We start from the raw sequence: 57,671 nt of genomic DNA, 5'->3' as shown, positions 1-57,671 counted from the left end.
CCGCGACAAGCACCGCCAGCGGCCCGCCCTTGAGCAGTTCCCGCCAGCGCCCGTGAAGAATGGCGTAAGGCGCCACCACGATCACCGGCAGTAACCAGGCGAGGAAGCCCTTGGTCATGAATCCGATGGCACAGGCCGCGCCGAGCAGAGCCCAACCTAGCCAGCGCTCTCGCGCGCTGCGGCCTTCCATGCCGAGCCAGGCCGAGGCCAGGCTGAGGGTGGTCCAAAGCGCCAGTTGCGGGTCGATGTTGGAGTACCCGGCCTGCCCGGCGGCGAGGCCGAAGGTCATGTACAGCAGGCAAGCGGTCCAGGTCTTGAGCGGGTCGCTCCACAGCCGGCGGGTCAGCAGGAACACCAGCAGCACGGTGGCGCCGGTGGTCAGCGCCGAGGCTATGCGCGCACCGAACAGGTTGTCGCCGAATAGCGCCTGGCCGATCGCGATCAGCCAATAGCCGCCAATGGGTTTCTCGAAGTAACGCAGCCCCATGAAGTGCGGCGCCACCCAGTTGCCACTGTTCAGCAGCTCCTGGGCCGCCTGCGCGTAGCGCGTTTCATCCGGCACCCAGAGGCCGTGGAAGCCCAGAGGCAGAACGAAGAACAGGACGAAGGCTATGAACAGCGCCGGATAGGCCAGTGCGGGCAGCGTCACCATCCCGGCTGGCCTCGTGACTGCTGCGGGGGGTGTTATCGAGGAGGTCGAAGACATGCGGTGGATTTCCTTAAAGTGCTGTGCCGGTGAACAAACGGAGTGGCACGTTGGAACTGGCGCAATTCGGATGGGGCAAGTCTAGGGAAGTACGCATGAGAGCGCTGCTGGTCGAAGACACCTCTCTGCTGGGCAAGACCGTGCAACGCAGCTTGCAGGAAGCCGGCTGGATCGTCGATCTGGCGATAGACGGCGATGTCGCGCTCACCTCGAGTACTTTGTTGAGCCATCCGGCTTTTTCGTGATCCATGTGTGGGTATCTTCTCCTGAGGTGAGCTGCACTGAACTTGCGCAGAGGAAAAGATACATAGCGAAACTTAGCTGAGACTGAGGGACTGTTATGAAATTGCCACATTTCCTTTGCCGAGTAGATCGTTGCGCTGCACGTTGGCGCTTACGTCATGCACATCAATCCTGCGCCAGTTGACCAGCAGAGCAGCCGGGTGTTTTGCCTGATAGGACTTGCCGCAGAGCAAGTCCCTGCCCCGGTTTCGCTTATTGGGTCGACTAACCGTATGCGTCCGGGCATCACGTCTTGCGTGATTAAACCGGCTGCCACTTATGCGGAAGCAACTGCTCAATTTCACTCGCCCGCTGCGTCGGCAGGCGCGTGAGAACATCCTTTAGATAGGCGTACGGATCATGGCCATTCAGCCGCGCTGACTGGATCAAACTCATGATCGCCGCAGCCCGTTTTCCGCTGCGTAGCGACCCGGCGAAGAGCCAGTTCTTGCGCCCAAGAGCCCATGGCCGGATCTGGTTCTCCGCCCAATTATTATCAATGGGAACCGCCCCATCATCGAGGTAGCGCGACAGCGCTGCCCAGCGTTTGAGGCTGTAATCGAGTGCTCTGCTGATAGCCGACCCTTCGGGCACAACATCACGCTGCGCGATCATCCAGGCATGCAACCTATCCATCACCGGTACGGCTTTTTCTTGCCGTATTCGGCGCCGTAAATTCGGCTCCAGGTCGCGCACTTCGCTCTCGACTTCGTACAACAGCTGGATGTAGCGCAGGGCCTGCTCGGCGATCTGGCTCTTGTTGGTTGCGTGCAACTCGAAGAACTTGCGCCGGGCATGGGCCATGCAGCCGATCTCGGTCACGCCGAGTTCGAAGCTGGCCTTGTAACCGCCAAAATCATCGCAGACCAACTTGCCTTTCCAGCCTTGCAGGAAGTTACGAGCATGCTCGCCGGCGCGGCTGGGGCTGAAGTCGTAGACGACAGCGGCTGTCTCGCAGAACTGGCTGGTGGCGTACGCCCAAACATAAGAACGGTGAGTTTTTTTCGAGCCTGGAGCAAGCATTTGCACGGGTGTTTCATCCGCGTGCATGACCTGTTGCCCGATCACTACGTCCCGCAAGGCATCGACCAGGGGCTGCAACTGCACGCCTGTCATGCCAACCCACTGAGCCAACGTGGAGCGTGGAATCGCCAAGCCGGCACGACCAAAAATCGATTCCTGACGGTAAAGCGGAAGATGGTCAGCGAACTTCGCAATCATGACGTGAGCAAGTAACCCGGCCGTCGGGATGCCCTTGTCGATGACCTGCGCCGGCACCGGCGCCTGGATCAGCGTTTCGCAGTCATCGCAAACCCACTTGCCACGAACATGGCGCTCAACGGTAAACACGCCCGGCGTGTAGTCCAGCTTTTCACTGACATCTTCACCGATGCGCTTCAGTGCGCAGCCGCATGGGCAGTGAGTGTTGTCCGGCTCGTGATGGATCAACGTGCGTGGGAATTCTGCCGGCAATGCCGTGCGCTTGGGCTTTTGCTTTTCCTCGGTCGCCGCTGGTGCTATTTGCAACGCCTGAAGCTCGGCCTCAATCGCCGCGATATCAGTATCGATCAGGTCATCAAGCAGGCTGGCCTGATCAGGACTCATCTGCTCGCTGCGCTTGGCAAACTTCAAACGCTTGAGCTGTGCGATCTCGTGGGTCAGCTTCTCGATCACCGTTTGATCGCGGTTGATCTTCTTGCCCATGGTCTCGACTTGCGACAGCAATTGCGCAGCGAATGCACGCAGTTGGTCGGGAGTCATTTGATCGAGATTAGGCGAGGAAGTCATGCCTTGGATTTTACCAAAGCAGACCGTCTGCGACAGCAAACCAAGATGCTAATTACAGTTTCTAAAGCACCGTGATTGCACCGCCAGCGCCAACCCGTTGCCAAGGTAGGCCAAGCAACATGGCCTGAAGTTGCTCTGTATCCAACTGCAATTCACTGCCTTGCCGAACACCTGGCCAATGGAATTTACCTTGGTTCAAGCGACGTGCCGCCAGCCAGACGCCAATCCCATCGTGTACCAGCACTTTGACCCGAGTCGCGCGGCGATTGGCAAACAGATAGGCGCAGTGCGGCTTCGCCGCACCGAACACCGCGATCACTCTGGCCAGCGCCGTTTCAGTTCCGGCGCGCATGTCCATGGGCTCGGTGGCAAGCCAGATGGCGTCGATGCGGATCATCGCAAAAGGTCTCGAAGGAATGCGGCACAGGCAGCAGCATTATCGGTTGGCCAGTTCACTTTGACGGTGCCGCGCGAGTGCAGAATCTCAATGCTGATATTCGCTGAGGATCCGTGGGCTGTTTCGTGTATAGGCAACGGGATGAATGCAGGTTGGAGGGCCGTGCTTTTCTGCGCTTGCACCCGAATCCATTTGTGGACGAGGTTCGCGTTGAGGCTATGGCTGAGGGCAACGCTGGCAATCGAAGCGCCGGGTTGGACACACTCTTGAATGACCCGGGCCTTGAAGGATTTGGAATACGAACGGCGTGTCGGCTGCATGAAATACCCGCTTAAAAGGCTAGAACTGGTGTCCACTTAAATTTAAGTGCACACCATGTCCTGGCTTTGCGGGGTCGGGTAGATGACTTGGCCGGACGCATACGACTAACCTGTTGCCAGGTTTAGAGATCGGTGCGGCTGAAACCCACAATGACAGCTCACAGAAACCTCCCGTTGAATAACTAGGGGGCGAGCGCTGAAATGACAATTAGAGAGGGCGTCGACCGAATGACCTGCTGCCATGTCAGAGCGACGGGTGGCAATTGTCCCAAGAATGAGGACGAGATCAGGCTAATTGACTGAAGACAGGAAAAATGAGTTCCTTGGGAAGGCACCCCACCTCTTTTAGCTCTCCCAATAGTGGTAACGGCGCGAGTGACACGACCCCTAGTGGATGCTTCCTTTAGTCTATCTTATGGGTGAAGCGGGCATTAGTGGATTTCAGACGAGCCCGCGATAGTTCTCTGCGTGGCGTGCCACATCATTTCGACGATTCGCCCATCACTGTCTTCCACTGTGTAAAACCCAGAGAACCCAGGATCCTCGGCGCATTAGCACCATTGGCAGCTATGAAAAATGCCTCGGCGTAATCGCTAGATCGCTGACCTGCAGGCACCCGCATCGTACGTTCGAAGTGATCGATGCAACCGCTGTGAGTGATCAGCACCAGGTTTTCCCTGGGTTTCTTGTAAGCCATCGCGGCATTCCTGAAGCCTGCGTCGCACTTGCCAACCCACTTCTGTGAAGTCGCGGTATTGCCCGCGATGAGATCGGCTGTCTGCTGGGTACGCGTCTTCGGGCTGGAGATGAGGGTAGCGTTATCTAGACCTAACTTCTGCAAACCCTTAGCGACAGCCAACGCCTGCTGCTGGCCGTTGACAGTGATGCCGTTGGGGGGCCCGAAGCAGGGATTGCTTGAACGATCACAGCGCTCGGCATGCCTAACCATCACGATAACATTACCCTCCATCCACTGTTCGTTAAGGCCGGACTGTACAAAGTTATTTCCATCACCAAGATCCGGCACGCGGGGGGCAAGGAAATACCATGTAGCAGCAGTCAATGCGGCAATGGCGGCTAAGCCAAATGCGATATTTTTCCTGCTCAAGCGCACGGTACGATTGTTCACTTTGCCTGCTGAAGCATCACCCATCCGGATGTTAGCCATATCATCACTCCTGCAAAGGTAGGAACAGTGGTACTAGTCAAGGGCTCGCCTTGTAGCGGTACCATAGATAGCGCGGAAATGTAGAGGTGACGGTGTATTAGAACGGTGAAAGCAACGTGAAAAAACAGAAATATGCGTCACGCTTTGGGGCGACCAGAGTCAAGCATTCAGAACTTCCTACTCGACACTGCACACGACGAACTCTTGCAAAAGGCCATCTGCACCAACGTCCCCAGCCTCTCTGCCATCCTCCCCCAATGAACGAGCCCCATGAAAGACAGGACACCGTTTCCCCCTTACGTGGCGCACATGCCCAAGCCGGATCGGGAAACGGCGCTGCGTAACCTGGCGATTGCCTTCGAACACTACAATGAGCAGCATCCGCACAGCGCTTTGAAATATCGGTCGCCGAGGGAGTTTAGGCGCTTGGCAGCAGCATCAATTTAACGGGGAGTTGGTGTCCGGTTTGGTAGGGGCAAGTCCACTCATGAAAGTATCAATAATTTTAGAACTAATGCCTTTTTAGCCAGATAGAAACACGTAACCCGCTCTGCTTCACCTCATCTGAAAAGCTCAATTGGATGCGTGCTCCGGTACGATCTGCAATCGCCGTAACGATGGATAAACCCAGCCCAGAACCCGTTTCGTCGGTTCCTAAACTGCGGTAAAACGGGTCAAACACTAGAGATTGTTCTGCAACGCTGATACCCGGCCCCGAATCCTTGATCTCGATAATTACTGTCTCCTGCTCCAATCTGACCTTTAGGTCGACACGGCCACCAGGAGGGGTATAGCGAATGGCATTGTCGACGAGGTTCTTGAGGAGGATGGACAAATCCATTTCATTGATGATGACCTGAACATCCACAAGACTTTCAACACCAATATCAATGTCCTTGTGCTCTGCCAACGGCATCAAGTCCTCCAGCACCCGGCGAAAAACTTCATGTATTGACACTGATGCTTGTGGTCGCTCGGTAATCGATTGTGCGGATGCCAAGGCCAGTAGTTGTTCGATCAGCTTTCTGCTGCGCTCGATCCCCTGAGCCAATGGCAAAAAGCGTTCTTGGGTGGAGGCCGACATTTCCGTAGACTTCAATCGCTCCGCTTGCAGTGATAGAGCAGTCATTGGAGATCGCAACTCATGGGCAGCGTCGGCAATGAAACGACGCTGTGCTTCCATGGCCTGCTCGACGCGCTTGAGCAGTCGATTGATAGCCACGACGAAAGGCCGGATCTCTACCGGCAGGTGACTCTCGTTAATAGGATGCAAAGCTTGATTATCACGCTGATCGATTTCGGCCGAAAGCGTCGCAATCGGACGGAACAGCTTGCGTACCAAATCACCCACCACTAATAGCAGCACCGGAAGGAGAATGAGGAAGGGCAAAAGACTGCGCCAAGCGCTTTCGCGCGCGCCCTTATCGCGGACGTCTGCTTCTTGAGCAACCACGATACGCCTGCCTTCTGTAGTCGTTCTGGCCAAGACTCGAAACTTTTCGCCAGTGATTATCAAAGTCGATAAACCATCGGCCAGCGTTATGGGAAAGGGCAAGGGTATGGCCGCGTCGTTATTGCCGGTCGCGTGCTCGCTATCGGCCAGGTATTGCACGATGACCCTAGATTCTTCATCGTCGCCAAAAATCAGTTCTCCACTGGGATACTGCAGCGTCATATGCTGCCGATCAAACAGTGCTGCGACTTGGCGCAGGGCGTCGTCCTGCATTTCGTGCGCCTCATCGAATGCGGAGACGAAAGCGAACACACCGGCCAGTAATGCGACGATCAGGATGGCCAGCGACAATGTTATAGAAAGCCTTAACTGGACCGAGTCCCTCAAGCGCCTTTTGAAACCATCCATCCCATACCCCTGATGTTTTTGATGACATGGTTCCCCAGCTTTCGTCGCAATGCATGGATCAGAAATTCCACTGCATTGCTTTCCACTTCGTTGCCCCAGCCGTAAATACGGTCCTCAAGTTCGCTACGCGACAGAATGGAGCCAGGCCTTATCAGCAGTGCTTGCAAAAGGGCGAATTCTCGACTGGAGAGTTGGACGTCAGTTGTTTCGGCGGTGGTGGCCTGCTTGGAGACGAGATTTAACGATACCTCTCCGTTATCCAGCACCGATTGGGCGTTACCGCCGCGACGGCGCAATACAGCGCGCATGCGCGCCAGCAACTCTGCCATCGGGAAGGGTTTGAGCAAAAAGTCGTCAGCGCCGCCATCGAGGCCACGCAAGCGATCGTCGAGTTCATCCCGTGCGGTGATAATGATCAATGGAACCGGGTTGTTACGAGCGCGAATGACATCAAGCACGTCGAGCCCGTCTTTGCCGGGAAGTCCGAGGTCGAGTAATACAAGGTCATAGCTTTGGGTATCCAGGGCCGCCAAGGCGGTTATGCCGTGTTTCACCCAATCGGTGGCGTAGCTCGCATCGTTCAGCACGGCCTGGATGGCATCACCAATCATCAGGTCATCTTCAACAAGCAGAATCCGCATGCTTCGCTCCGATAAGTAAAGGCGCGAGAGTCATGACTGTCGCGCTTGTATTGAAGCATCTGAACCGGGGATTGTCCGCCACCGATTCCATGCCTCATTACTTTTTGCCCTTCATCGAATCAAAGGCTTTGAGCAAATCATCCATGGCCGCCTTACATTCGTTTTGCTTCGACGAACTGGCTCGAAGGGCGTCGAGCGCCCGATCTATGGCCTTGTCTAGTACATGCCAGTCGGTGGCCGCGCGGGGTTTGATGCCTGCTTCGGCGGAATCCCAAGAGGTCTCCAAATCTTTGATGCGGGCCTTGGCGCCGGGCAGGTCGTTTTTCTCGACGAGCGCGGTAACGTCGGCGGCGATTGCCTGGAACTCGCTCAGGTCACCCAGCTTTGAGCCAGACTGAGCAGGCGCGCTCATCGACGTAGTTGGAGTGCCGGCGCCGGGTTTTTCGGCAGGTTTCGAGCAGCCGGCCATGCTGCCGAGCAGCACAAGAGACGAGATGATCGCTGCGTAGCGAAGAGCCGTTTGAAAGGAGTGCATGTTGATTCCTTTGATAAAGGTCTGAATGGTTATTGAATGACGGTTTTACGGTTACCGATGCTGACTTGCGCTACCGCCACCAACAGCACGATGACGGTCAGGAAGATGGCGCTGGTCCAGGCGGCGCCCATGCCCATGCCACCATAGGTCTTGGCTTGGGTCAGCAAGTCGCCGAGGGAGGCGCCGAACGGGCGAGTCAGGATGTAGGCGACCCAGAACACCAACACCACATTGGCACCCAAGCGCCAGGCCAGCAGCGTCGCCGCAATCAGTGCGCCGAAAATCACCACGCCGACGGTGAATCCCAGACCCAGCGCTTCAGTGGCCAGATCCCCGGCAGCGGTGCCAAGGGCAAAGGTGCAGAGTACGGTGGACCAGTAAAAAAGCTCGCGCCGTGGCGTGTCGATTTCACGGATCGACAGGTTGTGCTCCACTCGGTACCAGAGCAGAAAATTAATCGCCAACAGGACTGAGAAAACCGCGGTGCTGACGTACAGACTGATGTCGAGCATGTCCGTCATGATGTCGGTGATCTGCGTGCCAACGATGCTCACCAGTACCACGGTCAACCAGTAGATCCAGGGTGAATAGGCTGTTTTGCGCATTTGAAAAAACAGTGCGCACGCCAGTAATAGCGCCATGCCAATGCTGGTCCAGCCCGCGCCGAAACCAGCGTCTACTGCCAGGAAGTCAGCTCCGGTTTCACCCACTGTCGTCGACAGAATCTTGATCACCCAGAAAGACAGCATCACTTCGGGCACTTTGTTGAGCCATCCGGCTTTTACGTGATTCATGTGCGAGTAGCCTCTCCTGATCTGCGCTGAACTTGCGTAGAGGAGAAGATACGGAGAGATACTTAGCTGAGACTGAGGGCGGTGGTGTGATTGCCAGAATTACCTTTTCGGAAAGTTTCTAATGGCGCTATATCTTTATCGAAGGCTTTCAGCTGTTCCAGATGTTGAACGGCAGTTTTTGGTCCAGAGTGTATTAAAAACGCTTCGCCAAAATTGAAGTGTGCGCGTCTACGTTAAATCTGAAACTTATCGGCACGTCAGCAGATGTGGATTTCTCGTACAAGCGCAATTTCCAGTCTGGTTTTGATGACCTGTCGCGCAGAAAAACGTTTTCACACAGCCTCGGCCATTCTCACCCGGTCATCACTGCGGCGTGTGCTGGTCAAGTCGAATGCAAACGGTTGGTCAGCACGGATGCAAACGAGTGGTCAGTGGCAATGCAAATGGGTGGTCAAGTCCATGCAATTATGCAGACAGCTTGCGAAGCTGATCCAGGCGCACGGCGTACAAGCACTCGAAGATGTCGCGGTCTTCGCCATGCAGTGGGGCGCGGCCGTTGGTCTGATAGAAACGCTGAATGTCCTCAAAGCCCGCAATGATGCGTTCTTCGCGAGGGGTTCGAGTGGCTGTCTTGAGAGTGGGGACTTCTACCCCCAGCGCATCCAGCAGGTCGTCATCGTTCATGTCAGCCATTGTCGGATTCCACTGTGGGGCCACCTGCCAGTCCCTGCTCGCTCAGCGGCTCATCGGCAAAGCTGCCGCCAATGGAGCGCTCGGGCACGACGACAGCTTGCTGCAGGCCCTGGTTATTCAGCTTGTCCAAGGCGATAAACATTAGAGCGCGGGACTTGCCCGATGCTGGGGGCGATTTGATCAGCAGGTACTGTTCGCCGCGCTTGGTATCCCACTAGCCCTTGGGTCAAAATCGCATCAGCGCCAACAGGCTACGGATAGAAGGGAGTATCCTTTTGGCCATATAATCACTATCAGGAGCCTGAGTTCAGGCTTCTGACGCGCCTATGACAGCAGGGAGAGCAGGTCATGGAATAGATCGAAAACGGCAGGGAAGTGTTTTGTAAAAGCATAGAAGCGCCACCAATGGTAGACCTTGATGTGGACTGCACGGCTGACGGTATAGCGTCTGTGGGTGGTTTCGCGGTCCATTTCGAGCAGTTGCTGTTTCTCCAAGGCGAAATCCACGAAGAGCCAGAAATCCTGCAGAGCCACAGCGCCTCCCTCGTAATCAATCGAACTGAGTTGGCACTTCGAGTGGCTGCAGCAATTTAAAATCACGACTTTACATCTGATTTTCGCTAACCCAGTGGACAATTCAACCGGTAGATAAAAATATTGAATAGTCCCGGATACACCATATTTACTGATCCATTCGAAGAAGAATTTCTCGTATCGACTGTCATGAGAAATAACGAGTTGTGTCGCAGGGCTAAAAGTGAGTTCCGAAATAGGGAGGTTTCCAGCTTCGAGTTAGCCACGCTCGAATTCAATCCATCAGGAGCTTTTGGTGGCTTGTTCGACAAAGAAACCCTCTATAAGCATACACTGCACCCGATCGGCTTCCTGTTTAACAGGGCTAGATATACAAACATGACTTTCATACCTCGTGGAAATTTGAGAATTTGCACTCAGTGTGTGATTAACGATATAGAAAATCTTGGTACAGCCTATATTCACAGGACGCATGTTGCTCCGGGAGCTCTTGGAACACTGGTGTGCCACCTGCACGCGGTGCTGTTGTCAGATATTTGCCCCACCTGCCAAGTAGAATTAAAACACCACAAGCTGAACCAGTTGTCAGCCTGTATAAATCGGAAAACCAACATCAAAACTGAGAGCTTACTGGGCTCTACAACACACCAATATTCACAGTTTGTCTATGAAATTCTAAAAAAAACAAACCTATTTAAATATAGACATTCCTCTATCCCAACCATTGACAATGCTTTAGAAAAGCTGGGTTACTCTTCACCATCGCTTGATAGCTATTTTCAGTTTTGCATAGATACTGACAACAAAACTGGAACACCCACGGAGGTTTATCAGACGGCACGGAAAAGTAACCATAACCTAGCTCGCACGCCGATGCAGCTGTTCACGAGAACAGCTTATCTCCTCTACGAGAACCTAGACAATTTCATTAATGAGATTGAAAAATTTCGTGCTGTCAGGACATAAATCTAGAAATTTCCTGTTCAGTCAGATAACACACCCTTATATTAGATTTGCGAAGCAAATTCGATTTGGTACGGCTGACATTTTCGGTATTCAAAACATTCGCAGCCCAAGTCAGTTTTCTGACTTGGTAATCATGGCGAGTCTCCAGGCTTGAATGGATGACCTTCATTGATTGCGGAAGCTTATGCAGATGTCGAAACGTGTCAGGTGGCACAGATAAAACCCGACATATGGCCGCTAGTGAAATCTGAACAGGCGGTCCAGCCATTGCATTGATTTCAGCTACCGCCGAGCACACACTCTCGGCTAGCTCAAAATCTCTTTTCGACCAGTCGATCAGCTCACGAACAACAGGCGTTTTTCTGTGATTCGAGATATAAGCCTGGAGCCACGCTTTATCATGACGATATAGCCAAGTGTAATCTCCCGTATTTTTTGCCGGGACATCAGCATAGGCAATTCCGAATGATCTTCGCCTCGCATTTGTCTCAAGAACGCTTGACGCCAATGATGCTACCAATGTCGGTGGCTTCGGTGAGAAATTGTATTTTACTTGATCTGAGCAATCCTGAATCAGGCATTTCAAATCAATGCCAAGGCAATTTAAAAACGTATAAAACAGAATTGGGTGATGACTGGATTTTCTTCTTCTTAGCAAATCTAACGGCCACACTACCCGCCCATGATGCAGTTCAAAAAGCCTTTTAAATTCATAGTCACCAGGATAATCACTGGAGGAGTTTATGAAGTGTTCTTCAAGTCTACTGGCACACACCCGCCCCTTCGAAATCAACCCTGCTCTGTTGATAATAAAGTGCAGGTAATCATCCTTGAGTAATCTGGCTATAGACTGGCGATTGCATCGCCCCCAATCGATGATGTCCGCGAGCTCGGCAAGCCGGCAGAAATGGATCTCCGATTGGAACCGCATCGCGTGGCCTTCTTCCCGTCCAATGATGTCCGATGGCAGGAAAAGCTGATTAAAATCGCTTGTCTCCGGCGCTGCGAGCACGCGGTGCAGGTAGCAGTGGTGTTTAGGGCAGACATGAACTCCTACTGCTTGATGGCACACATGCCAATAGGCGACGCCACACACCGCAAAGTCCACTGCAATACAGCGAGGGCAATAACGCCGGGTGCGATATCTTTCGAAGCCTGCTGCAGTGATGCCCAGCTCAAGCTTGAGCCCAAGGGGGTGACTGGACTGCATCAATTCCCTAGCACGCTTGGCCTTCTCAGCCGAAAGGAAAGGCTCGAAATAGGGAAGCAACGTATGGTTGTCTACCAGGCCTGTACAGCCTGATATAGCCTCAAGATGGGTTAAATAGCAAGGCAGCTCTGAAGCGTAGCTCTTGGTAACGGCGCCAAAGAGCTCCACCAGCGTTCGACGTACGCCAACACCGCCTGACAATTGGTGGTAGCGAGTGACCAGGCTCGTTATGGTCTCATCGGGGAAAGGGGTCGGGAACATCAACACTGAAGCCATATTAGCCTCTCTCCGCCGCAGAAACATCACCAAAGCTCTATGTCATCCCCAAAACTAGTAAAGCCTTTCTCCTTGGCAGCTGCTTCCCAGTCGTCCGATTCGGCAACCCGTTGCGCATCGCTGACAAACGAAGGATCAGCAACTCCAGCCAAGCGTCTACTCGCCGGAGCAGTGACTGTATCAGGAGACGGCGTTGGCGGCTGATTAGGCAAGCCTTGAAGCCGGAGAGGTGCGAAACCTCCTCTGCGTGCTTGTCGCACGCGTGCAACAGTAATCATGTAAGCGACCTGCTCACGGGCAGGCATCATGTCCTCAAAATCAGCGATCTGTAAGGGATCGTTGCTACGCAGCGCCTCAATCGGCCTGTGCAGGATAATCATTTGCTGGTCATAAACTTTCTGATAAAGCGAAGAAGTTATTTTTTGATCATTAGCTAACGCGTACCATTGGGTAAGCATCATTAACTTAGCCAAAAAATCGGTATTGCCCTGAGTTAGATAGTAAAGTTTGTCGTCCAGCTCAGGCGTCCGTTCTATAGCGTCCTCCGTCCAGTTATAGGCCAGAAAGGTCTGGACAAGCGCACTCCATTCATCATCATCAATCTGAAAGCGATCGAAATAATAGTCGCTCATACCAAGCGCACGTCGAGCATTCCTGACAACCCCCGCAAAAAGTTTGAACGTGGAGTTAGTTCCGGAATAAATCAGGGGTATGCCCGCATCATTGGATAAGGTCAGAAAGAAATTAAGAATACGTTGCTTGGAATCTGCATCGGCGAGCAGATTCAGATTTTGCAATTCATCAATTATGAGAACACCGACATTGAAACTCCGGCAAAGCTGACTAACATGCTGCAGTAGCATGCTGACACTTGCTCTTGGTTTGATGTATTTATCGGTGTAATCAGTTCCCAGCGCTTCGTCTACGGCTGCAAAAAATGAGGCGCACAAACCCCGTGGAGAACCATCATGGGGACAGTCGATTTTCAGCCAAACGATCTGAGTTCTCTTGAAGTTTTTACCGGCATATCGTTTATGGACAATGACTTGTGGATAAGTTTTTACAAGGCTATTGAGCATAGTGGTTTTGCCCATTCCACTCAGCCCGAAGATGGCGAGTGTCGAGGCAGATGACTTGAAACCAGAGTGCTTCAGCTGCGCTTCATCCGCAGCGTGGAGCATCGCTACAGCATCCCTATGAAAAGGATCACGGGCGGTGTAGCCCCCTCGAATCAACTGACTGAACGACGCTTCAAATTGAAGGTGCAGATCCAGAGGCACGACGATATCGCTCATGCGGTTTACGCAGTGCGCCCTGAGCTTAGGTTTCAATGCCATTTCAGCTGAGCTGGGAAAGTCGGGAAAATCGCAAAGAAGCTCCACGACAGTCTCGTCGTCATGGATTGGCGGCAGAGCCTCTATCAATGGGTTCCCGTCGTACTGCGCCAAGCCGGTTGAGGTGTAAGCGGCCTCGATCGCGCGCGCCATCATTCAGTCCTCTGGAGCTTCGAAGAGACCAAGCTGAGAACAACCTTTTTACGCCCGCTTGGTTCCGGTTTCGAGGCCTCTTGGATTTGCGTTGCAGGTTGGGGCGGTACATCTGGAGCCGATAGCTCAGAAAGCTCAGCGCTATCCGCCGCACGTAGCAACTCCACTTCTGATCTGCGGTTAGCTAATTTGTTGGACTTCGCTGCTGCTTTTGAAGGAGGTCGAGGAGTAGCCTTCTTCATTGCTTTGGCCTGATCGTCGATTTCCTCGTTAGCATCCCTAGTGCGAGCAGCTCGATTCAGGCGCTCGTATTCTTTGTCTGGAGAGACTTGCCTCAGGATAGCTACTCTATCTTCAACTTCCTCAAGGCGGAATCCACTATATTTTTCTTTGAGATAATCAACGATTTCTAAGCGAATAAAGCTATCCGCATCACGAATCCATACATTATCGGCACTGTTGGGGTCGTACCAAACCTTGACCCTCTGAATGCCAAAATTATGTGCTTTCGCGAACCACTCCTCATGTTCAGCAAGATCGCATGTGTAGAAAACACCTTTGAAATAAATCCCAGATCGTCTGACCGTCGCTAGCGCTGATGGCAGTAGCGCAATTTTAATTTCCGCATCAGAACGACTTCTAATATTCAGAAGGCTATTGCGCATCCCCCAATTCCACAACTCAATAGGGTACAGCTCAATTTCATCCCGAACCATGTCATTGGTTGCTAGGTGGGGCAAATGCAACGTCGCATTATGATACAGGATTTGGTTTATGATGATAGCGGTAAACTGATCCAGATCATATCTAGCATCGAGTTGATAGTCTCTATCCCCTCGCTCGTTCCTACGTGCGTCAACACCACCAGGCAAAAACTTAAGACTAAGTCCTTGATTGATGAGCTTGAAACGGCTTTCAACAATAGACTTCCAGTCAGGGCGATAAGGAGGCGCAATTTTTAGGATAACGTCAAGGGTATTGGAAAATTCCTCACCTGCGTTGCTCAGCAATTCAGCGCGATCAGCAGAGACTTCTTTAGGGATGTGATGGCACGGCCATTCTTTTTCATCTATCTCAATGCCGTAGCGCTTGCAATATTCAACCTTGCTGGTAAACGCATTGTACAATGCGTGGCGAGCACCCTCCCAGCTAGGCCCATCAAGGCCAATGTGCACGCCGACAATCATTCTAGAATACGCATCAACGACAATATATAGGACGGGCCTTCCAATAATCCAATTTCTATTGACCCGATGGACTAGATATATGTCAGCGATGGTAGCATCTATTTCATAACGATGAGCTGGGCCTACTAGCCCATCTACAGCTGACCCCTTGATAGCTCGATGGTCTTTGAGCCACCTAATTTCCCCGGCTTGGGATTTGAGGATGGCTAATCGATCAAAGTACAGCTTAGAGTAATGTCGAAATTGAGAAATCTTCGGATGCTTGCCCCGCTTCACATCGCCGATGGTTCCGTCAGACAAAACCTCTCGGTAGTAGTTTTTTACCATCCATTCGAAGGCTTTTTGTACGGAACCTTCTTTTTTGTTCACATACCGCAGGAAGGACACTTCAATACAGGTTAGATCAAAGTCAGTTATTATTATTGCTCTATCCGTCTTAACGACTCCGCGGTATAAGGGCGGTCTTCCAGGTTGCACCCCGTCTTTATAGACCTTCCTTTTGCCAGGGGCACCCCACTCACTTGACTGCCACAAAAAGGCATTTTTTGATTGCCCATATGCCCAATAACGGTAGAGCAACTTGTAGATCATTGCGCGAGAAGTATTCAGTATTGCCGCATGATCAGCTACACGCCGTCCAAACTCCCCATCAATGAACAGATCGCCGGCATTCTTCTCTTCTACGAGTGCTCTGATCAAGCGCCATGATTTCTCTCTAGACGCCTTCTCTTTTTCGGAAAGCTGGTCTTCGGATTTGAGCATGTAAGCGGCCGGAACATCCTGATCCATGCGGATAATTCCTTGTTCTATCTCGAAAGAGACATCCTCAAGGCCAACAATCCAAGGCTTCTTCAACGGGTATTCCAGCGAAATAACCAACAGCTGACCAGCGTGGTTATCTATATCGATAATCCTTAATACAGTTTTTGCGATACTCGACTCAAGCACGGGAACCAATACATAATTAATCAGAAACCTGACCATTTAAGCTACTCCTAGCACTTGCGAGCTTGATGATGGAATGCGAAGCCCCATAATCGGCTTAGATAAATTGAGCTCGTGCAAATCGAGATCAATAACTATCTTTTTGTTCCAAACCAGATAAAAAAACAAATCTTTTACGGTTTTATATTCGATATAAACGTGCTGACTTACTAGCCTCAGCAAACTGCGAAGGGATATATCTTCCATACCTTCAGGATCTGCTAAATCTACAAAAAAACGGATGATCTTCTGAATATTATTATCTGAAGCTACAGACAATGGAAGATTAGCATACCCCCTAAGGATGATAAGGTTCTTTATCTTAATATGGGGGAGATCTTCGTAAAAACAAAGTTTCGACTTCACACCACGACGTGCCCAGTATTCCTTTTCTATGTCCTGCTTCTCAAATATGCGTTTTCTCTTGGCGGCGGTTGCATTAGTTATTTCTTCTTTATACTTCAGAGAAATTGCAACCATGGTTGACTCTCCTCCCGGACGGGTGAAGGTCAGCATAAAATCGGCAGTAAACACAAATGGAACATCAGTTCCTATATACAGAGCTGGTCTAATGTTTTTTTGCAACGCGATGGAGTAAGTCTCGTCATAATCAATCAGCGGAAACTGCTCACGAATATCCGTAATGTCCTTATTAAACTCCACCAGTACCAAGAACATATACTCGCAATTGGACAAACAGTGATGGCCACGGGCGACTCTAACACCAGGGACGATTCTGGACGTGCCTTTGGAGGGAACTGAGCGGATTTTTAGCCAAGGACGGTATGACTCTCGTTCGCCGCTGCCTACACCCTTTTTGATCAGCGTTTCGAGGTACTCCCTGGTGACCAGCTTCCCCCGTCGTGGGTTGAACGCGGCTGGTGGTGTGGGGATCGGCTGATTGGGAATCATTGTGGGGGAGCCTCAGGGCGCAAAATCACTTCAGACCCACGCATTGACCGTTGAACAGCCTGCGTGCGCCCCAATTTTACGCCCAAGAAGGGTCGTCACCTACTTAATTTAGCTTGTCGCCGACTTATTTATTTCTGTTACCGCCTTTTTTAGCAAAAAATATAAGGTTCGATCAGCTGTGGATAACTTATTCCACAGTCACCGATTTCGCCAGGTTGCGTGGTTGGTCGACGTCAGTGCCTTTGAGCACAGCCACGTAGTACGACAGCAACTGCAGCGGGATGGTGTAGAGGATTGGTGACAGGATGTCGTGGATGTGGGGCATGTGCACTACGTGCGTGCCTTCACCATTGGTCATGCCAGCCTTCTCATCTGCGAAAACGATCAGTTGGCCACCCCGGGCGCGGACTTCCTGGAGGTTGGACTTCAGTTTCTCCAGCAGCTCGTTGTTTGGCGCTACGGTCACCACTGGCATGTCGTTATCCACAAGCGCCAGCGGGCCGTGCTTCAGCTCGCCAGCCGGGTAGGCTTCGGCGTGGATGTAGGAAATTTCCTTGAGCTTGAGGGCCCCTTCCATCGCGACCGGGAACTGTGCGCCACGACCCAGGAACAGGGTGTGGTTCTTCTCGGCGAACAGTTCAGCAATTTTCTCCACGGTGCTGTCCATCGCCAGCGCTTCACCCAGGCGGGTTGGCAAGCGACGCAGTTCTTCGACCAGTGTCGCTTCAACGCCTTTGGCCAACGATCCGTGAACCTGGCCCAGGGACAGGGTCAGTAACAGCAGACCCACCAATTGCGTAGTGAAGGCTTTGGTAGACGCCACGCCGATTTCGCGGCCGGCCTGGGTCAGCAGGGTCAGGTCCGATTCACGCACCAGGGAGCTGATGCCGACGTTGCAGATTGCCAGGCTGGCGAGGAAACCCAGTTCCTTGGCATTGCGCAGCGCAGCCAGGGTATCGGCGGTTTCGCCGGACTGGGAGATGGTCACGAACAGGGTGTCGGGTTGCACCACGACTTTACGGTAGCGGAACTCGCTGGCAACTTCGACTTGGCAGGGGATGCCGGCCAGTTCTTCGAGCCAGTAACGCGCAACCATGCCGGCGTGATAGCTGGTGCCGCAGGCAACGATCTGCACATTGCGCACTTTGGCGAACAGTTCAGCGGCCTGTGGACCGAAAGCCTGTACCAGCACGCCGTTCGGGCTCAAACGACCTTCCAGGGTGCGCTGTACCACGGACGGTTGCTCGTGGATTTCCTTGAGCATGAAATGGCGGAACTCGCCTTTTTCAGCCGCTTCGGCGCCATCGCGATACTGCACGGTCTCACGCTCGACAGCCTTGCCGCTGACATCCCAGATCTGCACGCTGTCGCGGCGAATTTCGGCGATATCACCCTCTTCCAGGTACATGAAACGGTCAGTCACCTGACGCAGTGCCAATTGGTCGGACGCCAGGAAGTTCTCACCCAGGCCCAGGCCGATCACCAGCGGGCTGCCACTGCGGGCTGCCACCAGGCGATCAGGTTGCTTCGCGCTGATGACTGCCAGACCATAAGCACCGTGCAGTTCCTTTACTGTTGCCTTGAGGGCCTCAGCCAGGTCAGGAAGGTCCTTGAGTTTATGGTTCAGCAGGTGGGCGATGACTTCAGTGTCCGTGTCTGAAGTGAAAACGTAACCCAAAGACTTGAGTTGTTCACGCAGGGCTTCGTGGTTTTCGATGATGCCGTTATGCACCACAGCCAAATCGCCAGAGAAGTGCGGATGCGCATTGCGTTCGCAAGGTGCACCGTGAGTGGCCCAGCGAGTGTGGGCAATACCCAGGCGCCCAACCAGCGGTTCTTCGACCAAGGCCAGTTCAAGTTCGCTGACCTTGCCCGGGCGACGCGCGCGCTCGAGCTTTTGATCATTGGTGTACACCGCTACACCCGCGCTGTCATACCCACGGTATTCCAGGCGCTTGAGGCCCTCGACCAGGATGGCGGTGATGTTACGTTCTGCAACTGCGCCGACAATTCCACACATGTTATTTCTCCTGACTGACAGCCGCGCAAATCAAAGTGATACCGCGGGCTTGAATCTGATCCCGCGCATCGAGCGACAGGCGATCATCGGTAATGAGGGTATGGACGCTGCTCCAGGGCAGTTCCAGGTTGGGAATCTTGCGACCGATCTTGTCGGCCTCCACCATCACGACTACTTCACGGGCGACTTCGGCCATCACTCGGCTGAGTCCCAGCAATTCGTTGAAGGTGGTTGTACCGCGGGCCAGATCAATACCATCGGCGCCGATGAACAATTGATCGAAGTCGTAGGAGCGTAGTACCTGCTCGGCGACCTGCCCCTGAAAGGACTCGGAATGCGGGTCCCAAGTGCCGCCGGTCATCAACAGCACCGGCTCATGCTCGAGTTCGCTCAAGGCGTTGGCGACGTGCAGGGAATTGGTCATCACCACCAGGCCCGGTTGCTGACCCAGTTCCGGAATCATCGATGCGGTAGTGCTGCCGCTGTCGATGATGATGCGTGCATGTTCGCGAATCCGCGCAACAGCTGCGCGGGCAATGGCCTGCTTGTACCTGGAGACCGGTTGACTCAGGTCGGCCACTAATTCCTGAGGCAAGGTGATGGCGCCGCCATAACGACGCAGCAACAGACCATTGCTTTCAAGTGCGGCCAGATCCTTGCGAATCGTAACTTCAGAGGTTTCGAAGCGCTTTGCCAATTCATCCACACTGACTTCGCCCTGCTCGTTGAGCAAGGCCAGGATGTTGTGGCGCCGCTGAGGTGTGTTGCGCTTCGACATGATTTGATAAGTTTCGATTCGAAAGATAACGGAAGCAATCAAAACCTATCGAGGAAACTTCGTCAAGCGCGGATCGATCAAAAGACTCTGTGGATAAAATAATTAACAGCAAGCCCCCTGAAGTGAGCGAGGCTTGCCGGTTAATATTATTAACAGTCTTTTGGCTGTGAATAACTTCTGAAAAATATCGAGGTGTGGATAACTTAGCTCTTCTTGATCTTCTCTGGTCGCTTCCAACCGTCGATGTTCTTCTGGCGAGCACGGGCTACTGCCAACTGCGCTTTATCCACAGTAGAGGTAATAGTCGAACCGGCTGCCGTAGTCGCACCAGACAAGATATCCACAGGGGCCACCAATGAGTTGTTGGAACCGATGAACACGTCCTCGCCCAGCACCGTTTTCCACTTGTTGGCCCCATCGTAGTTGCAGGTAATGGTGCCAGCACCGATGTTGGTGCGTGCGCCCACTTCGGCATCGCCCAGATAGGTCAAATGGCCTGCCTTGGCACCTTCGCCCAGATGAGCATTTTTCAACTCGACAAAGTTACCCACATGCGCCCGCGCTTCAAGCACAGTGCCTGGACGCAGACGCGCGAACGGACCGGCATCGCTGCCTTCTCCGAGAATCGCCCCTTCGATATGACTGTTGGCCTTGATCACGACGCCTTTACGCAAGGTGCTGTCCTTGATCACGCAGTTCGGGCCAATGACCACGTCGTCTTCAATGACGACGTTACCTTCGAGGATCACATTGATATCGATCAGCACGTCGCGACCCACACTGATATCACCCCGCACATCGAAACGGGCCGGGTCGCGAAGAGTCACTCCTTGAGCCATCAAGCGACGGCCGGCGCGCAGCTGATAATGACGCTCAAGATCGGAAAGCTGCTTGCGGTCATTGGCGCCCTGCACTTCCATGGCGTCGTGGGGCTGTTCGGTGGCCACCACCAGACCGTCGCTGACTGCCATTTCAATCACGTCGGTCAAGTAGTACTCGCCCTGCGCGTTGTTGTTCGACAGGCGGCCCGTCCAATCGGCCAGGCGATCGGCCGGAACCGCGAGGATCCCGGTATTGCCTTCCTTGATGGCGCGCTGGGCTTCGTTGGCGTCCTTGTGCTCGACGATGGCAGAGACCTTTCCATCATTGTCGCGAACGATGCGGCCATAACCGGTTGCATCATCCAGCTCGACGGTAAGCAGGCCCATCTGCCCAGGCACTACCAGCTTGAGCAAACGCTGCAGGGTTTCGATTTCAATCAAGGGCACATCACCGTATAGCACCAGCACGGTGTCGGACTTGATGAAAGGAACGGCCTGGGCCACCGCATGACCGGTACCCAATTGTTTGTCCTGGAGGACGAAGTTCAGATCGTCGGCGGCCAGGCGCTCGCGTACCACATCGGCACCATGGCCGATCACCACGTGAATGCGCTGTGGATCAAGTTGTCGGGCGCTGTGGATAACATGGCCGAGCATCGAATTGCCGGCAATCGGGTGCAAGACCTTTGGCAGGGCCGAACGCATGCGGGTGCCCTGGCCAGCAGCGAGGATAACGATTTCAAGAGACATGACTGGCTACCAATCCTGGGTGGTCAGCGGCTGCGACCAACGTGATGAATATCGGGAAAATAAAAAAGGGTAGCCGAGGCTACCCTTTTTAATCAATCACACAACAAGCGCTGCCTTAATGGCCGAACTTCTTGCGGATCTGCTGGACGGTACGCAGCTGGGCTGCGGCCTCGGCCAGACGTGCGGCAGCGGAACCGTAATCGAACTCCGCGCCCCGCTCATGCAAGGCCTTCTCGGCAGCCTTGACGGCTTCCTGAGCGGAAGCTTCGTCCAGGTCGGCAGCACGTTGCACGGTGTCGGCGAGAACCTTGACCATGTTCGGCTGAACCTCGAGGAAACCACCAGAGATGTAGTACACCTCCTCTTCCCCGCCCTGCTTGACCAGGCGGATCGGACCTGGCTTCAGATTAGTGATCAGCGGCGCGTGACCCAGGGCGATACCAAGATCACCCAGTGCACCGTGCGCAATCACCATCTCGACCAGACCGGAAAAGATTTCCCCTTCCGCGCTGACGATATCGCAATGGACTGTCATAGCCATCTGATTGCCTCAACCTAAATTAGCGCCCGTTTCCGGGCGCCGGGATTACAGTTTCTTGGCTTTCTCGATCGCTTCTTCGATGCCGCCAACCATGTAGAACGCTTGTTCTGGCAGGTGGTCGTAGTCACCGTTGAGGATGCCTTTGAAGCCAGCAATGGTGTCTTTCAGGGAAACGTATTTACCCGATGCACCGGTGAAGACTTCAGCCACGAAGAACGGCTGCGACAAGAAACGCTGGATCTTACGAGCACGGTTTACCAACTGCTTGTCGGCTTCCGACAGCTCGTCCATACCCAGGATCGCAATGATGTCCTTCAGTTCTTTGTAACGCTGCAGAACGTACTGGACGCCGCGAGCGGTGTCGTAGTGGTCCTGGCCGATAACGTTCGGGTCCAGCTGGCGCGAAGTCGAGTCCAGTGGGTCTACCGCTGGGTAGATACCCAGGGAAGCGATGTCACGGGACAGAACGACGGTGGCGTCCAAGTGGGCGAAGGTGGTCGCTGGCGACGGGTCGGTCAAGTCGTCCGCAGGTACGTATACCGCTTGGATCGAAGTGATCGAACCTTCCTTGGTCGAAGTGATACGTTCTTGCAGAACGCCCATCTCTTCAGCCAGGGTCGGCTGGTAACCTACTGCCGAAGGCATACGGCCCAGCAGTGCGGATACTTCAGTACCGGCCAGGGTGTAACGATAGATGTTGTCGACGAACAGCAGAACGTCGTTACCTTCGTCACGGAACTTCTCGGCCATGGTCAGGCCGGTCAGTGCTACGCGCAGACGGTTACCCGGCGGCTCGTTCATCTGACCGTAAACCAGTGCCACTTTGTCCAGAACGTTGGAGTCCTTCATCTCGTGGTAGAAGTCGTTACCCTCACGAGTACGCTCACCCACACCGGCGAACACGGAATAACCGCTGTGCTCGATGGCGATGTTACGGATCAGTTCCATCATGTTTACGGTTTTGCCTACACCGGCACCACCGAACAGACCAACTTTACCACCCTTGGCGAACGGGCAAACCAGGTCGATAACCTTGATGCCGGTTTCCAGCAGGTCGTTGCCGCCTGCTTGTTCAGCGAACGAAGGCGCTGCACGGTGGATACCCCAACGCTCGTCGGTGGCGATTGGGCCAGCTTCGTCGATCGGGTTGCCCAGTACGTCCATGATCCGGCCCAGGGTCGCTTTACCGACCGGTACGGAGATGGCTGCGCCAGAGTCGGTCACTTCCAGACCGCGCTTCAAGCCCTCGGTGGAACCCATCGCAATGGTACGAACCACGCCGTCGCCCAGCTGCTGCTGAACTTCCAGGGTGGTTTCAGCCGCGCTCACTACTTTCAGCGCGTTGTAGATGCTCGGTACGCTGTCGCGTGGAAATTCCACGTCGATAACGGCGCCGATGATTTGAACGATACGTCCGCTACTCATAGCTGGATCCTCTGAATATTTGAACCGTTAAACCGCGGCAGCGCCGCCGACGATTTCCGAGATCTCTTGGGTGATCGCAGCCTGACGCGCCTTGTTGTAGACCAGCTGCAAATCGCTGATCAAATCACCGGCGTTGTCGGTAGCGTTCTTCATCGCGATCATCCGCGCAGCTTGTTCAGCCGCGTTGTTCTCGACCACCGCCTGGTAGACCTGCGACTCAACGTAGCGGACCATCAAGCCGTCAAGCAGCTCTTTGGCATCCGGTTCGTAGAGATAGTCCCAGTGGTGCTTGAGGTCCTGATCCGGGGTTGCCACCAGTGGAATCAATTGCTCCACGGTAGGCTGTTGCGTCATGGTGTTGATGAACTTGTTGGAAACCACGGACAGGCGGTCAATACGGCCGTCCAGGTAGGCATCCAGCATCACTTTGACGCTACCGATCAAGTCGTTGATCGACGGCTCTTCACCCAGGTGGCTGATAGCTGCTACGACGTTGCCGCCGAAGTTGCGGAAAAAGGCCGCACCCTTGCTACCCACTACACACAGATCAATCTCGACGCCTTTCTCGCGGTTTACCGCCATGTCCTTGACCAGGGCCTTGAACAGGTTGGTGTTCAAGCCACCGCACAGACCACGGTCACTGCTCACTACGACATAACCAACACGCTTGATTTCGCGGTCGATCATGAACGGGTGGCGGTATTCCGGGTTGGCGTTGGCCAGATGCCCAATAACCTGGCGGATGCGCTCCGCATAAGGACGGCTAGCAGCCATGCGCATTTGTGCCTTGCGCATTTTGCTGACCGCCACTTTTTCCATGGCGCTGGTAATTTTTTGCGTGCTTTTGATGCTCGCAATCTTACTGCGAATCTCTTTTGCGCCTGCCATGTAACACCTATCAGGTTAGCAAGCGGGAGCCTTGCGGCTCCCGCTGCGGCTTACCAGGTTTGGGTGGCCTTGAACTTCTCGATACCGGCTTTCATGCCAGCGTCGATATCGTCATTGAAGTCACCCTTCACGTTGATCTTCGCCATCAATTCGGCGTGATCGCGGTTGAAGTAAGCAATCAGCGCTTGTTCAAAGCTGCCGACCTTGGCGATTTCGACGTCAGTCAGGAACCCACGCTCAGCGGCATACAGCGACAACGCCATGTCAGCGATCGACATTGGGGCGTATTGCTTCTGCTTCATCAGCTCGGTAACGCGCTGACCATGCTCAAGTTGCTTACGGGTCGCTTCGTCCAGGTCAGAAGCGAACTGGGCGAATGCCGCCAGTTCACGGTACTGAGCCAGAGCGGTACGGATACCACCGGACAGCTTCTTGATGATCTTGGTCTGAGCGGCACCACCCACACGGGATACCGAAACACCGGCGTTCACTGCAGGACGGATGCCCGAGTTGAACATGGCCGATTCCAGGAAGATCTGACCGTCGGTGATGGAAATCACGTTGGTCGGAACGAACGCGGAAACGTCGCCAGCCTGGGTTTCGATGATCGGCAGTGCGGTCAGGGAACCGGTTTTGCCGGTCACTGCGCCGTTGGTGAACTTCTCTACGTACTCTTCCGAAACGCGGGATGCGCGCTCCAGCAGACGGGAGTGGAGATAGAACACGTCGCCTGGGTAAGCTTCACGGCCTGGTGGACGGCGCAGCAGCAGGGAAATCTGGCGGTAAGCCACTGCTTGCTTGGACAGATCGTCATAAACGATCAGCGCGTCTTCACCGCGGTCGCGGAAGAATTCACCCATGGTGCAACCGGAGTACGGTGCCAGGAATTGCAGCGCAGGAGATTCCGAAGCACTGGCAGCCACGATGATCGTGTTGGCCAGGGCGCCGTTTTCTTCCAGCTTGCGAACCACGTTGGCGATGGTCGATTGCTTCTGACCAATGGCTACGTATACGCAGAAAATGCCGCTGTTCTTCTGGTTGATGATCGCATCGATCGCCAGAGCGGTTTTACCGATCTGACGGTCACCGATGATCAGCTCACGCTGGCCACGGCCGACAGGGATCATGGCATCGACAGCCTTGTAGCCAGTCTGTACAGGCTGGTCTACCGACTTACGCCAGATCACGCCTGGAGCAACTTTCTCGACCGCGTCGGTCTCGGTGTTGCCCAGTGGACCTTTACCGTCAACAGGGTTGCCCAGTGCGTCGACTACGCGACCCAGCAGTTCCTTACCAACTGGAACTTCGAGGATGCGGCCGGTGCACTTGGCGCTCATGCCTTCAGCCAGAGACTGGTATGCGCCCAAAACAACGGCACCTACGGAGTCTTGCTCCAGGTTGAGTGCCATACCGTAGACGCCGCCCGGAAACTCGATCATCTCGCCGTACATGACGTCGGCCAGACCGTGAATCCGCACGATGCCGTCAGATACGCTGACGACAGTGCCTTCGTTACGGGCTTGGGAGGTCACATCGAGCTTGTCGATGCGGCCCTTGATAATTTCACTTATTTCGGAAGGATTGAGTTGCTGCATTGCTCTGCTGCCCCTTCAAACTCAAGATTTCAATGCTTCGGCAAGTTTCGCGATTTTGCCGCGAATCGAGCCATCGATAACCAGGTCGCCGGCGCGGATTACGACACCACCTATCAGGGCGGCATCCTCCGCAACTTGCAGGCGCACTTCCCGGTTGAGTCGTGCACTGAGAACCTTGGCGAGTTTGTCTTGCTGTTCTTGGTTCAATGCAAATGCACTGGTCACTTCAACGTCTACCGACTTCTCTTGCTCGGCCTTGTACAGGTCGAACAGAGCGGAAATCTCCGGCAACAGCGGGAGACGGTCGTTTTCGGCAACGACGTTGATGAAATTCTGTGCCTTGGCATCGAACTTGTCGCCGCACACGTCAATGAACGTGGCGGCCTTTTCTGCGCTCGTCAGTCGCGGGGCCTTGAGCACGCGCTGCAGGGTATCGTCTTGCGATACCGCTGCTGCCAGGCCGAGCATGGCTGACCAATTGGCCAGTTGCTGGTGGGCCTGAGCGTGCTCGAAGGCCGCCTTAGCGTAAGGTCGGGCCAACGTGGTCAGTTCTGCCATGATCGCCCTCGCTTAGATTTCAGCAGCCAGTTGGTTAACCAGCTCTGCGTGCGCGTTTTGATCGATTGTGGCACCCAGGATCTTCTCGGCGCCGCCGACTGCCAGCAAGCCCACTTGGGCACGCAGGGCGTCTTTGACACTGTTCAGTTCCTGTTCGATCTCGGCCTGAGCCTGAACCTTCACACGGTCAGCGTCGATACGGGCTTTTTCAACAGCCTCTTCAACAATCTGATTACCGCGTTTCTTGGCTTGCTCGATGATTTCAGCTGCCTGAGCTTTCGCTTCGCGCAGTTGCTGACCCGCTTTCTCTTGGGCCAACTCCAGGTCACGAGCTGCACGGCTGGCAGCGTCCAGACCATCAGCGATCTTCTTTTGACGTTCGTGCAATGCCGCAATGACCGGAGGCCATACGAACTTCATGCAGAACAGTACAAAAATCAGGAACGCAACGGACTGGCCAATCAGGGTCGCATTAATGTTCACGCCAACACCTCGCAGTTACGTTGTCCATCACACCAAATTACCCGGATTATCCGAGTAATTAGCCAGCGATCTGACCAACGAACGGGTTCGCAAAGGTGAAGAACAGAGCGATACCAACACCGATCATGGTTACGGCGTCGAGCAGACCGGCAACGATGAACATTTTAACTTGCAGCATTGGAACCATTTCTGGCTGACGCGCTGCGCCTTCCAGGAACTTGCCACCCAACAGGCCGAAACCAATTGCGGTACCCAGTGCGCCCAGGCCGATCAACAGTGCAACAGCGATAGCGGTTAGACCAACTACAGTTTCCATCTTTCCTCCCGACTTTTACGTCGTATGGTTTAGGTTTTTTTAATTTAAAGCGGTAAAACAAATCGTTTCAGATGCCCCGTGAGGAGCACCCTCCCGTTTGACCGGGAGGGACATCAGACTAGTCGAGACTGGTCTTAATGGTTTTCTTCGTGCGCCATCGACAGGTAAACGATGGTCAGCATCATGAAGATGAACGCCTGCAGGGTGATGATCAGGATGTGGAACACAGCCCACGCCCACTGCAGAACAACGCCCAGGCCACTAAGCCAGAGCAGGCCGCTGCCGAACATCACAGCGATCAGAATGAACACCAGCTCGCCGGCATACATGTTGCCGAACAGACGCAGGGCCAGGGAGATCGGCTTGGCGATCAGGGTCACGAATTCCAGCAGGAAGTTCACCGGGATCAGCAGGGCCTGAACGAAGATGTTCTTGCTGCCGAACGGGTGCAGGGTCAGCTCGCCGATGAAACCGCCGAGGCCCTTGACCTTGATGCTATAGAAAATGATCAGAGCGAAAACCGAGAACGCCATGCCCAGAGTCGCGTTCGGGTCGGTTGTCGACACGGCGCGGAATGGGATGTGGTGGTCACCGGAGATCAGGATGGCCAGTTGAGGAATCCAGTCGACCGGTACCAGGTCGACGGCGTTCATCAGGAACACCCAGACGAAGATGGTCAGTGCCAGCGGTGCAATCACCGGGCTACGGCCATGGAAGCTGTCTTTCACGCTGCCATCGACGAATTCGACCAATACTTCAACGAAGTTCTGCAAAGCACCTGGCTGACCGGAAGTCGCTTTCTTGGCCGCCATGCGGAAAAGAAGAACGAAGATCAGACCCAATGCGACCGACCAGCCGAGGGTATCGACGTGGAAAGCCCAAAAGCCCATTTCCTTGGCTTCTGCTGCGGTGTGGGCAAAGCCCCAGCCGCCGGTAGGGTGCTGACCGAAGGTCAGGTTCTGCAAGTGGTGCTGGATATAGCCCGAAGCGGTTGTTTCTGCCATGGTTGCCTCAAACGCCCTAAGGTCTCGAAAGTCTTGTTCTCATCAGCAGGGGAGCGAACCAGCTGACTGACTGAGTCAGCACGAAGACACCGAATACTGCAATCGGTGCCAATGGCTTCACACCTGCGAACACCAGTGCAAACAGCACTGCCGTCAAAATCAGTTTGCCTGCCTCGCCGGCATAAAAAGACCGGACGATGGACTGGGCTGCTCGGGCGCCGGAAAACCGAAATGCCCTGTGAGCAAAATAAACATTGGGCAGCAAGGCTATCAGGCCTCCGCAAAGTCCCGAGTACCCGGCAACGACTCCATGCCATTGCCAAAGCGCCAAAGCAGCAATCAGCAAAACGACAAATTGAGCCATTAACACCGGAAAAACTGCCAGGCGATGGAAGGGCAAGCGGTTTGGCGTGCGGGTTTCCATCACTATTGCTCTCCAATGGTCGGCTGCCAGAATTCAATAACTTGGCATAATTTGTGCCGACAAAATGCGCGCAGAGTATAGGGGCGGTTCTGCCCCTATTCAACTGTCAGGTAGTGATTTCCGACTGCGCGCTACATAAGGAATTGTTTCAGCGAATGTGTGCGAGCACACCCTGAAGTTCATCCAAAGAGTTGTAGCCAATAACCAGTTGCCCTTTACCCTTCTTCCCGTGGCGAATCTGCACCGCAGAGCCCAGCCGCTCGGCCAGGCGCTGTTCCAGGCGGGCAATATCCGGGTCCGGTTTGGAGGGTTCCACAGGCTCCGGTTTGCCACTCAACCACTGGCGAACCAGTGCTTCAGTCTGGCGCACGGTCAGCCCGCGTGCGACAACATGTCGCGCCCCTTCGACCTGTTGATTATCCGGCAAACCGAGCAATGCCCGGGCATGACCCATTTCCAGGTCACCGTGGGACAGCATGGTCTTGATGACTTCCGGCAGCGAAATCAGGCGCAGCAGGTTGGCCACGGTTACCCGGGACTTGCCCACGGCTTCGGCGACTTGTTGCTGGGTCAGCTGGAATTCCGTCTGCAGGCGCTGCAAGGCCACCGCTTCTTCAATCGGATTGAGGTCTTCGCGCTGGATGTTCTCGATCAGCGCAATGGCGATCGCGGTTTCATCCGGTACATCACGCACCATCGCCGGGATGGTTTCCTGGCCAGCTTGCTGGCTGGCACGCCAGCGGCGTTCGCCGGCAATGATTTCGTAGCGGCCGCTACCGATCGGCCGCACAACGATCGGCTGCATCACGCCTTGTGCCTTGATCGATTGCGCCAGCTCTTCGAGCGCCTGGGGATCCATATCGCGACGCGGCTGGTACTTGCCGCGCTGCAGCAGATCCAGCGGCAGGTGCTGCAACTCTCGCTGATCGGCCTGCACCGCCTGTTCTTCCAGCGCGCTGACACTCGGACCACTCAGCAGTGCATCCAGTCCACGTCCGAGACCTCGTTTCTTGACGGCCATGGGGATTCCTTAAGTTGCCTGAGCAGCGGCGATGCGTGAGTTTTTGCGTTGGCGACGGACCATTTCGCCCGCCAGGGCCAAATAGGCCACGGCACCGCGCGATGATTTGTCGTACGCCAGGGCCGGCATGCCGTAGCTCGGCGCTTCCGCCAGGCGAATGTTGCGCGGAATGACCGTGTCGTACAGCTGATCGCCGAAGTGTTCCTTGAGCTGGGCCGATACATCGTTCATCAGGCTCAGGCGCGGGTCGTACATCGTACGCAACAGGCCTTCAACCTTGAGGTTCGGATTGAGCAGCTCGGCGATGCGCTTGATGTTATCCACAAGGTCGCTCAAGCCTTCGAGTGCGAAGTACTCGCACTGCATGGGGATAATCACCCCGTCGGCGGCTACCAGTGCGTTCAAGGTCAGCATCGAGAGTGACGGCGGGCAGTCGATCAAAATGTAATCGTAGTTTTCGCGGATCGGCGCCAACGCACTGCGCAGGCGGCTCTCCTTCATCTGCATTTCCAGCAGAACCACTTCGGCCGCGGTCAGGTCCCGGTTGGCCGGCAACAGCTGGTAACCGCCGTGCTCGGAGAAATGCATGGCCTGGGCCAGGTCGCATTCCCCGATCAACAGGTCATAGACCGAGTTTTCCAGGCCGTGTTTATCCACACCGCTACCCATGGTGGCGTTGCCCTGTGGATCGAGATCGATCAGCAATACCCGACGCTTGGTTGCGACCAGGGATGCTGCGAGGTTGATACAGGTGGTGGTCTTGCCCACACCACCCTTTTGGTTCGCTATCGCGAATACCTTAGCCATTCTTGCTTGTGTTCCCAATCATGCCGTGCGGCGCAGTATCAGCAGATGGCGTTGGCCTTGGCAACCAGGAACGGCCAGGGCGTGTTCGCTATCGAGGTGGAAGTCTGTCGGCAATGCTACCAGCTCATCGGCGGGATGAACGCCCTTCATTGCCAGCCAGCGTGTATCGGTGTCACCGAGGTGGCGCGTCCAGTTGCTGAAGTTTTCCATGCTGCTGAAGGCCCGGGAGATGATCCCGTTGAAGGGTTGTGCAGGCTGGAACGCTTCGACGCGACTGTGGATAACTTGCAGGTTATCCAGTTTCAGCTCGAGCTTGACCTGTGTCAGGAAGCGGGTTTTCTTGCCGTTGCTGTCCAGGCAGGTCACTTGTGACTCGGGAAAGAGGATGGCCAGGGGAATGCCCGGCATACCGCCACCGCTTCCAACGTCGAGCCAGCGACCGTTTTCGACGAACGACATCACGCTCAGGCTATCGAGCAAATGACGGGACACCATTTCGTCGGGATCGCGGACCGCGGTGAGGTTGTAGGCCTTGTTCCATTTTATCAACAGGGCCAGATAACCCAGCAGCTGTGCATGCTGGGTTTCGGTCAGAGCGACTCCGAGCTGACGAGCGCCTGTGGATAACTCTTCTGCGTGTTGCGGGGTGACCAACGAACTCAAGCGCTTTGCTCCAACTGACGGCCCGCGCCGCGTTTTTTCAGATGAATCATCAACAGGGAAATGGCTGCCGGTGTCACGCCCGGGATGCGTGACGCCTGACCCAATGTCTCTGGACGGGTCGCGCCGAGCTTGCTCTGGATCTCTTTGGACAGGCCGGAAATGTTCGTGTAATCGATATCCACAGGCAGTTTGGTGTCTTCGCTGGCCCGCAGACGGGCGATTTCATCCTGTTGGCGGTCGATGTAACCCGCGTACTTGGTCTTGATTTCGACCTGCTCGGCAACCTGTGGATCTTCTGCGCCCCCACCGGTCACGGCGATCAGACCAGCGTAGTCGATTTCCGGACGGCTCAGCAGATTGAGCAAGTTGTATTCATGGGTCAGTGGCGTGCCGAATTTTTCGGCAATCGCATCGCCCTGTTCGGTGCCCGGCCGTACCCAGGTGCTTTTCAGACGCTGCTCTTCCAGCTCGATGCTTTCGCGTTTTTTGCAGAACGCCGCCCAACGCGCGTCATCGACCAGACCCAATTCGCGGCCTTTTTCGGTCAAGCGCAGGTCAGCGTTGTCTTCACGCAGGATCAGGCGATATTCGGCACGGGAGGTAAACATCCGGTACGGCTCCTGGGTCCCGAGCGTAATCAGGTCATCGACCAATACGCCGATGTAGGCTTCGTCCCGACGCGGGCACCAGGCGTCTTTTCCTTGGGCACGCAGTGCGGCGTTGGTCCCGGCCAGCAAACCCTGGGCGCCAGCTTCTTCGTAACCGGTGGTGCCATTGATTTGCCCGGCAAAAAACAGACCGCCGATGACTTTGGTTTCCAGACTGTACTTCAGGTCACGCGGGTCGAAATAGTCGTATTCGATCGCGTAGCCAGGACGCACGATGTGTGCGTTTTCCATGCCGCGGATCGATTGCACGATCTGCAACTGCACATCGAACGGCAAGGAGGTGGAGATTCCGTTCGGGTACAGCTCGTTTGTCGTCAAGCCTTCCGGTTCGATGAAAACCTGATGGCTTTGCTTGTCGGCAAAACGATGAATCTTGTCTTCGATCGATGGGCAATAACGCGGACCGATGCCTTCGATCTCACCGGCAGCGGAATACATCGGCGAACGGTCGAGGTTCGCGGCAATTATTTCGTGAGTCCGTGCATTGGTGTGGGTTATCCAGCAACTGACCTGTCGCGGATGCTGCTCTTTGGACCCCATGAACGACATCACCGGAATCGGTGTATCGCCTGCTTGCTCGGTCATCACGGAAAAATCCACAGACCGTGCGTCGATACGCGGCGGTGTTCCGGTTTTCAGGCGACCAACACGCAGTGGCAATTCCCGAAGACGCTGAGCCAGCGCAATCGATGGCGGATCACCCGCGCGACCGCCGGAGAAATTCTGCAAACCGATGTGGATAAGTCCACCAAGGAAGGTACCTGTGGTCAAAACCACCGAATCGGCGAGGAAACGCAGGCCCATTTGGGTGACAACACCCCGGACTTGTTCTTGCTCGACGATCAAGTCATCAGCTGCCTGTTGAAATATCCACAGGTTCGGCTGGTTTTCCAGGATTTCGCGTACGGCCGCCTTGTACAGAACCCGGTCCGCCTGAGCACGGGTTGCACGTACGGCTGGGCCTTTGCGGCTATTCAACACGCGAAACTGGATGCCGCCTTTATCGGTAGCAATGGCCATCGCACCGCCGAGGGCGTCGATTTCCTTGACCAGATGGCTTTTGCCGATCCCGCCAATGGCCGGGTTGCAACTCATGGCACCGAGGGTTTCCACGTTATGCGTCAGCAATAGGGTCTTGACCCCCATACGTGCTGAGGCCAGTGCTGCCTCGGTACCGGCATGACCGCCGCCGATGACGATCACTTCAAAACGGGAAGGGAAATCCACCACGCACCTCGTGCCTGCTTAATTAGGTAATTCAGGAATAGTTTGAGCTCAGGTTTTCGGACCTGGTCGACAAGTATAGGGACTTCGCCCTTCCTAAAGAACCCTTTGCACAAAATTTAACCAGCTGTGGAAAAGTGGCGGTTATAGAAATTAAAAAGAGAGAAATTTATTAAATCTTTGTTTTTATGTTTATTTCTACTGACCGACCTTTCTGTGGATAGATTGCTACAGCCCAATAAATACGTTGTGTACAGAGATTCAAAACCCTGTGGTCATGTGCCAATGAGGCCCTTGGATAACCGGTTTAAGCCTGTGGATGAATGGGGTGCTTATCCACAGGGGCGGTTATCTTCAGTTTTGAGGCCCTGTTATCAACTGCCCTTAGCCGCGGTTATTAACAGGGCTTAATCCACAGAAAAGCGTCGATCGAAAGAAAGTCGGGCAAGGAAAAGCCGCTCAAGCAGAAAAATCTGCTCGGCACTGGAGGGATGGTTTTGAAAATGGAGGGGGCAGACAGGCCAGGACGGCCTGCCTGTAGATAACAGAAAGACTATTTACCGATGCAGAAGCTGGAAAAAATTCGTCCCAACAGGTCATCGGAGCTGAATGCACCAGTGATTTCTCCCAGCGACTGCTGAGCCTGGCGCAAATCCTCGGCAAGTAATTCTCCGGCACCCGCCAGGGTCAATTGCGCGCGGCCGTGCTCAAGGGATGCACTGGCATGACGCAATGCTTCCAGGTGGCGCCTGCGAGCACTGAAGCTGCTTTCCGAGGTTTGTTCATAGCCCATGCAAGCCTTCAGGTGGTCGCGCAGCAACTCCAGGCCAACACCTGCAGACTTGGCGCTGAGGCTAATGGTGACGTGCCCGTCATCGCTGACTTCCAAGGCCATGGCTTCGCCTGTAAGGTCGGCTTTGTTGCGGATCAACGTGACTTTCGCCGGATCTGGGCGGGTTTCGAGGAACTCAGGCCATAGTGCGAATGGATCGAGCGCTTCCGGCGCGGTTGCATCGACGACGAGCAGCACCCGATCGGCCTCGCCGATGGCTTTCAATGCCCGCTCAACACCAATTTTTTCCACATGGTCGTCGGTATCGCGCAACCCGGCGGTATCCACCACGTGCAGCGGCATGCCATCGATGTGGATATGTTCGCGAAGGACGTCCCGCGTGGTGCCGGCGATCTCGGTGACGATGGCCGCTTCACGGCCGGCCAGCGCATTGAGCAGGCTGGACTTACCCGCATTCGGACGACCGGCGATGACCACGGTCATGCCGTCGCGCAGCAAGGCGCCCTGTCCGGCCTCCCGCATCACGGTGGATAACTCATCGCGCACCTTGTCGAGCATGCCCAGTACGTGACCGTCGGCCAGGAAGTCGATTTCCTCTTCCGGAAAGTCGATCGCCGCTTCGACATAAATACGCAACCCGATGAGTTGCTCCGTAAGGTTATGCACACGAGCCGAAAAGGCGCCTTGCAGGGAGCGCAATGCGTTGCGGGCCGCCTGAGCAGAACTGGCTTCGATCAGGTCGGCGATGGCTTCGGCCTGGGCCAGGTCTAGCTTGTCGTTCAGGAACGCACGTTCGCTGAATTCTCCCGGTCGGGCCAGACGACAGCCAAGTTCAAGACAGCGTTGAAGCAGCATATCCAGAACAACCGGGCCTCCGTGCCCCTGTAACTCCAACACATCTTCGCCAGTGAAAGAGTTCGGTCCGGGAAAATACAACGCGATGCCCTGATCGAGCACTTCGTCGTTTTCACCGAGGAACGGGCCGTAGTGAGCGAATCGCGGCTTGAGCACACGACCGCTAAAGGCCTCGGCCGCAACGCTGGCCAACGGCCCGGAAATACGAACGATGCCTACACCACCCCGACCTTGAGCGGTGGCGACGGCGGCAATGGTTTCACGAGGAGCGCTCATAAACCGGTATCCAGACAAAAGTGACAGATAGCAAAACGCCCCACTAGGGGGCGTTTTGAGTGGTTACCCACAGTGTAAGTCAGGCAGTCGCTTTGGCAGCTGCTTCGATCTTACGAGTGATGTACCACTGTTGGGCGATCGACAGGCAGTTGTTCACTACCCAGTACAGCACCAGACCGGCCGGGAACCACAGGAAGAAGAAGGTGAAGATGATTGGCATCAGCTTCATCACCTTGGCCTGCATCGGATCCGGTGGAGTCGGGTTCAACTGCTGCTGGATGAACATGGTTGCACCCATGATGATCGGCAGAATGAAGAACGGATCCTTGATCGACAGATCGGTAATCCACAGCATGAACGGCGCTTGGCGCATTTCAACGCTTTCCAGCAGAACCCAGTACAGCGAAAGGAATACCGGCATCTGCACGAGGATTGGCAAGCAACCACCCAGCGGATTGATCTTCTCTTTCTTGTACAGCTCCATCATGGCTTGCGACATTTTCTGCCGGTCATCGCCATGTTGCTCTTTCAGTGCAGCCAGTTTCGGCGCTACTGCACGCATGCGCGCCATGGATTTGTAGCTGGCGGCCGACAGAGGGAAGAAGATCCCCTTGATCAGCATGGTCAGGAAGATGATCGACCAGCCCCAGTTACCCACAATCGCGTGGATGTGTTGCAGCAACCAGAAGATCGGTTGTGCGATGAACCACAGGATGCCGTAGTCGACGGTCAGTTCCAGACCTGGGGACAACTCTTTCAGGACAGCCTGGCTTTTCGGCCCGGCGTACAGGACAGCGCTGGTTTCAGCCTTGGCACCCGGTGCAACGGTCAAAGATGGACCGGTGTAACCGATGATGTAGTTGCCTTTGCTGTCTTTACGGGTCTGAACGACGTTGTTTTCGCCCTTCGCCGGAATCCACGCGGTCACGAAGTAGTGTTGCAACCAGGCAACCCAGCCTCCGGTAACGGTTTCTTTAAGCGCAGCCTTGTCCATGTCCTTCATGGACACTTTCTTGTACGGTTCCGAACTTGTCCACAGGGCAGCGCCCAGGTAAGTCGCGGTACCAGTGGCGGTGCTGGAAGACGGATCGGAGCTGGCATCGCGCTTCAATTGCGCGAACATTGCACCCGACCAGGGCTGTGCGCTCTGGTTGTCGATCAGGTAGGAAACGGTTACGTCATACAGGCCGCGTTTCAGGGTGAAACGCTTGATGTAGTTGACGCCGTCCTTGCTGAATTTCAGATCCACGACCAGTTGGTTCTGGCCATCAGCCAGTTGATAAACCTTCTTCTCCGCCGAGTAAACCGGACGACCAGCAGGACTTGCATCCGGGCCGTTGCTGCCAATCAGGCCACTTTGCGCCAGATATGTCCGCTCGTTGCCGTTGTCGAACAGCTGGAATGGAATTTCCGGATGGTCCTGGCGACGTGGATACAGCGGCAATCTCAGTTGTGCGACATCACCACCTTGTGGATCGATGGCCAGATCGAGCACATCCGTTTTGATCTGGATGAGGTCGGTACTTGCAGCAACCGGAGTTTCGGCAGGTGCGCTGGTATCGTTTGCGGCGTGTGGAATGTCGTCACTGACGGACGCTTTATTGCCAGTGGCCGTATCCGGGAGGCCCGGTGCGGTCGTACTGGAAGCAACATTCTGAGTCGGCAAGGCAGCTTGGCCATAGTCCTGGTTCCATTTAAGAACCATAACGTAGGACACGATTGCCAGGGCGACGATCAGGATCGTGCGTTTGATATCCATGATTACTCGGCCATCGAAGAAGAACGGGAGGTAGGGATAGATGGAACCGGGTCATAACCACCGGGATTCCACGGATGACAGCGACCTAAACGACGAAAGGTCAGCCAGCCACCGCGCAGAAGGCCATGATTTTCAATGGCTTCTAACGCGTAGCAGGAACAACTGGGGTAGAAACGACAGTGACTGGCCATTAGGGGACTAATGGCGTAGCGATAAAACTGGATCGGAACGAGTGCCAGTTTACGCATCTGGACTGTCTACCCCTACAGTTTCGGTTTTGACTGCTGGTACCGGCGTGCTGCGTGCCAGACGCTTCCAGAGTTTGCCGAAATGCTGAATCAATTCGGGGTTTTCTACGTCACCCAAACCTTTGCGCGCGACGATAACGATGTCCCAGCCGACCAGCAAATCCTGGTTCAGGCGAAACGATTCGCGCATCAGACGTTTGAGGCGATTGCGCTCGACGGAGAGCTTTACGCTCTTTTTCCCGATAACCAGCCCGAGACGGGGGTGATCAAGATCGTTGTTGCGCGCAAGGAGCAGGAGATTTTTCCCCGGTACCTTGCCGGTAGGGGAGTCAAAGACTGCCTTGAAATGCCGGGGAGTAAGCAGACGCTTTTCCCGACTGAAGTCCTGACTCACCTCCAGTGCCGGCTTATCAAACTGCCAGACGCGCACGACCTTTGGCGCGACGACGCGACAGAACGGCACGGCCGTTCTTGGTAGCCATGCGAGCACGGAAACCGTGGGTACGAGCGCGTTTGATAGTGCTTGGTTGGAAAGTACGTTTCATTGTCGTGTTACCTGGTTCGTCCACAACGGGCCGGAATGGCCCCCGTTTTAAGAGACCGGGGATTCTAGAGAAAGCAAGCCTCTAGGTCAATTTCCAACCAACGTTTCCTTATAAATAGATCTCCAGAGGTTTTGTTCGGCCCTGATCCTTCGACAAACATAAAAATAAAGAAGGAAAGTATTTAAAGCTTTTCTGTAAAGCTTATAAAGGCTAGGGTCGCCCTCATCTGTGGATAACTGGCCTCAGCCCTTGTTGTACAAGCTGTACAGAGAATGACAACTACAGTGGAAAACCGTGTTCAGCCTGTGCTGCGCTGTCGGAAAACCTGTGTGTGAAAGGCAGTCTTATCCACAGCCAGGTTATCCACCGAGTTTCGCCCCCACTTGTGCAATGAGCTTAGAGGGGGTTATCCACAGACCTTATGCACAGACCATTGGTCGTCTTTTTGCCGTATAGAACCTTGATTCTTCTCGGTGCACGACTCACCTACGTGTGGATAAGTCGGCGTCTGGCCGTTACAATGGCCGCTTGTTTTTGCCTCACCGGCTTTCAACTTAGGGGATCTCCGTGTCAGTGGAACTTTGGCAGCAGTGCGTGGAGCTTTTGCGCGATGAGCTGCCTGCCCAACAATTCAACACTTGGATCCGTCCACTACAGGTCGAAGCCGAAGGCGACGAGTTGCGTGTCTATGCACCCAATCGTTTCGTCCTGGACTGGGTCAACGAGAAGTACCTGAGTCGCGTCCTCGAGTTGCTCGACGAGCACGGCAACGGTATGGCGCCTGCGCTTTCCTTATTAATAGGCAGCAAACGCAGTTCTGCTCCGCGCGCTGCGCCGAATGCACCACTGGCCGCAGCGGCGGCCTCCCAGGTTCAGGCTGCTGCCGCGCCTGCGGCTGTGCCACCTCCTGCACCGTCGAACAAGCGTTCGACGCCCAAGCCCGCTGAAGTCAGCGAGCAAGAACCTTCGCGTGACAGCTTCGACCCCATGGCCGGCGCCAGTTCGCAACAGGCTCCGGTTCGCGCCGAGCAACGTACCGTCCAGGTGGAAGGCGCGCTCAAGCACACCAGCTACCTGAACCGCACCTTTACCTTCGAGAACTTTGTCGAGGGTAAGTCCAACCAACTGGCCCGGGCCGCAGCCTGGCAAGTGGCGGACAACCCCAAGCACGGTTACAACCCGTTGTTCCTTTATGGTGGTGTAGGCTTGGGTAAAACCCACTTGATGCACGCTGTGGGTAACCACCTATTAAAGAAGAATCCGAACGCCAAGGTCGTGTACCTGCATTCCGAGCGCTTCGTGGCCGACATGGTCAAGGCTCTGCAGTTGAACGCGATCAACGAATTCAAGCGCTTCTACCGTTCGGTGGATGCATTGCTCATCGATGACATTCAATTCTTCGCCCGCAAGGAACGTTCCCAGGAAGAGTTTTTCCACACCTTCAACGCTCTGCTTGAAGGTGGCCAGCAGGTCATTCTTACCAGTGACCGCTACCCGAAAGAAATTGAAGGCCTTGAAGAACGCCTGAAGTCTCGCTTCGGCTGGGGCCTCACGGTGGCTGTGGAGCCGCCGGAACTGGAAACCCGTGTCGCGATCCTGATGAAGAAAGCCGACCAGGCCAAAGTCGATCTGCCCCACGATGCAGCGTTCTTCATTGCCCAACGCATTCGCTCCAACGTCCGTGAACTGGAAGGCGCGCTCAAACGCGTGATCGCCCATTCGCACTTCATGGGTCGCGATATCACCATTGAGCTGATTCGCGAGTCCCTGAAGGATTTGTTGGCGCTGCAAGACAAACTGGTCTCTGTGGATAACATTCAGCGCACCGTCGCCGAGTACTACAAGATCAAGATCTCGGATTTGCTGTCCAAACGTCGTTCACGTTCGGTTGCCCGCCCACGTCAGGTCGCCATGGCGTTGTCCAAGGAACTGACCAACCACAGCTTGCCGGAAATCGGTGATGTGTTTGGTGGGCGTGACCACACGACTGTTTTGCACGCCTGCCGAAAGATCAACGAACTTAAGGAATCCGACGCGGACATCCGCGAGGACTACAAGAACCTGCTGCGTACACTGACCACTTGATGAACACCAGCGCAGCTTTTAAGGCAAGGGACTAGACCATGCATTTCACCATTCAACGCGAAGCCCTGTTGAAACCCCTGCAACTGGTCGCAGGCGTCGTCGAGCGCCGACAGACCTTGCCGGTGCTCTCCAACGTGCTGCTGGTTGTCGAAGGCCAGCAATTGTCGCTGACCGGTACCGACCTTGAAGTCGAGCTGGTTGGTCGAGTGCAGCTCGAAGAGCCTGCTGAAACAGGTTCCATCACCGTGCCTGCACGTAAACTGATGGATATCTGCAAAAGCCTGCCGAACGACGCGCTGATCGACATCAAGGTCGATGAACAGAAGCTGGTAGTGAAGGCCGGCCGGAGCCGCTTCACCCTCTCGACCTTGCCAGCCAACGATTTCCCTACCGTGGAAGAAGGTCCGGGTTCGCTGACGTGCAGCCTGGAACAATCCAAACTGCGTCGCCTGATCGAGCGCACCAGCTTCGCCATGGCCCAGCAGGACGTACGGTACTACCTCAACGGCATGCTGCTGGAAGTCTCGGCAGGCGTTATTCGCGCCGTGGCCACCGACGGTCACCGCTTGGCGATGTGTTCGATGCAGGCTGATATCGGCCAACCGGACCGCCATCAGGTGATTGTGCCGCGCAAGGGTATCCTTGAACTGGCACGTTTGCTGACCGAGCCGGACGGTATCGTCAGCATCGTCCTGGGTCAGCACCACATTCGCGCAACCACCGGTGAGTTCACCTTCACCTCGAAACTGGTAGACGGCAAATTCCCGGACTACGAGCGTGTTCTGCCAAAAGGCGGGGACAAGCTGGTGTTGGGTGATCGTCAGGCGCTGCGCGAGGCATTCAGCCGCACCGCGATCCTGTCCAACGAAAAATACCGCGGCATCCGCCTGCAACTGGCTCCTGGTCAGCTGAAGATCCAGGCGAACAACCCGGAGCAGGAGGAAGCGGAAGAAGAAGTTGGCGTGGAGTACAACGGCGGCTCCCTGGAAATCGGCTTCAACGTCAGCTACTTGCTCGACGTACTGGGCGTGATGACCACCGAGCAGGTCCGCCTGATCCTGTCCGACTCCAACAGTAGTGCGCTGGTACAAGAGTCTGACAACGACGACTCGGCCTACGTCGTCATGCCGATGCGTCTGTAATCATGTTCAGCAGAAGCTAGATGTCCTTAAGTCGCGTCTCGGTCACCGCGGTGCGCAATCTGCATCCGGTGACCTTCTCCCCCTCCCCCCGAATCAATATTCTTTACGGCGCCAACGGCAGCGGCAAAACCAGTGTCCTGGAAGCCATTCATCTGCTGGGGCTCGCGCGTTCGTTTCGCAGCACCCGCCTGTTACCTGTCATTCAATACGAACAATTGGCGTGCACGGTATTCGGCCAGGTCGAACTCGCCGAAGGCGGACACAGCGCCTTGGGCATTTCGCGGGACCGCCAGGGGGAGTTCCAGATCCGGATCGACGGGCAGAACGCGCGTAGCGCGGCGCAACTGGCCGAGATCCTGCCGCTGCAGTTGATCAACCCGGACAGCTTCCGCTTGCTGGAGGGGGCGCCGAAGATTCGCCGACAGTTCCTCGACTGGGGCGTGTTCCACGTGGAACCTCGTTTCATGTCTACCTGGCAACGCCTGCAGAAGGCCCTGCGCCAGAGAAACTCTTGGCTGCGGCATGGTACACTTGACGCCGTTTCGCAAGCGGTTTGGGACAGGGAACTGTGCCAGGCCAGCGCTGAAATAGATGAATACCGCCGCGCCTATATCAAAGCCTTGAAACCGGTGTTTGAACAGACCTTGAGCGAACTGGTTGAGCTTGAGGGCCTAACGCTCAGCTATTACCGGGGCTGGGACAAAGACCGTGAACTGAGCGCTGTGCTCGCCGGATCCCTTCAGCGGGATCAGCAGATGGGGCATACCCAGGCAGGACCGCAACGAGCTGATTTGCGCCTCAGATTGGGCGCTCACAATGCCGCGGACATCCTGTCCCGAGGACAGCAAAAGTTGGTGGTCTGCGCATTGCGGATTGCCCAAGGTCACCTGGTCAGCCAGGCCCGACGCGGTCAGTGTATTTATCTGGTGGATGACTTGCCGTCCGAACTGGACGAGCAGCATCGCCGTGCGCTTTGCCGCTTGCTGGAAGACTTACGCTGCCAGGTGTTTATCACCTGTGTAGACCACGAATTATTGAGGGAAGGCTGGCAGACGGAAACGCCAGTCGCCCTGTTCCACGTGGAACAGGGCCGTATCACCCAGACCCACGACCATCGGGAGTGAAGGCATTGAGCGAAGAAAATACGTACGACTCAACGAGCATTAAAGTGCTGAAAGGCCTGGATGCCGTACGCAAACGTCCCGGTATGTACATTGGTGACACCGACGATGGCAGCGGTCTGCACCACATGGTGTTCGAGGTGGTCGATAACTCGATCGACGAAGCGCTCGCCGGCCACTGCGACGACATCAGCATCATCATTCACCCGGATGAATCCATCACCGTCAAAGACAACGGTCGTGGCATCCCGGTAGACGTGCACAAGGAAGAAGGCGTTTCGGCAGCCGAGGTCATCATGACCGTGCTGCACGCCGGCGGTAAGTTCGATGACAACTCCTACAAGGTATCCGGCGGCCTGCACGGTGTAGGCGTGTCGGTAGTGAACGCCCTGTCTGAAGAGCTCGTCCTCACCGTTCGCCGCAGCGGCAAGATCTGGGAACAGACCTACGTCCATGGTGTTCCGCAGGAACCGATGAAGATCGTTGGTGACAGCGAAACCACCGGCACCCAGATCCACTTCAAGGCTTCCAGCGAAACCTTCAAGAACATCCACTTCAGCTGGGACATCCTGGCCAAGCGGATTCGTGAACTGTCCTTCCTCAACTCCGGTGTCGGCATCGTCCTCAAGGATGAGCGCAGCGGCAAGGAAGAACTGTTCAAGTACGAAGGCGGCTTGCGCGCGTTCGTTGAATACCTGAACACCAACAAGACCCCGGTCAACCAGGTGTTCCATTTCAACATCCAGCGCGAAGACGGCATCGGCGTGGAAATCGCCCTGCAGTGGAACGACAGTTTCAACGAGAACCTGTTGTGCTTTACCAACAACATTCCGCAGCGCGATGGCGGTACTCACCTGGTGGGTTTCCGTTCCGCCCTGACGCGTAACCTCAACACGTATATCGAAGCCGAAGGCCTGGCGAAGAAGCACAAGGTCGCGACCACCGGTGACGATGCCCGTGAAGGCCTGACTGCGATCATTTCGGTAAAAGTGCCGGATCCGAAGTTCAGCTCCCAGACCAAGGACAAGCTGGTCTCTTCCGAAGTGAAGACCGCGGTCGAACAGGAAATGGGCAAGTACTTCTCCGACTTCCTGCTGGAAAACCCGAACGAAGCCAAGCTGGTTGTCGGTAAGATGATCGACGCGGCACGTGCTCGTGAAGCGGCGCGCAAGGCCCGTGAGATGACCCGCCGTAAAGGCGCGCTGGACATTGCCGGCCTGCCGGGCAAACTGGCTGACTGCCAGGAAAAGGACCCTGCCCTCTCCGAACTATACCTCGTGGAAGGTGACTCTGCTGGCGGCTCCGCCAAGCAGGGACGTAACCGCAAGACCCAGGCGATCCTCCCGCTCAAGGGTAAGATCCTGAACGTCGAGAAGGCACGTTTTGACAAGATGATCTCGTCCCAGGAAGTGGGCACCTTGATCACCGCGCTCGGCTGCGGCATCGGTCGCGAAGAGTACAACATCGACAAGTTGCGTTATCACAACATCATCATCATGACCGATGCTGACGTCGACGGTTCGCACATTCGTACCCTGCTTCTGACGTTCTTCTTCCGTCAGCTCCCAGAGTTGATCGAGCGCGGCTACATCTATATCGCCCAGCCACCGCTGTACAAGGTCAAGAAAGGCAAGCAAGAGCAATACATCAAAGACGACGACGCCATGGAAGAGTACATGACGCAGTCGGCCCTGGAAGATGCGAGCCTGCACCTGAATGAAGAGGCACCGGGCATCTCCGGCGAAGCCCTTGAGCGCCTGGTGAATGACTTCCGCCTGGTGATGAAGACCCTCAAGCGTCTGTCGCGCCTGTACCCACAGGAACTGACCGAGCACTTCATCTACCTGCCGGCCGTGAGCCTGGAGCAACTGTCCGATCACGCAGCGATGCAGGATTGGCTGGCCCAGTATGAAGTGCGTCTGCGCACCGTCGAGAAGTCTGGCCTGGTCTACAAGGCCAGCCTGCGTGAAGACCGTGAGCGTAATGTCTGGCTGCCAGAGGTCGAGCTGATCTCCCACGGCCTGTCGAACTACGTCACGTTCAACCGCGACTTCTTCGGCAGCAACGACTACAAGACCGTCGTATCCCTGGGCGCTCAGTTGAGCACTCTGCTCGACGATGGAGCATACATCCAGCGTGGCGAACGTAAGAAAGCGGTCACCGAGTTCAAGGAAGCCCTGGAATGGTTGATGGCTGAAAGCACCAAGCGCCACACCATTCAGCGATACAAAGGACTGGGTGAAATGAACCCGGACCAGCTCTGGGAAACCACCATGGACCCAAGCGTTCGCCGGATGCTGAAAGTAACCATCGAGGACGCCATTGGCGCGGACCAGATCTTCAACACCCTGATGGGTGATGCGGTCGAGCCTCGCCGTGACTTCATCGAAAGCAACGCCCTGGCGGTTTCCAACCTGGACTTCTGATCCCGGTGTAGGATCACAGAATAGTTGCTTATTTTTACAAATAGATGGTGCGCTATCTGTATATCAGTTAGCCATTACAAAGAAAGCCCGCTAATAAAGCGGGTTTTTTTTGCCCCGGTAAAGGGTGAACTATCGATTTGGTAAGTCTTGGACTCAAAAAGAAGTAACAAAACCGAAGGTAAAAATTGAGCAAATGTTTCCGAGGATTTGTAATCCAAGGGTCTTAAAAGTCTGAGCGTATCAATTGACTAAGATGCGAAGAATTTCAATTGCGGATATATGTCAGTCGAAAAAATGCTTTGAAGAAATGCACCGTTTTGTTGAAAAACAGCATCTAAATGAAGTTAGCTATTTTGAGTAATACTATACATTGCTAACTTAGAAAAAATGCAAAAGTTGCCTGGCGAACGCTAAAAAAGTGCAGGTTTTTCGGTGGCAAATCGTAGATTTTACGCGTACCGTGGAATACTATTTGAAGACGATATTATCTTCAAAAATCACAAACTTATAAGGTAAATCAAGACGTTGTTTGAAGGTGCTCGGGTGAACCATGACTCGGCAACAGTTGAAGCCCGCAGGTTTAGAGCCTAACCCTATAAAAAAACAGGAGCTTAAATTAAACAGCTATGAAGCCCAAAGAGGATAAAAAATGAACAATTGGAGGTGTGAAATGTAAAACGCGACCAAAACCAAGGGGTTTTGACCGCGCAGATTTGAAGCGATATTGCAGGCTTGGAAACCGCAATTTCGGCTTTTTTTCAGCGCCTGTCAATCCCCTCCCATCATTTCGACTTTATCGAGGCCGCTCGACGGGTGAGTGTTGCCTATCGATTGTGGATCTCAAGCACCGGTCTGTACCTGGTTTTTCAGGCGCAGCGATGGTGCACGTCTGTGGAGGTGTGCGATGGCAGTACGTAAAGTAGTTACCCGCAGTTCCTGTCATTTCAGGGGGTATTTCCCTTCCCTGAAAAACGGTCATCCTGTGGCGTGGGAGTCCCAGTTAGAGGGCGGTTTGTTCCGTCTGCTGGAGCTTTCTCCGTTCGTTCTACGCTATGAAGTACAACCTTCTAGGGAACGACTTCCTTTGGGCGATACATTCCTAGATTACGTTCCTGATCTGCGTGTGTTTCTAGCAAATGGGAGCGAGTGGTGGATCGAGGTCAAACCATCGAGGAAGCTTTCAATCCTTAGCGTTAAGCAGAAGCTGAGCGCAGCCTCAATACATTTCCCTGCCACAAATCGAAATTTTTTAGTTGTAACGGACGAGCTTATTTGGCGAGAGCCCTTAGCGACAAATCTGCAGAAAATCCTATATCACCGACGTGGACCATTGCTGTCGTCGGACGAACACGCGGAAGTTAGCTTAAAACTTAATAAATACAAACCTCACTTTTTTCACGACGTAATTTCATTATTTGGGCGAATGGAAGCTTGGCGTTTGTTGGGGCTGTGCGTTATCGGGATAAATCTAGAAGAACCCTTGGACGAAGAGTCACAGGTCTTTCTTTCAGGAGGACATCGCCATGCAAACATTTTCGCTTAAGTTGAGATTAGTCGTGGTTATCAACCACACGAGAATGACATTACAGCGGCGTCTTGTGGATAGACGCTTACTTTTCGTTGATGAACTCGGAGAGCCAACGAAGTTAAAGGAAAGTGAATTCTATATAGGTTATGAGCGCCGTGAGATAGAAATCTGCGAAGACCAACCTTATCTCGGAGAAATTCCAGTTATCAGAAACGTAGCTCCGGATCTCACTTGTTTTCCACCAAGGCACAGTGAAGAAGCTTTACGTCGGCGTAAATATTTAGAAAACCTTACAGAGGGACAAGATATGTTACCCAGTTTAAGCGTTTTACGAGAAAAAATACAAGAAATAGCAAAAGGCTTGGAAGATATTCGAGTCCCGTCAATATCTACAATTAGAAGATGGTTTTCAAAATTCTCAGGTCGAGACGTTGTAAAGCTCGTTCCAAAACACTCGAAAAAAGGAAGGGCCTGCGCAATATCTGGTGAGCTAGAAGAAATATTGACGGACGTGATTTATGAAGTTTATCTCAAACCTGAACGCCCAGATATCTCGAAGGTAGTTCTCGAGTATCAAAAACGTGTAGATGAGAAAAACGCAACTCGCCTCCCCTCTCACCACCTGAAAATACCTTGTGGTATGACCATTCGTAGGTACATTGCAAAACTTGATCCGTATGAGGTTGATGTTCATCGATTGGGTACACACGCAGCGAGAAAAAAACATCGAACGGCAATCGGAGTGCTCACAGTTAACGATATTCTTGATCGATGGGAGATTGATCATACCGTTATGGATGTGTTGTTGGTGGACGAAGAAACAGGACTAATTATTGGTCGTCCTTACATTTCCATAGTGTTTGATAAGTTTTCGCGAATGATCATGGGTTACCTGATTCATCTAGCTGCTCCAAATACTGAGACCGTTCTTCGCGTCATCGAACGCTCCATTCGTCCTAAAGCGGAATTGTTGAAACGCTTCCCTGAGGTAAAGGGTGAGTGGCGAGCACATGGACTACCCACGCGAGTCGTTCCTGATAACGCAGCTGAGTTCCATGCCGATGATTTGATTGCTGGGTTTAACGAACTAGGGATTGAGATTATGTATCCCCGATCTAGAGGTCCAGAGATGAAAGGTTCGGTCGAAAGATTTTTCCGTACTCTGAATACCGGATTGATTCATGGTTTACCTGGAACGACGTTTTCGAATATTCAAGAAAAGGGAGATTACGATTCGGAGAAGCATGCTTGCTTCACATTTGATCAGATTGAACGCAGCGTCGTGAAATGGATTGTCGATGGATATCATCAAACCCCTCACCGTTCTCTTGACGAAAGGACCCCTGCCCAAGTTTGGGCTTCGGCAGAGGCAAATCGGCTGATCAAACTGCCCGTTGATCTAGATGAACTTGAATGCATTCTCGCGCGCCGCAGGTCGGTGTGTGTCCATCACTACGGCATTGAAGTAGACGGTCACGGTTACCACTCACCTGAACTTGCTCAATTAAGTATGCGCATGGCTCCTAAAGAGAAAATCAGTGTCCGATTTCGTGACGAACTAGGCCATGTTTGGGTGCACGATCGTTTTAGAAATGTCTTTTTACAGGTGCCGGTTAAAGACAAACGCATGCTTGGAGTGAGTCGTGATCTATGGAAAGCGGCAAAAAATACATTGCGTGCGAAAGGTGACGATAAACCTAGTTTTGAAAAGATCAATCAGTGCTATCGCGATTTGGAAAAAGACGTGGACCACGCTCGCCATTCTCAAAAGCTGCGGCAACGCCGGGCAGTAACTCGTGCCAAGTTAGATAAAGATGGTTGGAAACTCCCCAACGTTAAGTTGCCACTCTCTCCGGTCAGCATGGAATGGTTGGATATGCCCATTACGACTGATGAAACCACAATGTTCAGAGTCGTCCATCGTCAACCTACAGGGAGACTGAATAATGAGCAGTCGTGAGGAAGATCACATCCAGTTTTCTTTGAGGCATCACTTCATCGTTAGTCCGCAAGCGGAGCGGGCCCTGACCAGGCTTACGGAGGTACATGGAGACACACGTCGCACAGGTACCAGCAAGGGGCTTGTTATCCAGGGGCCGAGCGGTGTGGGGAAAAGCACATTGATCACAGAATATGTCAGGGAGCTGGAATCTACCAACCCTCCTAAACCTGGCCACCGCGCTGTGCTCAGCGTCGAAATTCCCTCCTCTCCAACCAAGAAGAATTTGGCAACGGCTTTGCTGACCGCAATGAACGATCCTTACGCAGATTCCCGTAGCCATTCTGCGGAAACGAAATTTTCAAGGATTGTTCTGCTTTTGAGTAGTCTCGGCGTTGAGGTCGTCGTCTTGGACGAGGCTCAGCATCTCGTGGATTACAAGCGTAATGATGCATACGAGGCGGCGGATTGGATCAAGAGTTTGATGAACGAAACAAGCATTACGTTTGTCCTCGTTGGCCTAAAGCGAACTGAAAACTTACTTTTGGCGAACGAACAACTACGACGAAGATTCTCCGCCACAGTCGATTACAACCGGTTCATGATCACGGAAACCTGTTGGGCCCAATTTGCGGCGCTACTCCGGGTAATTCGCGAATTGCTGCCGGTGAAGTCCATTAGTTTTTCAAATAAAGAAATGATCCAACGTTTCTATCTAGGCTCATTTGGGTTGATAGACTATCTAATAAAGGTCGTAGATCGCTCTGTATGGCTGGTCCAGCATCGCCATGCAGAGGGTATTAATTTAGAAATACTTTCGGAAGCTTTTAAGGATGAGGTTTGGAGCTCTGCGACGAATGAGCGTAATCCATTTGATCCAGCATTTGATTTCAAGGCTTTAACCGGCCAGCGTGAGCCTTTCGAAAACTTTGACACCATTGCAGCTTGATTGAGTTCAGTGCCAGGAATTTGATTCCTGGTACTGAAGATTAAAAATTTTTCGTCAATACAGTGTGAAGGAAGTATTCCATGTTCGGCCTTTTGATCAATCCTGAACCGGAGCATGACGAAAGTTTGTTGGGTTACCTACATCGCTTAGGGATTTGTAATGGCCTATGGAATGGTGAGCTCGTTAAGCTATTCAAAGGTCTTACAGATGATGAAGTGAGCTCGTGGTTGGGTCTATGCTCTAGGCCCCCAAGTTGGTATGATGTCGTTAATGAAATCAGAAAGCCAAAATTCAATAATCAGAAAGTTTGGTCGTTAGCGTATTCAAAATACTGTCCTGATTGCTTAGCTTCCAGTTGTTATTGGCGTGAGGTATGGGACCTCACCCTATATACGGTCTGCACAATCCATACAATAGAACTTCTGTATGAATGCCCGATTTGTCAAGCAAGGGTTACGCCAAAAATACTGCATACGAGGACCTGTGAAGACTGTGGGTCATCTGTGGTTTCAGAAAAGTCAGCTATTACTGAAGTAGATGAATCGAAATTATGGCTTTCGAAGGAACTTAATAGGCGCTTGAAGCATAGGCTTAATGAAGTTTCGACAAATATGAGTTCCTTAACCTATAGTCAGTTCCATTTTTTAGCTGTTCGCTTTGGTGTGCGAGCGTTAAGTCGTAAATGCCATATGAACATGACAGTTGCATCAATGGCCTCTCAAAACGTAGTTCCTGTTCTAGCCAACTCGGCTGGACAGATTTTGATGGGATGGCCCGAAGCATTTCATGATTTGCTTACTGATCTAATGCAACGTCGTCGACCAAAGCTATCATCAAAATTAGGTGCTGCATTTGGGCTAATTTACAATGACGTTTTTTTATCACTGACTGACAGATGTTATGATTTTGTTCGTCTTGAATTCGAGAATTACGTTGTTAAAAACTGGACGGGCCCACTGGCGATGCGGAATCGGCGGTTGAGCGAATGTACGCTGATTGAACATCGCTGGCTTCCATATAATAAAGCGGCGGAGATAACTGGTCTCCCCAAAAATTTTCTTCGCAGAATGCATTCTTCAGGTGAACTTGACGCTCGTGAATTTAATTATTCCTGTGGTAAAACTGTTACGGTGGTAGATATTGAAGAGGCACGGAGGTTCTCTTCAGTTGCACGTGAGCCCCTAAATTTGCTTGAGGTATCTCGTTTATTATGGCTAAGCAAAAAGCGCGTTAAACAACTCATAGCCGCTAAAGTATTAAAATTTGTCGGTGGAATACCGCGAGCTGGTGAAAGATGGCTGGTCGACTATACTTCGATAGCTGCTCTAGCTCCTGATAATTTTCTGATATCTGCACGCGATGACTTCAAAACGATATCGCAAGTCGCTAAATACTACCTTCCGACATCTGGTGGTTTGGTTGAATTAGCTAACGCGATTAAGTCAGGGGAAATTTCAGTTTTTTGCAAAGCTGAATCTGAGCTTTTAAATTTTGGCAAATGGCTTATTGACCCTGGCGAGCTTGAACGAAAAGCTATCAAACACGCTATGTCATCACACACACGGAGTATGTCCGTCACCGAAGCGGCGAAGATGCTGGGTGTAAAATCCGAAGTTTGTTATGCCCTTGTCCGTCTCGGTCGACTTCGTAGCGAAACTGTTCAATGCTCTAGGCGGGCGGCAAAGGTCGTAACGCTCGGAGCAGTACAACATTTCAAGCGTAACTATATATTTGCCCCGGAAGTGGCGAAGATCTTGGGGATATCAGTCGTTAATGCTTTACCCCATTTGCGAAAAAGAGGGTTTTCTCCCGTTGTTGGACCTACTCTTTCAGATGCACACTGCCGGCAGTATGTATGGCGTCGGAGCAAAAGACTCGTAGCTTTTCTATCTTCGACAGCCTCACTTTGCGACACGCTTGAGCCACACACACTCACGCGCCGCCTTACCCTGGACTGACGATCTCACTCGTGGAGGATTAAATGACGATGCCATTTGAACGGACCAGGTCCGTCGCACAAACTCACGCGTTCCTGACGGAGCTTGCTCGCGATACAGAAGTGCCCGAACGCATTAGACAAAACGCTCATTTCCTTTTACGTCACTTTCCCACTAAGCAGGATGTTCTGCAGGCTGGCCGTATTGAAGAGCAAGCGAAAAAATTAGGGATAGGTACATTTGGTCCCGTTTTTTGCTCATCAACTGAAGATTGGTAGACTGCCATCACGACGGGTCGCTACCTACCGGTTCTGTTGAAAAATTGGGATTTTCAGCTGGTCTGAACTTAGGCGCGGTTACCGCTATGGCGCCGCGCTAGCAGGCCTGCCGGAGCTTTGACGATCTTGAGCAGTTGTTGCCTCCATAAGGTCAGCTTGCGAGGTTGAACGCTCATGATCGAAAAGCAGCAGTCAGTCGAAGAATGAGGATTTGCAGTCGGTCTTTTCTGCGGGCTCGGAGCTATTGCCAAAAACGCATGAGATAGGATATCAACGAAAAGCTCAGTAACCGCTCTATTCCCTGTAATGCAAAGCGGGTAGGCAGGAGATCATTGGTACAATGACTATCATAGAGCAAGCTGTAGACACACTGCAGAAGGCCAAAAAGGTGGTCTTTTTCACGGGTGCCGGTATCTCCGCCGATAGCGGTATCCCCACGTACCGCGAAAAACTTTCTGGAATCTGGGCAGGCTACGATCCGCGGGATTTAGAGACGGCCAAGGCCTTTCGGGAAAACCCAGCATTGGTGTGGGGATGGTATCTGTGGCGGCGGCTCCGGGTTGCTCAAGCAGAGCCCAATGCGGCACATCTCGCGATATCCCACATGGCTGACTCACAACGCCAAATTTCTGTTATTACTCAGAATATTGACGACCTTCATGAGCGAGCCGGCTCGTTAAATGTTGTGCATTTGCATGGCAGTTTGGCATTCCCCAAGTGCTTCGCCTGCCATCGGACTGCGGTAATTTCACCCGATCAATCCGCTGTGCCGGATCACGGCGCTCTGATCGAGCCTCCTCGGTGTCAGCGCTGTAACGGCAAAATGCGTCCTGCGGTGGTCTGGTACGGAGAGGATCTGCCGTCCCAGGCTTGGAAGGCCGCAGTCCACCTGGTGAAGGATTGCGATCTTCTGATCTCGGTGGGCACCTCTGGGATCGTTATGCCTGCCGGTGGCCTTCCCGACCTTGCGTTGGCGTCTGGCGCTTCGGTTATACATGTGAACAAGGCTGACGTCGCCATGGGTGAGCAGAAGGAGTTCATGCTGATGGGGGCTGCCGCCGACGTACTGCCGATGCTGCTCAAAAGGATAGAGACGGGTTAATCCTGGGGATTTGAGCTGTGACGCTGCGTGTCGAGCGCGGGTTTCTGATCTGCTCGTTTAGTCCACGACAGGCGTAGGAAGGTGTGTTGGACCCTTACGAATAGGGGTTTATAGGGAATTATAGAGCGATTATAGAGCGATTATAGAGCGGTACTGGCTGGCACTGCGCCGCTGATATTGGACTACCCGTAGCACCGATGTATCAGTGACCCAATTTGCCCCCTCTTGAAATACCCACCCGAGGTGAGGTTCTGACAGGATATTGCTCAATCTGGAATCGGCAGTTGGTCACTTCTGACCAATGAAAAAAGGGAAAGGTCTCGGAAACCGAAGACTATTCCTCCCGAGCGCTCGCTGTGTTTCTTCAGGCAAAGCTTTGACCTCGCTGGATGCCGTATCGAGATGCTTTCACGAAGAGAAACAAGCAGCACGATGATCGGATGAAATCCTTTCAACCAACAGGTTTCGAATTCCTCTCTTCGTCCTCTAGCGATTTAAAGCTTCTGGGGCGGGCCAGTGGGCCAGACCCGCGAAGTACTGCCTTTATGGCATCCGCCGCACGCTCAAGCTCCGCAGGGGATGCAGCATAAACAGCTGCAATGAGGCGATTGCGAGCGTGCATTTTAATTTCCAGCGCGTGCAGGAACTCTTGCTCTTCGAGTGACCGCGCTATCTTTTTCATTTTCAGGCCTTCGGTGATTACACCAAAATTGAGGCTATCACAGGCACTGCCGGCCCCAGGCGCTGATTTTTGACGAATATGACGCTGGTCGTCCGGACGTCAGGAAGAAATGTTTACGCAATGGGTACCCTAACGGACTCCGGTGATTTTCGGGCTATTACCTAGACAAACGTGGGTTAGTTAACAAGGACATCATCTTGCGCCGCCAAGCATCAGGAGAAGGGGTTAGCCGCCACTCACCCTAGCAATACGTTTCAAGGTACATTTACGTCTATCAAATAAGGTCAGCACTGCTGGGATCGAGCGATCATGCCGGCTTGAAAGGGAATTGGGTATGGACAAAAAGTCGCTTACCGAGCGGGACATTTGCACCAAGTTCATCGCGCCTGCGATCCAGTTAGCCGGCTGGGATATCCAGAAGCAAGTACGCGAAGAAGTCAGCTTTACCAAAGGACGCATCATCGTCCGCGGCAAGTTGCACAGCCGTGGCGAATCCCGCCGTGCCGATTTTATTCTCTATCACCAAGCCAACTTGCCGATCGCGGTCATAGAAGCGAAAGACAACAAACACGATATAGGCTCCGGTATGCAACAAGCCCTCGGTTATGCCGAGTCACTGGACGTGCCATTTGTGTTCTCCAGCAATGGAGATGGTTTTCTATTCCACGACCGTACCGGCACTGGCACACAGGTCGAAACCGAACTGAGCCTTGACCAGTTCCCCTCTCCTGACGAGCTTTGGCAGCGTTATTGCCAATGGAAAGGCTTGAACGGTGATGCCTGCCAGAAGGTCGAGTCGCCCTACTATGATGACGGCTCCGGGCGCATGCCGCGTTATTACCAAACCAACGCGATCAACCGTACCGTCGAGGCCGTCGCCAAGGGGCAGTCACGCATCCTGTTGGTCATGGCCACCGGTACTGGCAAGACCTACACCGCCTTCCAGATTATCTGGCGGCTGTGGAAGTCCAAGCAGAAGAAGCGAATTCTCTTCTTGGCCGACCGCAACATCCTGGTCGACCAGACCAAGAACAACGACTTCAAACCCTTCGGTCAGGCGATGACCAAGATCGCCAAACGCCAGATAGATACGTCTTACGAGGTTTACCTGTCGCTCTATCAGGCAGTAACGGGCACCGAAGAGGAAATGAACGTCTACCAGCAGTTCTCCCGTGACTTCTTCGACCTGATCGTGATCGACGAATGCCACCGTGGCAGTGCTGCCGAAGATTCCGCCTGGCGCGAGATTCTGGACTACTTCAACAGCGCCACCCATGTTGGCCTCACCGCAACACCGAAGGAAACCAAAGAGGTGTCCAGCATCACCTACTTCGGTGAGCCGGTGTACAGCTACACCCTCAAGCAGGGCATTGAAGATGGCTTCCTTGCGCCTTACAAAGTGGTGCGCATCGACTTCGACAAGGATCTCCAAGGCTGGCGCCCGCCCAAGGGCATGCTCGACAAAAATGGCGAGTTGATCGAAGACCGCATCTACAACCTCAAGGACATGGACCGCAATTTGGTCATCGAGGCACGCACCCAACTGGTGGCGCAAAAGGTGACGGAGTTCCTCAAAGCCACCGATCCATTCCAGAAAACCATCATCTTTTGCGACGACATCAACCACGCCGAGCGCATGCGCCAGGCGCTGGTCAACCTCAACCCGGAGCGCATTGCCGAGAATCGCAAGTACGTTATGCGCATTACCGGGGATGACAAGGAAGGCAAAGCAGAACTGGACAACTTCATCAACCCAGAAGAGCGTTACCCAGTTATTGCCACCACCAGCAAGTTGATGACCACTGGCGTTGATGCCCAGACCTGCAAGCTGATCGTGCTCGACCAGCACATCAAGTCGATGACCGAGTTCAAGCAGATCATCGGGCGTGGTACCCGCATCAACGAAGACTTCGGCAAGTACTGGTTCACCATCATGGACTTCAAGAAGGCCACCGAACTGTTTGCCGACCCGGCTTTCGATGGTGACCCCGTCGTGATATATGCCCCGGAATGTGAAGAGTCTCCCGTACCACCTGGTGACCTGGCGACGGATGAAGATGGGGTCACCGCTGGCACTACGGCAGAGCTCGACGACCTTGAGTTCACCGGTGATGATGACAAAAAACGCATCAAATACATCATCGACAGCGTCCCAATTTACGTCATCGCCGAACGTGTGCAGTACTACGGTCCGGATGGCCGGCTGATCACTGAATCCCTGCACGACTACACCCGTGTCTGCGTGCAAAAGCAGTTCGCCTCGCTGGACGACTTTCTGCGTCGCTGGAGTGATGCCGATCAGAAGAAGGTGATCATCGAGGAAATGGCCACCCAGGGTGTGATGTGGGAAGCCCTGGCCGAGGAGGTGGACAAGAAACAGGGCAAGTCCCTCGACCCATTCGACCTCGTCTGCCATGTAGCCTTCGACCAGCCCGCACTGTCGCGTAAGGAACGCGCTGAGCAGGTGAAAAAACGCAACTACTTCGGCAAGTATTCCGGCGCCGCACGCCAAGTGCTGGAGGCATTGCTCGAAAAGTACGCCGACACCGGCATCGAGCATATCGAAGACATCAAAATCCTCCAGCTCGACCCGTTCAGCCAGATCGGTGCGCCCATCGAGTTGGTCAAGGCATTTGGCGGCAAAGCCGGTTACAACAAAGCCATCCATGAACTGGAAGATGAGCTCTACGCCAGTTAAGCTCCCGCCCCTGTTTTTTCGGTGCAGGTAGCCTCAAGGCTGCCTGCACTTTGAACCCTCTGTTTTGCGTTAAGCCAGTGAGATTCCCATGTCCATCAGCAGCACTATAAAATCCATCCAGGACATCATGCGTAAAGACGTGGGTGTCGATGGCGACGCCCAGCGGATCGGCCAATTAGTCTGGCTACTGTTCCTGAAAATCTTCGATGACCGCGAGATGGAGTGGGAGTTGATGGACGACCACTACCGCTCGCCGATCCCCGAGAGCTGCCGCTGGCGCGTCTGGGCCGCGGACCCGGAAGGCATGACCGGCGACTCCCTGAAAGACTTCATCGACAACAACCTGTTCCCGCAGCTGCAAAACCTCCACGAATACAGCACTACCCCCTCCGCCTTCGTGGTGCGTAGCGTGTTCGAGGACGCCTACAACTACATGAAGTCGGGTCAACTGCTACGGCAGGTGATCAACAAGATTCAGGAAGGCATAGACTTCAACAAGGCCCAGGAACGCCACGAGTTTGGCAACCTCTACGAGCAGCTGCTACGCGACCTGCAAAACGCGGGTAACGCTGGTGAGTTCTACACCCCGCGCCCAGTCACCGAGTTCATGGTGCGCATGGTCGACCCCAAGCTGGATGAAAAGGTCATGGACCCCGCCTGCGGTACCGGTGGCTTTCTCACCTGCGCCATCGAACACAAGCGCAGCCGCTACGTAAAAACCGCCGAAGACGAGCGCACCTTGCAGGCCAGCATCTTCGGCGTAGAAAAAAAGCCGCTGCCGCACCTGTTGGCCACCACCAACATGATCCTGCATGGCATCGAAGTGCCGAACCAGATCCGCCACGACAACACCCTGAGCAAGCCGTTAATCAGTTGGGGACCGAGTGAGCGCGTGCATTGCATCGTCGCCAACCCGCCATTCGGTGGCATGGAGGAGGACGGCATCGAAACCAACTTCCCCGCCACCTTCCGTACCCGCGAAACCGCCGACCTGTTCCTGGTGCTGATCATGCAGCTGCTCAAGGACGGCGGTCGCGCCGCCGTGGTGCTGCCCGATGGTTTCTTGTTTGGCGAAGGCATCAAGAGCCGCATCAAGGAAAAGCTGCTGACCGAGTGCAACCTGCACACTATCGTTCGCCTGCCCAATGGTGTGTTCAACCCCTACACCGGGATTAAAACCAACCTGCTGTTCTTTACCAAGGGTCTACCAACTAAGCACGTTTGGTTTTACGAACATCAGTACCCGGCAGGGGTGAAGAACTACTCCAAGACACGCCCAATGCGCATCGAAGAGTTTGCCGTGGAAGAGGCTTGGTGGGGCAGCGAGGCCGATGGCTTTACCGCGAGAGTGGAAAATGAATTCGCCTGGAAAGTCAGCGTTGAAGAGCTGCAGGCCCGTAATTGGAGTCTGGACTGCAAGAACCCGCATATCGGTGAGCTGATCAGCCACGACCCGGATGAGCTACTGCGTGAATTCGCCCAGTTACAAGGCGAAATCACAGAACTGCGTGACCAGCTCAAAGGTGTGCTGGTCGAAGCCCTGGAGCGCCAGGTATGACGGCGTTGTTGACCGAAAATCTCCCGCTGCTGGCCGGCGCGCCCAATGGCATCAAAAAACTGCGCGAGCTGATTTTAGAGTTGGCAGTGCGCGGCAAGTTGGTGCCGCAAAATCCGAGTGATGAGCCGGCCAGTGAGTTACTAAAGCGAATTACCGAGGAAAAGGCCCGATTGGTGGCTGAGGGGAAGCTCAAGAAGCAGAAGCCGCTGGCTAAGATTGCTGAAGAGGAAAAACCATTTGCTATGCCCGCCAATTGGGAGTGGGTACGACTTGATGCGCTGCTTAAGAAAATTGGGGCCGGAAGCACTCCCTTGGGCGGGAAACAAGCTTACGTCGCAGATGGGGTCAAATTTCTTCGGTCTCAGAACATTTGGAATGAAGGGCTTCGCCTCAATGAAGTTGCTTTCATACCTGAAGAAACCCACCAAAAAATGTCGGGAACACGTGTTGAAGCAGGTGATTTACTTTTCAACATAACAGGGGCGTCTATTGGTCGGTGCGCCGCAGTTCCAACTGACTTCGATACGGGTAACGTAAGTCAGCACGTAACTATCATTCGGCCAGTTTCAGGCGAGACCCAACCGTTCCTTCATGTGGTGCTGGTCTCGCAACTGGTTCAGCAGACAGTGATGGATGTGCAGGTAGGGGTTTCGCGTGAAGGACTCAGCATTGGGAAGCTGGCTCAATTCCTTATACCTTTCCCACCTGTGGCCGAACAACGCCGCATCGTCGCCAAAGTTGATGAACTTATGGCCCTGTGTGACCGGCTGGAAGCCCAACAAGCCGGTGCCGAAAGCGCCCACGCCCGACTGATACAAGCGCTGCTTGATAGCCTGACCGAGGCAAGAGACGCAACTGATTTCGCCACTAGTTGGCTGCGCCTAGCCGAACACTTCCATACCCTATTCACTACCGAATCCAGCGTCGACGCCCTCAAGCAAAACCTGCTGCAAATGGCCGTGATGGGCAAACTGGTGGCACAAGATCCCAGCGACGAACCAGCTAGTAGACTCTTGGCTAAAT

At 53.9% G+C, this 57,671-nt stretch carries 50 protein-coding genes and 3 pseudogenes (2 of these 53 only partly in view); 16 read left to right on the top strand and 37 right to left on the bottom strand.

Going from position 1 to position 57,671, the window contains the following annotated elements; genetic code table 11:
- A protein-coding gene (gene arnT / locus CGA21_RS00820) for a lipid IV(A) 4-amino-4-deoxy-L-arabinosyltransferase (protein WP_188263343.1) crosses the window boundary here: on the bottom strand, window positions 1-652 show its start. 992 nt of this gene lie to the left of the window's left edge; only the first 652 of its 1,644 coding nucleotides appear in the window; the start codon lies at window positions 650-652; its stop codon lies off the left edge, out of view.
- Between the two features lie 149 nt (window positions 653-801).
- On the opposite strand from arnT, the gene CGA21_RS00815 reads away from it, so the two are divergent.
- On the top strand, window positions 802-951 hold the full coding sequence (locus CGA21_RS00815) for a hypothetical protein (RefSeq protein WP_188263342.1): 150 nt from the start codon (window positions 802-804) through the stop codon (window positions 949-951).
- A gap of 298 nt (window positions 952-1,249) precedes the next feature.
- On the opposite strand, the gene CGA21_RS00810 is transcribed toward CGA21_RS00815, so the two are convergent.
- The 4 genes from CGA21_RS00810 to CGA21_RS00795 form a co-directional block, all read right to left on the bottom strand.
- Entirely contained in the window at window positions 1,250-2,776 is a 1,527-nt protein-coding gene (locus CGA21_RS00810; RefSeq protein WP_168233669.1) for an IS66-like element ISPpu19 family transposase, read from the bottom strand.
- A 61-nt stretch (window positions 2,777-2,837) separates the two neighbouring features.
- A complete protein-coding gene (gene tnpB, locus CGA21_RS00805) occupies window positions 2,838-3,173 on the bottom strand; it encodes an IS66 family insertion sequence element accessory protein TnpB (protein WP_169885698.1) in 336 nt (111 codons plus the stop codon).
- Window positions 3,170-3,493 (bottom strand): IS66-like element accessory protein TnpA, encoded by a 324-nt coding sequence (gene tnpA, locus CGA21_RS00800; RefSeq protein WP_188263341.1) that lies wholly within the window; start codon window positions 3,491-3,493, stop codon window positions 3,170-3,172. Before tnpA ends, tnpB begins: the two co-directional genes overlap by 4 nt.
- Before the next feature lie 481 nt (window positions 3,494-3,974).
- The gene (locus tag CGA21_RS00795) at window positions 3,975-4,661 is read right to left on the bottom strand and encodes a histidine phosphatase family protein (protein ID WP_188263340.1); all 687 of its coding nucleotides are present in this window, start codon (window positions 4,659-4,661) and stop codon (window positions 3,975-3,977) included.
- 297 nt (window positions 4,662-4,958) lie between these two features.
- Here CGA21_RS00795 and CGA21_RS00790 point away from each other — a divergent pair.
- Window positions 4,959-5,108 (top strand): annotated as a pseudogene (locus CGA21_RS00790) (integrase core domain-containing protein); the annotation flags it as partial.
- Between the two features lie 64 nt (window positions 5,109-5,172).
- Here CGA21_RS00790 and CGA21_RS00785 read toward each other — a convergent pair.
- The 7 genes and pseudogenes from CGA21_RS00785 to CGA21_RS00755 form a co-directional block, all read right to left on the bottom strand.
- On the bottom strand, window positions 5,173-6,522 hold the full coding sequence (locus CGA21_RS00785; RefSeq protein WP_188263339.1) for a sensor histidine kinase: 1,350 nt from the start codon (window positions 6,520-6,522) through the stop codon (window positions 5,173-5,175).
- Window positions 6,498-7,163, bottom strand: a complete 666-nt coding sequence (locus tag CGA21_RS00780) for a response regulator transcription factor (RefSeq protein WP_188263338.1) — start codon at window positions 7,161-7,163, stop codon at window positions 6,498-6,500. The genes CGA21_RS00785 and CGA21_RS00780 overlap by 25 nt, the downstream gene beginning before the upstream one ends.
- A gap of 97 nt (window positions 7,164-7,260) precedes the next feature.
- Window positions 7,261-7,698 (bottom strand): hypothetical protein, encoded by a 438-nt coding sequence (locus CGA21_RS00775; protein WP_188263337.1) that lies wholly within the window; start codon window positions 7,696-7,698, stop codon window positions 7,261-7,263.
- 29 nt (window positions 7,699-7,727) lie between these two features.
- Complete coding sequence (locus tag CGA21_RS00770; RefSeq protein ID WP_188263336.1) at window positions 7,728-8,492, bottom strand: hypothetical protein; 765 nt, start codon at window positions 8,490-8,492, stop codon at window positions 7,728-7,730.
- A 474-nt stretch (window positions 8,493-8,966) separates the two neighbouring features.
- Window positions 8,967-9,185: pseudogene (locus CGA21_RS00765) on the bottom strand (GIY-YIG nuclease family protein); the annotation flags it as partial.
- Window positions 9,165-9,390 (bottom strand): annotated as a pseudogene (locus CGA21_RS00760) (DEAD/DEAH box helicase); the annotation flags it as partial. The pseudogenes CGA21_RS00760 and CGA21_RS00765, both read right to left, overlap by 21 nt.
- 119 nt (window positions 9,391-9,509) lie before the next feature.
- Window positions 9,510-9,719, bottom strand: a complete 210-nt coding sequence (locus tag CGA21_RS00755; protein ID WP_188263335.1) for a hypothetical protein — start codon at window positions 9,717-9,719, stop codon at window positions 9,510-9,512.
- A 300-nt stretch (window positions 9,720-10,019) separates the two neighbouring features.
- On the opposite strand from CGA21_RS00755, the gene CGA21_RS00750 reads away from it, so the two are divergent.
- Window positions 10,020-10,685, top strand: coding sequence for a hypothetical protein (locus CGA21_RS00750; RefSeq protein ID WP_188263334.1), 666 nt, complete (start codon window positions 10,020-10,022; stop codon window positions 10,683-10,685).
- On the opposite strand, the gene CGA21_RS00745 is transcribed toward CGA21_RS00750, so the two are convergent.
- The 25 genes from CGA21_RS00745 to rpmH form a co-directional block, all read right to left on the bottom strand.
- The gene (locus CGA21_RS00745; RefSeq protein ID WP_188263333.1) at window positions 10,675-12,171 is read right to left on the bottom strand and encodes a TnsD family Tn7-like transposition protein; all 1,497 of its coding nucleotides are present in this window, start codon (window positions 12,169-12,171) and stop codon (window positions 10,675-10,677) included. The genes CGA21_RS00750 and CGA21_RS00745 overlap by 11 nt on opposite strands.
- A 26-nt stretch (window positions 12,172-12,197) precedes the next feature.
- Window positions 12,198-13,658: an ATP-binding protein gene (locus CGA21_RS00740; protein WP_188263332.1), complete on the bottom strand. Its 1,461-nt coding sequence runs from the start codon at window positions 13,656-13,658 to the stop codon at window positions 12,198-12,200.
- On the bottom strand, window positions 13,658-15,829 hold the full coding sequence (locus CGA21_RS00735; protein ID WP_188263331.1) for a Mu transposase C-terminal domain-containing protein: 2,172 nt from the start codon (window positions 15,827-15,829) through the stop codon (window positions 13,658-13,660). The genes CGA21_RS00740 and CGA21_RS00735 overlap by 1 nt, the downstream gene beginning before the upstream one ends.
- Entirely contained in the window at window positions 15,830-16,741 is a 912-nt protein-coding gene (locus CGA21_RS00730) for a TnsA endonuclease N-terminal domain-containing protein (protein ID WP_188263330.1), read from the bottom strand.
- A 187-nt stretch (window positions 16,742-16,928) separates the two neighbouring features.
- Complete coding sequence (gene glmS, locus CGA21_RS00725; RefSeq protein ID WP_110748350.1) at window positions 16,929-18,761, bottom strand: glutamine--fructose-6-phosphate transaminase (isomerizing); 1,833 nt, start codon at window positions 18,759-18,761, stop codon at window positions 16,929-16,931.
- 1 nt (window position 18,762) lies between these two features.
- Entirely contained in the window at window positions 18,763-19,542 is a 780-nt protein-coding gene (locus tag CGA21_RS00720) for a DeoR family transcriptional regulator (RefSeq protein WP_177411575.1), read from the bottom strand.
- A gap of 200 nt (window positions 19,543-19,742) precedes the next feature.
- Entirely contained in the window at window positions 19,743-21,110 is a 1,368-nt protein-coding gene (gene glmU / locus CGA21_RS00715; RefSeq protein WP_110748356.1) for a bifunctional UDP-N-acetylglucosamine diphosphorylase/glucosamine-1-phosphate N-acetyltransferase GlmU, read from the bottom strand.
- 115 nt (window positions 21,111-21,225) lie between these two features.
- Window positions 21,226-21,651, bottom strand: coding sequence for a F0F1 ATP synthase subunit epsilon (locus CGA21_RS00710; protein WP_007969909.1), 426 nt, complete (start codon window positions 21,649-21,651; stop codon window positions 21,226-21,228).
- A gap of 45 nt (window positions 21,652-21,696) precedes the next feature.
- Window positions 21,697-23,076: a F0F1 ATP synthase subunit beta gene (gene atpD, locus CGA21_RS00705; protein ID WP_020797984.1), complete on the bottom strand. Its 1,380-nt coding sequence runs from the start codon at window positions 23,074-23,076 to the stop codon at window positions 21,697-21,699.
- Window positions 23,077-23,103: 27 nt separating this feature from the next.
- Complete coding sequence (atpG, locus tag CGA21_RS00700) at window positions 23,104-23,964, bottom strand: F0F1 ATP synthase subunit gamma (RefSeq protein WP_008064595.1); 861 nt, start codon at window positions 23,962-23,964, stop codon at window positions 23,104-23,106.
- 50 nt (window positions 23,965-24,014) lie between these two features.
- The gene (atpA, locus tag CGA21_RS00695; protein WP_020797985.1) at window positions 24,015-25,559 is read right to left on the bottom strand and encodes a F0F1 ATP synthase subunit alpha; all 1,545 of its coding nucleotides are present in this window, start codon (window positions 25,557-25,559) and stop codon (window positions 24,015-24,017) included.
- Between the two features lie 21 nt (window positions 25,560-25,580).
- Window positions 25,581-26,117, bottom strand: coding sequence for a F0F1 ATP synthase subunit delta (locus tag CGA21_RS00690; protein ID WP_008064599.1), 537 nt, complete (start codon window positions 26,115-26,117; stop codon window positions 25,581-25,583).
- 12 nt (window positions 26,118-26,129) lie between these two features.
- A complete protein-coding gene (locus CGA21_RS00685; RefSeq protein WP_008064601.1) occupies window positions 26,130-26,600 on the bottom strand; it encodes a F0F1 ATP synthase subunit B in 471 nt (156 codons plus the stop codon).
- A gap of 58 nt (window positions 26,601-26,658) precedes the next feature.
- A complete protein-coding gene (gene atpE / locus CGA21_RS00680) occupies window positions 26,659-26,916 on the bottom strand; it encodes a F0F1 ATP synthase subunit C (RefSeq protein ID WP_003097235.1) in 258 nt (85 codons plus the stop codon).
- Window positions 26,917-27,050: 134 nt separating this feature from the next.
- Entirely contained in the window at window positions 27,051-27,920 is an 870-nt protein-coding gene (atpB, locus tag CGA21_RS00675) for a F0F1 ATP synthase subunit A (protein WP_007969902.1), read from the bottom strand.
- A 16-nt stretch (window positions 27,921-27,936) separates the two neighbouring features.
- Window positions 27,937-28,344, bottom strand: a complete 408-nt coding sequence (locus CGA21_RS00670; protein WP_008064605.1) for a F0F1 ATP synthase subunit I — start codon at window positions 28,342-28,344, stop codon at window positions 27,937-27,939.
- A 148-nt stretch (window positions 28,345-28,492) separates the two neighbouring features.
- The gene (locus tag CGA21_RS00665) at window positions 28,493-29,365 is read right to left on the bottom strand and encodes a ParB/RepB/Spo0J family partition protein (protein WP_008064607.1); all 873 of its coding nucleotides are present in this window, start codon (window positions 29,363-29,365) and stop codon (window positions 28,493-28,495) included.
- Window positions 29,366-29,374: 9 nt separating this feature from the next.
- The gene (locus CGA21_RS00660; protein ID WP_008064610.1) at window positions 29,375-30,172 is read right to left on the bottom strand and encodes a ParA family protein; all 798 of its coding nucleotides are present in this window, start codon (window positions 30,170-30,172) and stop codon (window positions 29,375-29,377) included.
- 18 nt (window positions 30,173-30,190) lie between these two features.
- Complete coding sequence (rsmG, locus tag CGA21_RS00655) at window positions 30,191-30,835, bottom strand: 16S rRNA (guanine(527)-N(7))-methyltransferase RsmG (protein WP_008064612.1); 645 nt, start codon at window positions 30,833-30,835, stop codon at window positions 30,191-30,193.
- On the bottom strand, window positions 30,832-32,730 hold the full coding sequence (gene mnmG / locus CGA21_RS00650) for a tRNA uridine-5-carboxymethylaminomethyl(34) synthesis enzyme MnmG (protein ID WP_110748358.1): 1,899 nt from the start codon (window positions 32,728-32,730) through the stop codon (window positions 30,832-30,834). Before mnmG ends, rsmG begins: the two co-directional genes overlap by 4 nt.
- A gap of 550 nt (window positions 32,731-33,280) precedes the next feature.
- Window positions 33,281-34,651 (bottom strand): tRNA uridine-5-carboxymethylaminomethyl(34) synthesis GTPase MnmE, encoded by a 1,371-nt coding sequence (gene mnmE, locus CGA21_RS00645; protein ID WP_110748361.1) that lies wholly within the window; start codon window positions 34,649-34,651, stop codon window positions 33,281-33,283.
- Between the two features lie 79 nt (window positions 34,652-34,730).
- Window positions 34,731-36,410 (bottom strand): membrane protein insertase YidC, encoded by a 1,680-nt coding sequence (gene yidC / locus CGA21_RS00640; RefSeq protein WP_110748363.1) that lies wholly within the window; start codon window positions 36,408-36,410, stop codon window positions 34,731-34,733.
- Between the two features lie 2 nt (window positions 36,411-36,412).
- A complete protein-coding gene (gene yidD / locus CGA21_RS00635; RefSeq protein WP_080725322.1) occupies window positions 36,413-36,658 on the bottom strand; it encodes a membrane protein insertion efficiency factor YidD in 246 nt (81 codons plus the stop codon).
- Window positions 36,651-37,052 (bottom strand): ribonuclease P protein component, encoded by a 402-nt coding sequence (gene rnpA / locus CGA21_RS00630; RefSeq protein WP_197677877.1) that lies wholly within the window; start codon window positions 37,050-37,052, stop codon window positions 36,651-36,653. The genes yidD and rnpA overlap by 8 nt, the downstream gene beginning before the upstream one ends.
- A gap of 16 nt (window positions 37,053-37,068) precedes the next feature.
- The gene (gene rpmH / locus CGA21_RS00625) at window positions 37,069-37,203 is read right to left on the bottom strand and encodes a 50S ribosomal protein L34 (RefSeq protein WP_003213577.1); all 135 of its coding nucleotides are present in this window, start codon (window positions 37,201-37,203) and stop codon (window positions 37,069-37,071) included.
- Between the two features lie 567 nt (window positions 37,204-37,770).
- Here rpmH and dnaA point away from each other — a divergent pair.
- The 13 genes from dnaA to CGA21_RS00560 form a co-directional block, all read left to right on the top strand.
- Window positions 37,771-39,288 (top strand): chromosomal replication initiator protein DnaA, encoded by a 1,518-nt coding sequence (dnaA, locus tag CGA21_RS00620; RefSeq protein ID WP_033041071.1) that lies wholly within the window; start codon window positions 37,771-37,773, stop codon window positions 39,286-39,288.
- A 38-nt stretch (window positions 39,289-39,326) separates the two neighbouring features.
- Window positions 39,327-40,430: a DNA polymerase III subunit beta gene (gene dnaN, locus CGA21_RS00615; protein WP_020797992.1), complete on the top strand. Its 1,104-nt coding sequence runs from the start codon at window positions 39,327-39,329 to the stop codon at window positions 40,428-40,430.
- A 20-nt stretch (window positions 40,431-40,450) separates the two neighbouring features.
- On the top strand, window positions 40,451-41,554 hold the full coding sequence (recF, locus tag CGA21_RS00610; RefSeq protein ID WP_008064628.1) for a DNA replication/repair protein RecF: 1,104 nt from the start codon (window positions 40,451-40,453) through the stop codon (window positions 41,552-41,554).
- A gap of 5 nt (window positions 41,555-41,559) precedes the next feature.
- Window positions 41,560-43,977 carry a DNA topoisomerase (ATP-hydrolyzing) subunit B gene (gene gyrB, locus CGA21_RS00605; protein ID WP_033041074.1) on the top strand — a complete coding sequence of 806 codons (2,418 nt, stop codon included), beginning with the start codon at window positions 41,560-41,562 and terminating at the stop codon, window positions 43,975-43,977.
- A 904-nt stretch (window positions 43,978-44,881) separates the two neighbouring features.
- Window positions 44,882-45,520: a transposase gene (locus CGA21_RS00600; protein ID WP_188263329.1), complete on the top strand. Its 639-nt coding sequence runs from the start codon at window positions 44,882-44,884 to the stop codon at window positions 45,518-45,520.
- Window positions 45,501-47,465, top strand: a complete 1,965-nt coding sequence (locus CGA21_RS00595) for a DDE-type integrase/transposase/recombinase (protein ID WP_188263328.1) — start codon at window positions 45,501-45,503, stop codon at window positions 47,463-47,465. The genes CGA21_RS00600 and CGA21_RS00595 overlap by 20 nt, the downstream gene beginning before the upstream one ends.
- Window positions 47,452-48,393 carry a TniB family NTP-binding protein gene (locus tag CGA21_RS00590; protein WP_188263327.1) on the top strand — a complete coding sequence of 314 codons (942 nt, stop codon included), beginning with the start codon at window positions 47,452-47,454 and terminating at the stop codon, window positions 48,391-48,393. The genes CGA21_RS00595 and CGA21_RS00590 overlap by 14 nt, the downstream gene beginning before the upstream one ends.
- 80 nt (window positions 48,394-48,473) lie before the next feature.
- On the top strand, window positions 48,474-50,351 hold the full coding sequence (locus CGA21_RS00585) for a TniQ family protein (RefSeq protein WP_188263326.1): 1,878 nt from the start codon (window positions 48,474-48,476) through the stop codon (window positions 50,349-50,351).
- Between the two features lie 23 nt (window positions 50,352-50,374).
- Complete coding sequence (locus CGA21_RS00580) at window positions 50,375-50,608, top strand: BPSL0761 family protein (RefSeq protein ID WP_188263325.1); 234 nt, start codon at window positions 50,375-50,377, stop codon at window positions 50,606-50,608.
- Between the two features lie 340 nt (window positions 50,609-50,948).
- On the top strand, window positions 50,949-51,710 hold the full coding sequence (locus tag CGA21_RS00575; protein ID WP_188263324.1) for an SIR2 family NAD-dependent protein deacylase: 762 nt from the start codon (window positions 50,949-50,951) through the stop codon (window positions 51,708-51,710).
- 1,016 nt (window positions 51,711-52,726) lie between these two features.
- Entirely contained in the window at window positions 52,727-55,090 is a 2,364-nt protein-coding gene (hsdR, locus tag CGA21_RS00570; RefSeq protein WP_188263323.1) for an EcoAI/FtnUII family type I restriction enzme subunit R, read from the top strand.
- An 88-nt stretch (window positions 55,091-55,178) separates the two neighbouring features.
- On the top strand, window positions 55,179-56,648 hold the full coding sequence (locus tag CGA21_RS00565; protein ID WP_188263322.1) for a type I restriction-modification system subunit M: 1,470 nt from the start codon (window positions 55,179-55,181) through the stop codon (window positions 56,646-56,648).
- A protein-coding gene (locus CGA21_RS00560; RefSeq protein WP_188263321.1) for a restriction endonuclease subunit S crosses the window boundary here: on the top strand, window positions 56,645-57,671 show its 5' portion. The gene runs 686 nt beyond the window's last position; 1,027 of the gene's 1,713 nt are visible here — the first part of the coding sequence; the start codon lies at window positions 56,645-56,647; the stop codon falls past the right edge of the window. Before CGA21_RS00565 ends, CGA21_RS00560 begins: the two co-directional genes overlap by 4 nt.

Origin of the sequence: Pseudomonas sp. PSB11, assembly GCF_014596605.1 — a bacterium.
Taxonomy (GTDB): Bacteria; Pseudomonadota; Gammaproteobacteria; order Pseudomonadales; family Pseudomonadaceae; genus Aquipseudomonas; species Aquipseudomonas umsongensis.
This window is presented reverse-complemented; position numbering and strand designations above follow the sequence as displayed.

Bases quoted from the DNA above. Each gene is read 5' to 3' on its own strand.
- glmS (WP_110748350.1), bottom strand. From the start codon at position 18,761: ATGTGTGGAATTGTCGGCGCAGTTGCAGAACGTAACATCACCGCCATC.
- CGA21_RS00810 (WP_168233669.1), bottom strand. From the start codon at position 2,776: ATGACTTCCTCGCCTAATCTCGATCAAATGACTCCCGACCAACTGCGT.
- CGA21_RS00575 (WP_188263324.1), top strand. From the start codon at position 50,949: ATGACTATCATAGAGCAAGCTGTAGACACACTGCAGAAGGCCAAAAAG.
- atpD (WP_020797984.1), bottom strand. From the start codon at position 23,076: ATGAGTAGCGGACGTATCGTTCAAATCATCGGCGCCGTTATCGACGTG.
- CGA21_RS00585 (WP_188263326.1), top strand. From the start codon at position 48,474: ATGTTCGGCCTTTTGATCAATCCTGAACCGGAGCATGACGAAAGTTTG.
- tnpB (WP_169885698.1), bottom strand. From the start codon at position 3,173: ATGATCCGCATCGACGCCATCTGGCTTGCCACCGAGCCCATGGACATG.
- recF (WP_008064628.1), top strand. From the start codon at position 40,451: ATGTCCTTAAGTCGCGTCTCGGTCACCGCGGTGCGCAATCTGCATCCG.
- yidD (WP_080725322.1), bottom strand. From the start codon at position 36,658: ATGCGTAAACTGGCACTCGTTCCGATCCAGTTTTATCGCTACGCCATT.
- CGA21_RS00565 (WP_188263322.1), top strand. From the start codon at position 55,179: ATGTCCATCAGCAGCACTATAAAATCCATCCAGGACATCATGCGTAAA.
- CGA21_RS00745 (WP_188263333.1), bottom strand. From the start codon at position 12,171: ATGGCTTCAGTGTTGATGTTCCCGACCCCTTTCCCCGATGAGACCATA.
- CGA21_RS00660 (WP_008064610.1), bottom strand. From the start codon at position 30,172: ATGGCTAAGGTATTCGCGATAGCGAACCAAAAGGGTGGTGTGGGCAAG.
- tnpA (WP_188263341.1), bottom strand. From the start codon at position 3,493: ATGCAGCCGACACGCCGTTCGTATTCCAAATCCTTCAAGGCCCGGGTC.
- CGA21_RS00740 (WP_188263332.1), bottom strand. From the start codon at position 13,658: ATGGCGCGCGCGATCGAGGCCGCTTACACCTCAACCGGCTTGGCGCAG.
- atpB (WP_007969902.1), bottom strand. From the start codon at position 27,920: ATGGCAGAAACAACCGCTTCGGGCTATATCCAGCACCACTTGCAGAAC.
- CGA21_RS00670 (WP_008064605.1), bottom strand. From the start codon at position 28,344: ATGGAAACCCGCACGCCAAACCGCTTGCCCTTCCATCGCCTGGCAGTT.
- CGA21_RS00795 (WP_188263340.1), bottom strand. From the start codon at position 4,661: ATGGCTAACATCCGGATGGGTGATGCTTCAGCAGGCAAAGTGAACAAT.
- mnmE (WP_110748361.1), bottom strand. From the start codon at position 34,651: ATGAGCGCTCCTCGTGAAACCATTGCCGCCGTCGCCACCGCTCAAGGT.
- CGA21_RS00690 (WP_008064599.1), bottom strand. From the start codon at position 26,117: ATGGCAGAACTGACCACGTTGGCCCGACCTTACGCTAAGGCGGCCTTC.
- CGA21_RS00595 (WP_188263328.1), top strand. From the start codon at position 45,501: ATGCAAACATTTTCGCTTAAGTTGAGATTAGTCGTGGTTATCAACCAC.
- CGA21_RS00775 (WP_188263337.1), bottom strand. From the start codon at position 7,698: ATGCACTCCTTTCAAACGGCTCTTCGCTACGCAGCGATCATCTCGTCT.
- CGA21_RS00815 (WP_188263342.1), top strand. From the start codon at position 802: ATGAGAGCGCTGCTGGTCGAAGACACCTCTCTGCTGGGCAAGACCGTG.
- CGA21_RS00780 (WP_188263338.1), bottom strand. From the start codon at position 7,163: ATGCGGATTCTGCTTGTTGAAGATGACCTGATGATTGGTGATGCCATC.
- CGA21_RS00730 (WP_188263330.1), bottom strand. From the start codon at position 16,741: ATGATTCCCAATCAGCCGATCCCCACACCACCAGCCGCGTTCAACCCA.
- CGA21_RS00710 (WP_007969909.1), bottom strand. From the start codon at position 21,651: ATGGCTATGACAGTCCATTGCGATATCGTCAGCGCGGAAGGGGAAATC.
- rpmH (WP_003213577.1), bottom strand. From the start codon at position 37,203: ATGAAACGTACTTTCCAACCAAGCACTATCAAACGCGCTCGTACCCAC.
- dnaN (WP_020797992.1), top strand. From the start codon at position 39,327: ATGCATTTCACCATTCAACGCGAAGCCCTGTTGAAACCCCTGCAACTG.
- CGA21_RS00770 (WP_188263336.1), bottom strand. From the start codon at position 8,492: ATGAATCACGTAAAAGCCGGATGGCTCAACAAAGTGCCCGAAGTGATG.
- CGA21_RS00735 (WP_188263331.1), bottom strand. From the start codon at position 15,829: ATGGTCAGGTTTCTGATTAATTATGTATTGGTTCCCGTGCTTGAGTCG.
- CGA21_RS00785 (WP_188263339.1), bottom strand. From the start codon at position 6,522: ATGGATGGTTTCAAAAGGCGCTTGAGGGACTCGGTCCAGTTAAGGCTT.
- glmU (WP_110748356.1), bottom strand. From the start codon at position 21,110: ATGTCTCTTGAAATCGTTATCCTCGCTGCTGGCCAGGGCACCCGCATG.
- CGA21_RS00600 (WP_188263329.1), top strand. From the start codon at position 44,882: ATGGCAGTACGTAAAGTAGTTACCCGCAGTTCCTGTCATTTCAGGGGG.
- CGA21_RS00580 (WP_188263325.1), top strand. From the start codon at position 50,375: ATGACGATGCCATTTGAACGGACCAGGTCCGTCGCACAAACTCACGCG.
- atpE (WP_003097235.1), bottom strand. From the start codon at position 26,916: ATGGAAACTGTAGTTGGTCTAACCGCTATCGCTGTTGCACTGTTGATC.
- CGA21_RS00590 (WP_188263327.1), top strand. From the start codon at position 47,452: ATGAGCAGTCGTGAGGAAGATCACATCCAGTTTTCTTTGAGGCATCAC.
- atpA (WP_020797985.1), bottom strand. From the start codon at position 25,559: ATGCAGCAACTCAATCCTTCCGAAATAAGTGAAATTATCAAGGGCCGC.
- yidC (WP_110748363.1), bottom strand. From the start codon at position 36,410: ATGGATATCAAACGCACGATCCTGATCGTCGCCCTGGCAATCGTGTCC.
- CGA21_RS00665 (WP_008064607.1), bottom strand. From the start codon at position 29,365: ATGGCCGTCAAGAAACGAGGTCTCGGACGTGGACTGGATGCACTGCTG.
- hsdR (WP_188263323.1), top strand. From the start codon at position 52,727: ATGGACAAAAAGTCGCTTACCGAGCGGGACATTTGCACCAAGTTCATC.
- atpG (WP_008064595.1), bottom strand. From the start codon at position 23,964: ATGGCAGGCGCAAAAGAGATTCGCAGTAAGATTGCGAGCATCAAAAGC.